Genomic DNA, 57671 nt, shown 5'->3' on the forward strand with positions numbered 1-57671 from the left:
ATTTCAAAGTTAACCCCATTTCCAGTGTTCTGTAGAATACTCTTAATGGCGCTAGCGGTTCGAACAGGTAAAGTAGACTTTTCGACCACAATCTTATCGGTTTTGGCCACCTTAGCGATGTTTCTGGCACATAGCTCGACATATTTAAGGTCAGCTGCCTGACCTTTACCCTTTCCATAAGTTTTAGTAGGTGTATTCACCGAAATGAATATAATTTCCGCTTCGTCTATTGCCTTGTCGACTTCAGTGGAGAAAAATAGGTTTTTGCCCCTATTACTAGCCACTATTTCCTTAAGGCCAGGCTCGTAAACTGGTAATTTATCTAGATCTTCATCGTTCCAACGATCTATACGCTCTTGGTTTATATCTACCACCGTTACGGTGATTTCTGGACATTGGTTTGCAATAACCGACATAGTCGGGCCACCAACATAACCAGCGCCTATACAACAAATCTTGTTTACTTTTTTCATTGATTATTCTATTTAATGCGGTGCAAAGATTATTAAATAACTTAATAATCCCTTAAATATTATCGACAAAATGAGTTATTTAAGGTTTAGTTGTACGCTAATGGACTGATTATATGATGTCATTGATATCCTTGAAATTTATGCTGCGGTAGATTTCACAGGCTTGTTCCACGGTAATTTTATCTAAGAAGTAGGTAGATAGAAGATTTTAGCGAAACGTTGGGGATATTTGTTGTTATTGTTTTTATCTTCGTTTAATGAAAAATACTTACTAGTCTTGAAAAGAATACTTATTACCGGTGCAGCGGGATTTTTAGGTTCACATCTTTGTGATAGGTTTGTAGAGGAGGGATATCATGTTATAGGCATGGATAACTTGATAACCGGTGACTTGAAGAATATTGAGCATTTATTCAAGCTGGCTAATTTTGAATTTTATAACCACGATGTTACAAAATTCGTTAGTGTCCCAAATGAATTGGATTTTATATTACATTTTGCCTCTCCGGCAAGTCCTATTGATTATTTAAAGATTCCAATCCAAACTTTAAAAGTAGGCGCACTGGGAACTCATAACCTGTTAGGATTGGCAAAAGTGAAAAAGGCCAGGATTTTGATTGCTTCCACTTCTGAGGTGTACGGTGACCCGCTCGTGCATCCCCAAACCGAAGAATATTATGGTAATGTTAATACCATAGGGCCACGCGGGGTTTATGATGAGGCGAAAAGGTTTATGGAATCGATTACCATGGCTTATCATCGTTTTCATAAATTAGAGACACGAATTGTTAGAATTTTCAACACCTATGGGCCTAGAATGCGATTGAACGATGGAAGGGTTATTCCTGCTTTTATAGGGCAGGCACTTCGCGGAGAAAGCCTGACTGTTTTCGGTGATGGTCTTCAAACACGTTCGTTTTGCTATGTTGACGATCAGATTGAGGGTATCTTTAGATTGTTGCACAGTGATTATTCCCTTCCTATTAATATTGGCAACCCGCACGAGATTACTATTAGGGATTTTGCGGAAGAAATTGTTAAACTCACGGGAACTGATCAAAAAATCGTGTACAAGGCACTACCTAAAGACGATCCGCTTCAGCGTCAACCCGATATTTCAAAGGCAAAGGAGATTTTGGGTTGGGAGCCGAAAGTTACTCGTCAAGAAGGTATGAAAAAGACCTATGATTATTTCAAATCCCTTCCTAAAGAAGAGTTGTACAAAAACGAGCATAAAGATTTTACCGAATACAACAAACAGTAGCAGAAAGAATTATTAGCTTGAATAACTTTAACGTAGGTAGCGACTATAATATCCTAATTTAGAAACGTTCAGAGATCTCCTTATTTTGAAATTTAGGTGAAAACCCCACCTTCTATTTAGGCACAATTCCTTTCCCAGGCCTTCTTAAATAAGCTAAATATGGCAATACCTCAAATTTTATCGTAAATATGATTAAATACTTTTTTGAAGGGATTCAATAACAAATTGTTGCTATTAACCGATTTTTTTAACGCATTCGACAAAATATCTAATGGGTTATGATTATATAGGTTAGTTTTACGGGCTGAAATTATGGTGATTGTTTTCTTTTTTTAAAATTGAATTTTGATTACCTTAATTGATTATGTTGTAATTAGTTTAGTCCCCAAACGATTGAATAAAAACCAGTAGCTATTGAAAACTATTGTTAGTGATAAAATATGGCTTTCATCACCCCACATGGGTGGTGCTGAACAGAGATTTGTACAAGAAGCGTTTGACACTAATTGGGTAGCTCCATTGGGGCCCAATGTCGATAACTTTGAAAAAGCCCTTGCCGAGTATACCGGACAAGGTGTACATGTGGCCGCTCTAAGTTCCGGAACCGCGGCATTACATCTGGCTCTTATTTTGTTAGGTGTTACTACTGGGGATGAGGTGTTATGTCAAAGTTTCACTTTTTCTGCCTCCGCCAATCCTATTGTATATCTTGGAGCAACGCCTATATTCATTGATAGTGAAAGAGATACCTGGAATATTTCGCCCGATTTACTCGAAAAAGCTATTTTAGATAGAATGGCCAATGGCAAGAAGCCCAAGGCCATTGTAGCGGTGCATCTTTACGGTATGCCATATAATGTTCAAGAAGTCTCTAAAGTGGCAAAAGCTTATGGTATACCCGTAGTAGAGGACAGTGCTGAAGCATTGGGAAGTTCCATCGGCGGACAAAGGTGTGGTAGTTTTGGGGATATTGGTATTTTTTCATTCAATGGCAACAAAATTATAACTACCTCTGGTGGCGGTGCGCTTATATCCAAAAATCAAGAGGTGAAGGAAAAGGCAGTATTCTTGGCTACTCAAGCGAGAGATGATGCACCACATTATCAACACTCTTCGATAGGGTATAATTACCGTATGAGCAATATTGTTGCTGGTATCGGCCGTGGCCAAATGGAGGTTCTTCAAAACCATGTCGCTGCGCGAAGATCCAATTATGATTATTATAAGGAAAAACTTAGTAGTTCCTCGGAAATGATCTTTCTTGAAGAACCTGACGGATATTTTTGCAATCGATGGCTTACATGTATTCTGACACCTTCTTTTGAAGCAAGGGAGAGTATAAGATTAGCGCTCCTAGAGGAGAATATCGAATCGAGGCCCTTATGGAAACCAATGCATCTGCAACCTGTGTTTATGGGCTTTCCCAGTTTTGAGAATGGTGTTTCAGAAGATTTGTTCGATCGTGGGCTTTGTTTGCCTAGTGGTTCTAACCTTGCAAAGAGTGATCTAGAAAAAATTACTAACATTATTAATACCAAAATATAAACCAATGTTAAAAGACTATTTAGTTAGCAATGCCCATAGATATGCTTCTAAGTGGCTCGTATTATTGATAGATGTGTGTATGATAACCTTTTCGTTTGTGTTATCTTATATTATACGGTTTAATCTTACATTGAATTTCGATATCGATAAGCTTTTGGTACAGTTACCAATAATTGCATTAATATCGATGGCGGCATTGGTGTTGACGGGTGCACATAAGGGCGTCGTTCGGCATACAGGTGTTAGGGATGTCTACAACATTTTCAATGCCATATGTTTGTCCAGTATTTTGCTGATCTCGATCGTTCTTTTGAACCGTGAACTGGGTATTCTTGAAAACTTTACCGTTCCACTAGGTATTATCATTATTCATAGCCTCTTGAGTTTTGTGGCGCTAACGGCCTCTCGTTATGTATTCAAATCGCTGTTCAATAACTTTATGGCGCGTGATTTTAAAGCCAATAAGAATGTTTTGATCTACGGTGCGGGAGAATCCGGTATTCTGACGCAGAACGCACTAGTCAATCACACCAAAAGCAGAGTGAGGGTCGTAGGCTATGTTGATGAGGATACCAAGAAAGTAGGTAAGCACATCAACGGTGTTCAGGTGTTCCATAAAGATGTATTGCAACGGGAGTTTTTTATTAAGAACAACATTTCGGAAGTCATATTTTCGATTCAAAATATTACTCCAAAAAACCTTAAGAAACTGGTAGAGGGGCTCGTCGATTTTCCTGTTCAGGTAAAAATAGTTCCTCCTGTAGAACAATGGATTAACGGTGAGTTAAAGGTCTCTCAAATCAAACAGGTTCAGATAGAAGATTTACTAGACCGTGTCCCGATCAATATTAAGAACAATAAAATATCTGAAGAGGTAAAGAATAAGGTCATTTTAGTAACCGGGGGTGCCGGCTCTATTGGAAGTGAGATTGTACGCCAGCTCTGTACTTATGATTATAAGTCATTGATTATTATAGACCAATCTGAATCTGCGCTATATGACTTGCAGCAAGAGCTGAAGCAAAATGGATATCACAATTTCATGCCTATTGTAGGTGACGTACGCGATAAGAATCGACTGAACAACCTTTTTCAAGAATACAAACCTAATATTGTATTTCACGCTGCTGCCTATAAGCATGTACCCTTAATGGAATATAATGCTTATGAAGCCATCAAAATAAATGTGGCCGGAACCAAAGTCGTAGCTGACCTCTCCCTAGGTCATAAGGTGGACAAATTTATATTTATTTCCACTGACAAAGCGGTGAACCCTACCAATGTAATGGGGGCTACCAAACGTATCGCTGAAATGTATGTCAGCTGTATGCAACAAAAAGGAACAACAAAATTCATTACTACCCGTTTTGGTAATGTTCTCGGATCGAACGGTTCAGTAATTCCTTTGTTTAAGAAACAAATTGAAAAAGGTGGACCCCTAACAGTCACCCATGAAGAAGTTACACGATTTTTCATGACCATTCCTGAAGCATCCCAACTTGTTTTAGAAGCGGGTGCCATGGGTGACGGAGGTGAAATTTTTATTTTCGATATGGGCGAATCGGTAAAGATTTACGATTTGGCCAAAAACATGATAAAATTGTCTGGCCTTCGATATCCTGAGGATATCAACATAAAAATTACAGGATTAAGACCTGGAGAGAAATTATATGAAGAGTTGTTGGCAAATGGCGAAAATACATTGCCCACGTACCATAAGAAGATAATGATCAGCAAAACTAGAGAACTCGATTATACATTGGTACGGTCTAAAATTGATGAGCTATGTGTTTCGAATATGTTCTTTAATGGAGGTACCGTCAGTTTAATGAAAGAAATAGTTCCAGAGTTCATTTCCAATAATTCCGAACTTTGTTTGTTGGACAAAAAGAAAAAAGGAAGTAGTAAGAAACCCACATTGAAAAAGGTGCTTTAATCCTTTTTTGTATCATTGCACTTAAATTCTATCCTATGTTAAGAAAGATATCATTTTATAATAGCATTATACCTCTATGTATCTTGGCCGCCTTGATGCTGTCTTCGTGTGCCACACGCCAAGAAGTCGTTTATTTTCAGAATACAGGTAATTTTGAAACTTTGGTAAGCAAGAATAGCTTTACTCCCAAATTCAAAGTTGATGATTTGGTGAGTATACACGTATCAACCTTAGATCCTGAAACTAGTGCTCCTTTTAACTTGTACCGAGGTGCCTCGGAAGGTGGTATCAGACCGGAACAAGTAGACTATTTAATCGATAAAGATGGAGAAATTGATTTCCCGGTAATCGGTAAAATAAAAATTGCCGGACTGTCAAGTGAGGAAGTCCGCGTGTTGTTGCGGGAAAAGCTTTCCGAGTATTTAAAAGACCCCATCATCAACATTCGCCTGCGTAATTTTAGTGTTACGGTTCTTGGTCAAGTAAACAGACCGGGTACTTACTCGGTAAACGGCGAACGCATTACCATTTTGGAGGCATTGGGCCTTGCAGGAGATCTCACCATAAGGGGTATTAGGGAAAATGTTTTGGTGATACGGGATTTTGATGGTACCAAGGTTAATACACGAATCGATTTAACGACCAAAGAAGCACTGAGCTCTCCAGTTTATTACCTTACCCAAAATGATGTAGTCTACGTAGAGCCCAACAATTCGGCCATCAAGACTTCAACGTTAGACAATAGAGCTTCTATTTACGTCTCGATAGCCTCGTTACTCATTACTTCCACGGTATTGCTTATTACACGATTGTAGTAACAATAGGCATAAAGCGAGGGTTTTCTAAAAATATGACATTACTATGAGTCTTAGTACAGAAGATACAAGTTCCCAGAAGAGTACAGATCTCAAAGAAATCATAAACGCATATACCGTTCATTGGAAATGGTTTATTCTCACCTTATTGGCGACCATGGCCTGTGCTTTTGTGTATTTGAGATATTCGACTCCACAATATGCAGCCACGGCGCAAATACAGATTTTAGAGGATAAAACGGCAGGTTCGGAACTCGACGTTTTTCAAGATCTAAACCTGTTTCAAGGAGGGGAAAATAGAGTAGAAGACGAAATTCAACTTATAAACTCCCGATCTAATTTTATTGAGGTGGTCAAAGAATTGGGCTTGAACACCAAAATCATGGTTCAGGGAAATATTATTGAATCTGAATTATATTCGAATCCACCTATTAATCTAAATTTTATTGCAGCGGATTCGGTGTTGAATAAAGCTTCTTTTGAATGCTTCATTACCATTTCTTCATCAACGACTTTTGGTTATACCGAACAGGAAGACCAGCCCGTAAAAATATATGCGTTTGGTAAAAATATCCCTACAGCTATAGGTGACATTGTAATCACCCCGAATATTGGGTCTTTCGAGAATTATAAGGATAAAAAACTACGAATTTCCGTCACGCCCATTGATTTAATGGCGCAGGCATACAGGGCGAAGCTTATGGTTACGAACGCCGGTGAGTATTCGAATATTGTGAACTTGCGGCTGGAGGATCCTATTAAGCAAAAGGCTATACATATTCTCAATGCATTGATCCAAACCTATAACGAGAATGCTATCAGGGATAAACAAATCATTGCAGATCGGACCGCCAATTTTATCGATGAACGAATTGCTGATATTTCCTCTAGTTTATCTTCTGTCGACCAGTCGGCAGAAAATTTTAAGACGGAAACAGGGGTTTCTGATATTGCAGCCGAGGCAAACGTAAACCTCAATGTGGGCGTTGCCAATCAACAAGAATTAGCCAATGCCAGAAACCAGTTGAATGTGGCTGCTTCTATACAGCAATTGGTTCAAGAACAAGATACTTACGAAACCTTGCCTCCTAACCTCTTGGCAGATGCAGGAATTGCAAGCACAATCGATAGATATAATCAACTGGTGCTGGAAAGAAACAAGTTGCTTAAAAGTTCAAATGAGAAAAACCCGGTCATTGTAAACCTGAATGAGCGCATTGATGGATTGCGGAGCAGTTTACAGGCCAGCGTTAATAGTACGGTCAACAATTTAGGAATGACCGTTAACTCGTTAAGCAGTCAACAAGCTCGATTTAACTCAAAAGTATATTCCGCCCCGGCCAAAGAAAGAGCTTTGCGCGATATTACCAGACAACAACAGACCACAGAGTCATTGTATTTATATTTATTGCAGAAGCGTGAGGAAGCACAGATTACCGCAGCTTCAAGTTCTCCGAAATCAAAAATTGTCGATAGGGCATATGCAGCAAGTATGCTTCCCGTGTCACCCAAAAGATCTCTCGTTTATTTGGCGGCTTTTATCTTGGGCCTTGTAATACCCTTTTCTGTAATCTATGCCAAAGATTTGTTGGACAACAAAATCCACAATATGCACTCGCTTGAAAAATGGGTCAAAAATGTGCCTATTCTTGGTGAATTACCAAGGCTATCCAAAAAGGAGGAAAAATTGGTGGTCAAGGAAGATCGTTCAATATTGGCAGAATCGCTTCGCATTATCAGAACGAATTTAGATTATTTGATAAAAACGAAACAGAACCAATCCAATAAAGGAAATGTTGTATTTGTAACTTCTAGTGTGCCGGGGGAAGGAAAGACTTTTCTATCTACCAATTTATCGATGATATTATCGAGTACAAATAAAAAAGTTTTGCTTCTCGGAGCTGATATTAGAAACCCCAAACTGTATTCTTTTTTTACCGGTAAGGATATAGATAAAATGTCAAGGCCGACACGAAACAAAGATGCGGGACTTACCGAATATCTTTATGACAGTACTTTAGAAATTAAAGATATTATCAACCCCATGTTGGTTCATCACAATACTATCGATGTTATTTATTCAGGAAGGATTCCACCGAACCCTGCAGAATTATTGATGGGAGATCGAATGAAGGAGCTCTTTGGAGTGGTCGCGCAAAATTATGATTACGTAATTGTAGATACCGCTCCGCTAATGGTAGTGACCGATACCCTTTTAATCAGCGAATATGCAGACCTTCTAATTTATGTAACAAGGGCAGGAGTTACAGAAGTTCGTGCAGTAGAATATCCCATTAAACTCAAAGAAGAAGGAAAAATTAAGGGACTTTCTTTTGTGGTTAACGATGTAGATGCTGCAAAGCTTGGATATGGAGGTAAATATGGCTATGGCTATGGCAAAGTTCAAAAAAAATGGTGGAAATTCTGAATTAATTTGATTTTCGTCTTAAATGATAGAACATTAAATGCCGCTAAATGCGGCATTTTTATTTTTGAATGGTTCGCGAGGTTTGAGGTTCAATAAAATGTTTCGATGGTATTGTTTATAATAGGAAAGAGTCTTTCTATATTTTTTTTGGAAACCGTTATTTTTTTGAGGGCATTGATTTGAACCATATTGTGGATGTCAGATGCTAAAAAATCGATCAAGTCCTCATCTAAAAGTTCATTCAAAAGCCGATGGACTTCTTTTCCATAATAATCACCCAGCGAGAGTAGGTTCATTTGAAAGTAAATACCGTTTTTTTTATATTCCCTATATTTTTGTAAACGACTGCGAAGAAAACTATAACGCTCAGGATGGGCGAGTATAGGGTAATAATTATTAGAAACAGTTTTGATAATGGCCTCTTCAAAATTGATCGGAGGTTGTAAATACGACATTTCTACCAGTAAATAATCGTTTTTCATTGGCATGACCTTCCCACTATCCAAAAGTGTTTCAAAATTGTCGTCGATCATATGTTCGGCCGAAGCCTCTATCGAGATGTGCTTTAAGTTTTCAGCCAATAAGGCATTCTTAAGGTTATCTAAAGCAGCGTAAATAGATTGGGCATTGTTGGGATAATAGTTGTGCATAATATGTGGTGTGGCCACAAAATGCTCTACCCCAAATTCAGAGAACGACTTGATCATGGCGATGGAGTCCGCTACTGTTTTTGCCCCATCATCGATTCCAGGAAGGATGTGATTGTGAATGTCAATAAACCCTTCAAGATGATCGATTAAAAATACTTTTTTTCTAAAAAAGGAAAACATGCAAATGGTTTATAGTCCAAATAGTATTAAAAGCGGTGGTCATATCCAGAACCACTTTATTATCTCAAAGATATAACGTATAATGAAGTCCTTTATGATTCTTTTCAACTATTCTGACCTTTATGTTGCTCATTGAGATGACTTGGATTATAGCCTCCTTAAAATTTATTGGTCGCAAAAAAAAGGCGGCGAGTTAGAACTCGCCGCCTTTTTTGATATTCTTGCATCAATGGAACCCCATGGTTAAAAGGTAACACTTACTTTGCCTCTTAAATAAAATGGTGCACCAGGGGTAAAGTGAATTTCCTCAAAAGAACTGGCTTCATTGAACAGCCTACTTTCGGTAGCGAATTGGGTTTCATTCCACTCCGTATCGAACAAATTCTCTACAATAAGACCCAAAGTCCAGTTTTTAATGGAATAATTGAGATTAAAATCAGTGACAAAATAACCCTCTGCAATAATGGAGTTATCTTCATTGGCGGGACGATCTTTAATGTACCTATAATTGATTCCACCGGAAAAATTATGGACATCCCTAAAAAATAGCCCAGCGGAAGAGGTAAGATCGGGAGCTAAAGGAATGTAATCGGCACCTTCGGGCTCTTCCGTACTTCTGGCATACGTATAATTTATGTCGCCATTCATGTATAACCAATCATTGATTTGGTAGCGCAACCCAAAATCAACACCCAACCGTCTGGTTTTTCCACTTGGTTCGACTATTGCGGCGTCTCCAACATACACAAACTCCTGTTCAAGAAAAAGAGCCCATAAAGCGGCATTGATCACAAGCCTATCAATAGGCTTGACAATGGTTCCAAAATCGGCTCCGTAGGCAGCGGGCAGAATTTGCTCCCCGCTATTGGCGACTACCACCCTTGTATCGTTGGAGTGGAAGCCTATGCCCGATTTGGCAAACAATTGTACATTTTGTGAAGCCGCGTAAAGGACATTCAATTTTGGGCCTAAAAATAGTTTGGTCTCACTTTTATTATCATAGGTTTCCGTCAGTAAGTTTTCATAATCAAATTTGAAATAGTCCAAACGTAAACCTGGGTTGATGGTCCATTTATTTTTCTTGTATGTAATATCAAAATACCCGAATGCATTTAGCTCATCGATATTTCCAAAAGCCAGGCGTTCTAATATCGTCTGTCTATTGAGCGTACGCGAGAGCTGAACCTCGTTCGCATCGTCATATCGAAAACCAAGGCCGCCTTTGTATTTGAGCTGTGAATCATGGTCTCCTACATGTACAGAGTGCTCATAACTCGTCTCAGCTCCAATAATGGTGCGCTCTTCCTTCTGGTGAATTTGATCTCCGTTAACGGGATCCTCAAGAAAAAAAGTGAAATTCGAAAATAGCTCAAAGTCGTATTTCGAGATGTAAGCTTTCGATTGTATTCTAGAATGTTCGTTTAATTGCTGGCTTTGATTTATCAAGAAATTAGAGCGACTTGTATTGCCCCCTTCCGTATCGTCGATAGCTCCGAAACGGCTAATAAGTCCTTGTTCAACAGCCCGTTGTGGTATTTGACCGGATGCATCCCATTTGCTTTGAAAATGGGAAAGGGTCAAGGTTATGTCTTGATCCTTACGATTGTTATAATTATACCTGCCCATAACATTGAGACGGTTGAAATCTTGGGAAGATTCAAAGGGCCCGTCACTCAGCAGCATTTCTGTAGCAACATAGGCATTGCTAAAATCTCCCTCTGTTATTTTTACCATCCCCAAGGTTCGCAGGGTATTGAATTGACCTGCTTCGACAGACACCAAATTTTGTTCGAGTTTTTTCTTGGTTTGAAGATTGATATACCCTGCCGTATTGAAATTTCCAACGTTCGCATAATAGGGCCCCATACCGAAATCAAGATTATCTATAGTTTCGGGAATAATAAAATGCATATCGGAATATCCCTGCCCATGGGCGTGCGATACCATGTTTACCGGAAGGCCATCAACACTTATTGAAATGTCGGTACCGTGATCAATATCGAAACCTCTGAGAAATATTTGTTCGGCCTTACCGCCCCCGGCATGTTGGCCAATAACCAATCCAGGTACTTTTCTCAAAATTTCTTGAGATGATTTTACCGGGTTGGCCTTGACGTCAACATTTACAAAGTTGCTCATGGCATTAACTTTTGATACCAATACCACCTGATCAAGTGATACTGCCGATTCTTCAAGTACGACCTCAATGGTGGCATCTAAATAATCTTCATTAATGGTGATTTGGTAGTTTTTAAAACCTAGACTATAGAAATAGACAATATCTCCGATTGAAATATCGTCTAATTCAAAGTACCCTGAAACATCGGTATAAGTGTAACCTCCCGTGGTCTTGTTATAGACTCCGACCCCTTCGAGGGCTTCCTGGTCTTCAGATAAAACGGTTCCTCTCAGTTCATGGGCAAAAACGTTGCCACTTAAGAGAAGGGTTGCTATTAGTGTAATATATAATTTCATATTGTTTTTTTTGATTAAAGTTCAGCATGACATTTCTCTACTAAAATTTACAGAAGGTCGAATGCATGATTATAAGAGAGATTTCCAAAACCTAGATAGCATGAAGAAATACGCCGCTTTGAAATTGGCTTACAAGATTTTCGTATCTAGGCGACTTTATTTTGAGGAGGTTCTATTAATACCTCGCAATGGCCCATGTTGATTTTTTCAACACGCTGTACAATGGACTTAGTGCGATGTTTTGTGTAGATTTTCTGTTGGAAAGTAAATTGATTTTTGCTGAGGTGCTTGTCGAATTTTATTTCGAAAATCAATGCGTTTTCCGAAGAATCATCCGAATGGTCGGCAGCCTCGAAAATTGAATCTAAAATGTCTACAATACTGTGCCGATGGGCTTCTTGAGCGTAGTCGTGTTCGCGAGCGGAGTGAGTTGCTAGGGATGCCTTACTGTCGGAATGAGACATCACGGAATTTGGCATGGTGAATAAATGCGAAGCTTCGTGAAAAACCGTACTTATTTGATGGTGCAAGGGGTTCGCTAAATAGCAAATGCCAATAACCAATGCCAAAGATTGTATAAGTAATGGCTTCAAGCCTTTTTTTCTACTTTTTTTCATCTATTCTATAGCTACTTACGAAAAAATACCTCTGAAGGTTTTAATTTTCGAGAAGTGCTGTTAAAGTTTTTTCCACATATTGGCCATATTCTGAGATAGTCGGCAATTCAAATATCTTGCTCAAAGGGAAATCTACCTCGATTTCTTCATTAATACGTGCCGTTACCCGTATGGCTGCCAATGAATGCCCGCCCAAAGCAATGAAATTATCGTGTATTCCTATTTTCTTTAATTGCAATACCTCTTTCCAAATATCGGCCAGAAGTAGTTCAATATCATTTCTAGGAGCCTCATATGGGCTGTCTAATGCAAGTTGTTCACTTGTCAGTTCCTTCAATCCAGACTTGTCGATTTTGCCGTTTTTTGTAAGCGGCATATCTTCCAGATGTTTAAAAATCGAGGGTACCATATACAATGGAAGCTTTTGTCCGAGAAAGGCCTGTAATTCTGATATGGAGGCATCTTGATTACCCGTGTAGTAAGCTACCAATTGATCATTTTTTTCCCAGTCCTTTTCGGTTTTATCGTATCCGATTTCTTTCATGATGCGCTTTACCTCGACTTCATCGATAACCTCATTGATCTCTTCCAGACTTTCATTTCTGGTTTTATGACCGAGCCTAACATCCCAACTATAAGGAAAAGAATAATTGCTGTACCCCATTTCCTTTTTGTGGACGTAAATGCCAACCTGATTGATCAAACAGTTTGTCGAGCGACCGGTATCCGTAGGTCTGACCCATCCGACTTTTTCACGTAAGTATTCAAGCATTTCCTCAAGACTAACATCGCAGTACCTATAAAAATCTACATAGGCCACCTTTTCGAATACGGTTTCTTCCTGAAAGATAGAAACATCGAGAAGTTCTTTTACCGCATCGGACTCTTGGTGATAAAGTTTTCGCGCTTCTAATATGGTATCGTCTATTTTTTGAATGTCTATTTGATCATCCCAAAATAATTCTTCGGTCAATCTGGTTTCAAAAAATTGACCTCGGGAGAGTCCGGTAACGATAAAAGGAATCTTTTTTTCAAGTGCTATTTGGGTACTTAAAGTGTATATCGTTTTAAAACATCCATCGCAGACATTATGGTGTCGATGGAGGCTGTCAACGAATATCTCATTCATGTGGGGTGTTTCGCCATACACGTGGTCTACCCCTAACTTTCGTACTATATTATCGATGTTCGCCTTGGCTTGGTCGGAAATGTATCCATTGTCCATGGTAAAGGCCAGTACCTTAAGTCCCATATTGACCAATCGGGCCAGCACATAAGTACTGTCTTTGCCGCCGCTCAATAGGGAAATACAATCGTAATTTGGATTCTTTCCTCTTTGTGAGGTGAGCAGCCGTACCATTTCCTCTTCTTTCTTGAAATAGCGTTCGGCTTTCTCTTTATAATTATCAAAGGCGTTGCACAGATGGCATACTCCTTTCTCGTCAAAGTCGGTATTCGGGTAGTTTGATGGAAGCCCGCATTTTACGCAATTAACCACTTCTTCCTCAGGAATTGTCTTTTCGTTTTCAACTAAAACAACCGCACAATTTTCGATGTCATCGTGATGCATCAAATTAGATTCAATATCCGAGAGTTCAATACGATGGCCACGAAGTTTGACCTGATCATCGGTTCTACCGAGGTACTCGTACTCATATTCGGAGTTCAGTCTTGCCAAATCACCGGTACGATACATTTTTGTGCCTTTAGAATGTGGGTTTTCCACAAACTTTTCCGAGGTCATTTGCGGAGCATTGACATATCCTTCTGCTAGCCCGATACCCGTTAGATATAGTTCGCCCACAACACCTTTGGGTACGGCATTCAAGTAACTGTCAAGTATAAGAGCATTCATATTGGCTATTGGTTTGCCAATAGGCACCGATGTATCTCTATGTCGGTCCGGCTTGAACTCACCCACGATGCATCCCACTGTTGCTTCTGTAGGACCATATTCATTAAATATTTTAAGACCTGGGGGCATTGAAGAACTTATCGACTTTGCCAATTGAACCTTAAAATCCTCTCCGCCGACGATCAGTGTCCTGCATCGTGATTGCATGGCATCGTTTTTCTTAAATAAGGCCAAGTGGGAGGGTGTAAGTTTAATGGTATTGACTTGATTGTCTTGAATGACGTCAAGGAAACTCAAATCAGCTCCTGTCCCTTGTTCCCTAAAGATTTTTATCCGTCCTCCTCCTAATAATGGCAGAAGGGTAGATGTAATGGTCAGGTCGAAGCCAATAGACGTGAACAAAGGAAAAATAGATTCTTTGTTTATATTATAAGCCTCTTTAGCCCATAAAAGATAGTTTGTCAGCGAATTCTGTGAAATCAGCACTCCTTTGGGGTTTCCTGTACTCCCAGAGGTGTACAACACATAGGCAAGATCTTGACCTTGAGTGTAAATTTCAAGATTTGAAGTTGTTTCCTTTTGAATATGTCCACGTTCTTTTTCAATATCCAAAAGGTTGATTTGCCATTCGCCTCGTTTTTTCAACTCGCTATCCGTAATCACCAGGTCACACTCAGAATTGGAAAGGATATACGCTATACGGTCTTTGGGCTGTTCCGAGGGTATGGGAATAAAACCAGCCCCAGTTTTAAGTACGGCCAGAAGACTGGTGATGTAGTCTGTGCTTCGAAATAAGTACAGGGCTACTTTTTTATTGGTGCCGATCTCTTTCTTCTGTAAAAATCGGGCGAGACTGTTGGCTTTTTTATTCAATTCCGCATAAGTCATGATTCGGCCTTGATCTTCTAAAGCAATTGCGTTCGGTGCCGACTCCACCATTTTTTCAAAGCACTCGATTACTGAAATAGAAGGTACTTCAAAAGATTCATCTATATGATAGAGTGCTTTTTTCTCCTCAGAACTGATTAGCGTTGGCTTTGCGATTTCGGTGTCCATGCCATGAAGCATGGCATCCATCAAATTCAGAAAATGGGTTGGCACCCTTTCTCTCGTCTCGGAATCGAATGTCGCATGGTTTACGTCGAGCACAATTTTAATTTCTTCTTCACTTGGAGTTTCAAGGATATGGCATCGTAATTGGTGGTTACTATCAATATGCCCAGTGTGGATCCATTCAGAAGTTGTTGGTAAACCGTTGAAGTTGTCAAACCCGGTGTGGATGTAATTCAGCACAACATTGAAGCTGCCACTTATTTCTTCAGTGACCGTATCTACAAGGGCGTGTTTGAGATTTTGACTGTTCTCTACTTTAACACGTTGCAAAACTGATTTGAAGCTATCACTATCGTCAATTTCAGTGGCCATTGGAAAAATTTCCAAAAAGTAACCGACGGTTTTATGAAATTTTCGGTCGATTCGATTGTGAAGGGGGGCCCCTAAGACTAATTTTTTGCGTCCGCTTGTCCGATACATATAAACAAACAACAGGCTGGAAAGAATGTTGAAAAGTGTAAGATGGGGGGTCCAAGCTTTAACCTCAGGTCGACTCATAAGCGCTCTTAGCTTGCGAGAACGCTCTTCTCCCAACTGAAGCGGAATCCGGGTAGTTTCCGTGACCTGTTTTGCGGGTTGAACCCCATAGAATTCAGGAAGATCGCCGGACTCGGCAATCTTTTCCGACCAATAGTTGGTCTTCGTGCCCTCTGCCGCTTGCGCGTTCAGTTCTTTCGTCACATATTCTAAATATGAGGGGGTTTCATCGATTGTACTATCAGCTTTACTTCCGGTAAATTGACCATATAGTGAAGCCATTCGATCAAAGATAATTTTTCTCGAAACACCGTCCGTTACTAAGTGATGCATGTTGATGTACCAGAGATATTTGTTATCCGATAGTTTAAGAAGCGCACTGTCAAACACCTGTTCTTGTAGGTTCAAGTGTTGTCTACTTCTTTTAAGAAGCCACTTAGTGAGTATTTCATCTTCTTTCCCAGTATTTGAAAAATCGATGACTTCCAAGGTATGGGGCATATGGTCGACAGCAAATTGATACGGAGTTCCACGTTCTTCCTTGAAACGTATGCGTAAAGCGTCAGTAGTATCGATAAGGGACTGAAATGCCTTTTGAAACACTTCCTTATCTATCGCTCCGGAAATGGTATAGGCATAGGCCGTATTATATAATGGGGCATCGGGATTGATTTTCTGACCGACCCAAAGAGCCATTTGACTTGCTGTAAGCTTTAGCATTATAACTTTTTTTTACCTTATGGATTCGAACCTTATTTTTTAGAAAGATATTCCGAAATATGATTAATAGTATCAAAGTTTTCCACCGTCATATCCTCGGGTGCTATTTTAACCTGAAATTCTTTCTCTAGGAAAACCACCAGTTTCATCATCCCTAACGAATCGACTATTCCGCTTCCCAGAAGATCTTCATGAACATCGATGCTATCTAACGGCATAATGGCAATCTCCTCTTTTATGTAGGTTATTATTTTATCGTTCATAGGGCATTGTTTTCTATTTGTCTTACTATTGCGTTTCGATCGATCTTCCCGGAACCGGTACGCGGAAAATCATCTAAAAGTGTAATTTTTTGGGGTATCGAATACGTAGGGAGATGCGCGCTACAGAATAAAATTAGTTCCCTAATATCAATAGTAGCTTTATCTACTGGACGTATGACCGCCTCCAACTCTCGATCTCCACCCTCTTTCGTGGTAACAATAACGGCCACTTCGTTCACCTTTTCGTTCTGCTGCAAAACCGCTTCGATTTCATCAAGTTCGATACGGTAGCCCCTGAGCTTTATTTGCCTATCAATTCGGCCCAAAAACATAAGTTCTTCTTTTCGGTTTTCTCGAACAAGGTCGCCAGTTCTATAATAGATATGGTCATAGCCCGAAACCTGGGAAATCCTGAAAAACGATTTTTCGGTCAAGGCTTTGTTGTTCCAATAGCCGATCATACGCGTGCCTGTTCGAACAACCAGTTCTCCCGGGTCTCCTTTTTTAACTTCTTGGTCTTTCTCATCCAGAATCTTATATTCCGTATTGCCCCAAACCGTACCTAAAGGTATGGGGTCGTCGGTCTGCGGTGGTTCAACTAGGATGTTATAAGTGCATCTTGCTACTTCGGAAGGACCATAGGAGTTAATAAACTTAACGTGGGGCCATTTTTTCATTAAGGTTCGCAGTTGATTTACGGGAAATACTTCTCCACCAAACCGAACATAGCGCAAAGCACTAAAATCTTTATTATCAATATCGCCGTGCATAAGCACCTGCATGAGAATCAGGGGAACTGAAAACCAGAGGGTAATTTTCTCTTTTGCGGCAAGCATCGATAGACTGGCGGGTAATTTCACGTAGGCATCAGGAAAAATGACGGTAGTAGCACCCACTAAGGGGCCGCTAAAATACCCAAAAAGTGACTGATCAAAATGCAATGGGGCAAAATTACCTATGATGTCGAGATGGGTTGAATGATGTAAATCAGCCTCTAACTTCGCCAAACAGACCAGACTTTTATGCGAATGCATAATACCTTTGGGTACTCCTGTAGAACCTGAGGTGTAGAGTATCGATGCGAGATCTTCTTCGACTATTGTAGGTCTTTTGAAGCTCTCCATCGACTTTGTAAATATCGTGTTCCATGAAACCCAATTTTCGTTTTCTTCATCTGAAAGGCCGACTACCTTAAGTAATGGGCTTTCTTTTAAGATTTCCTTTACCTTAGTTTGTTGTGAGACAGTAGTTAGTATAAATTCAATGCCGCAGTCGTTTATAATCAATAGTGATCGATTGGCAGGAAGCAATGGATTAATGGCTACAAAAACGCCCCCGGCCCGTAATATACCATATACGGCTATTGCGGTATCAAGACAGCGATTCATATAAATAGCCACGCGATCTCCCTTCTTCAAACCGCTCTTTATTAAAAAAGCTGCCAGTTGATCGGCTTTCTCATCAAGGACGGCATATGAAAGCGCCTTATCCAAACATTTGAAGGCTTCCTTATCAGGAAAACGTTCAGCGGATTGTTCAAGTATTTGGGATAAATTGTAGATCATTTATTGGGACACTTAGGGCTTCAAAAGCAAGATTCTTTAAGTTTTATTCTAAAGCTATAAAGCAACATTTTTTCAAAAAGTAAAGTTAGATTAAGATTTCTGGCTTTTCAAACATTTGCATGACACCTTACCCATGAATTGTCGGAAATCATCGAAAAAAATGCATGCTTCTTAATAATATTTCAAAAAATGTGGCATATTTATAAAAAAAAGTTCCGCTGGTTAGGTTTTTCTGAAGAGACGAAATTGATATAATCATTACTTATTTTGTTTGGAAATTAATCCGTTTAACAATATATTACAAAAGTTAAACAAAATCAAGGTGCTTATTAAAAATAACTGACTATGAAAAGAGCTCTGGCCCTTACGCTTTTTATGCTTTTTATTCTTTTACCAGTTACGGTCTATGGTCATCGCCCTGACCGAAGCCTTATGTATTTAAGGATATATGAGAATGAAGGAATTGAAGGGCGTTTTGAAATAAATGTAAACGAACTGAATAATTATTTGGGTCTCGATTTAGACCTACACCCAAGCACTGAGGAAGTCAGGGTATATGAAGATAAAATTAGGGCCTACATTCTCGACCACGCCGCGTTTTCATCAGAATACGGGAATCACAACATAATATTTACGGGTGAAATCAGTCATTTGTCTCTTGCTTATGGTGCATTTATTAGGTTTCATTTCAAATTGGACAATGTAGAAAAAGTCCCCGACGAACTACAGATAACGTATTCCGTTTTTCTAGAAGAGAATAACAATCAGACCAACGGTCTGGGAATTGAATACAATTGGAAAGCGGGCCTAATTAATAACGAGAGTATTATGGCCCTTGATTTTACTAAGGGAAATAGCACGAAAATCTTAAAACTTACGGACAAAGGTCTCTGGAGCGGTTTCATGGCTATGGTACGACAAGGGGTGTGGCACATATGGATCGGAATAGATCATATCTTGTTTTTATTGGCTTTGATTCTTCCATCTGTGGTTCGACGCAAAGATGAAGAAGTCGTAGGGGCTGAAGATAACACCAAAAGATCATGGTTCAAAATTTGGTGGGAACCAGTACCTAAGTTTAAACCGGCATTTTGGTATATTCTTAAAGTGGTCACTTTCTTTACTATTGCCCATACTATTACCTTGAGTTTGGCCGCGCTGAACATTGTCAATCTGCCGTCGAGGTGGGTTGAATCCATAATAGCGCTTTCTATTGGACTTGCCGCGTATCACAATATTAGGCCTATTTTTCGTGGCCGGGAGTGGGTAATCGCCTTTGCTTTTGGCCTTTTCCATGGATTCGGATTTGCATCCGTAATGGCCGATCTAGGTTTTAAGGGAGAGTTTCTTACCCTATCATTACTTGGCTTCAATATCGGTGTAGAACTGGGCCAGGTCGTTATAATATTATTGATCTTTCCCATACTTTATTTCATTAGGAAGTCGCAAGCCTATCCTAAAATCTTGGTGTATCTGTCCATATTTTTAATTGTGGTTTCATTGTATTGGTTCGTAGAACGGGTTTTTGAAATAGATATGCCCGTTGATGAATATATTCAACACATCGGTGGAAACATTCTGAGATTTTTTGGATTGCTACCGCCCATACCTGAATATTAACGAATAACACAAAGTAAAAGGTAAACAGTAAATGAAAAAATCTGTTCTAAGCGAATGGAGGAATCGAGAAAATCGGTCGTCTCAACCAAAGGCAATACCCAAGGCACCTGAGGATGCTGTGATTCCATTGACCAGCGGTCAGCAACGGCTATGGTTTTTGCAACGTTTACTTCCTGAAAATCCTGTTTATAATTATCCGGAAAGCTTTATTTTCAAAGGAGATCTTAATATTGAAGCGTTGGATCATGGACTTCAGTGTGTCGTAAGGGATAATGAAATTTTAAGATCATCTTATCATTTTGAATCAGGAAGACCTATTCATAAGATACATCCGGAGCTTAAAATTGATTTAAAAGTTCATGATGTAAGCCATCTTCCAAAGGAAGAAAAACAAAGTCAGAAGACCGCCTTATTCATGTCTGATGCCAGGCGTCCTTTTGACCTTGAACAATTGCCCCTGCTGCGAGCAACCTTGGTCAAATTGAGTAGTACCGAACATGTACTGTTGCTGACGATGCACCATATCATTTTTGATAAATGGTCTATGGATTTATTGATGGCCGAATTGGCGACTCATTATCGTTCCTATATTTCAGGCAATAGTGTAGTGCCTAAACATGAAGACATACCTCAATTTCCCGACTATGCCGTTTGGCTAAAAAATAAACCCTTAGACCCTGCCAAGCTCGATTATTGGAAAAAAAAGTTAGGTGGTGACATTCCGCTGTTACAATTACCTACCGACCATATTTTGCCCTCCCAACCTTCATATAAAGGAACTTCATACAGGTCGACATTCTCTGAAGAGCTATCAAAGCGTGTGCTAGACCTGTCTAAAAATTTGGAAACTACACCCTATGTACTTTTGCTTTCCGTGTATTATGTTTTACTCCATAAATATAGCTCACAAGAAGACATATTAATTGGCTCTCCTATTTCCCACAGAGATGAAAGGGCTTTGGAGCAGATTATCGGATTTTTTGACGAAACCATTGTATTGAGAACGGGAGTAGATCCAAACATGAGCTTTTCCCAATTCGTAAATAAGGTTCGTAAAACCGTACTAGAGGCATTTTCCAATAAAGAAGTACCTTTTGAAACTTTGGTAAAGGAAATAAGTCCGAAAAGGTCATTGAGCACAAATCCATTTTTCCGGGCCATGTTCATTTATCACGATGTCAAAAGCGCTCCTATTTTTAGTGATGAACTAAACCTATCGCATTCCTTTTTCAATCCCGGGGTCTCCAAGTTTGACCTCACCCTTTATATAGCTAATGATAAGGGTATTCTTTCTTCAGGCTTTGAGTATACAACCGATATTTTTGAAGAGTCTACCATCATCCGGTTTCAAGAGCATTTGACACTCTTGCTTGAGGCCGTGACTTCGAAGGCAGAGGAGAAAATTGTCAATTTTAAAATGTTGACGACCGTTGAAAAGGAGTTTTTTCTACGAACCCCTAAGAAAACTAAGGGTAAGTTTTATGACTATCGGGGCATACATCAAATTATTGAACGGGTAGCCAAAGATCATCCTGAAAAAGCAGCACTTACTTTTAAAGACAAAACAATCACGTATACTTCGCTCAATGAACGCGCCGATGCTATAGCCCATCGATTGCTCGAGCATACCGGCGGAAGCAATGAATTGATTGGCCTATGTGTGGAGAGGTCTACCGAAATGATTATTGGAATGCTGGCCATTTTGAAGGCTGGTTGCGGTTATGTGCCCCTCGACCCGAAATATCCTAAAGACAGGTTAGACTTCATACTCAATGATGCGGGATGTAAAATCGTACTTACTCAAAAACCGCTGGTGCATTATTTCAAAGAGATGGGGCCTCGACTTTTCCTTTTGGAGAACCAAGAGAATATCCCGAAAGAGAAGCTGTCCAAACTCCCTGAAATACAAGAAGATGATATTGCCTACATTATTTATACTTCAGGGAGCACTGGTAGACCCAAGGGCGTACCCATAACCCATAAAAATATCATTAGTTCAACTGAAGGCCGGTTGGATTTTTATCATGAAAATCCTGAATCTTTTTTGTTGATGTCTTCGATATCCTTTGATAGTTCGAAGGCAGGAATATTTTGGACACTATGTACAGGAGGTAATCTGATAATCACCGAAGACCGTGTTGAGCAGGATATTGCCAAACTTGAGGATTTAATCAAAGAGCATAGGGTAACGCATACGCTGCTTTTGCCAACCCTGTACAAATTGATTCTCGATCACTCGGCAAGTACAAATCTATCGAGCTTAAAAACGGTTATCGTTGCGGGAGAGGCGTGTTTGCCAAGCCTTTGCAATGCGCATTTTGCCAACCTTCCTCAGGTAAAGTTATTCAATGAATACGGTCCTACCGAGGCCACCGTCTGGTGTACGGCATACGAAGTTAAAAGTGGAGCGGTATCGGGTGCGGTGCCTATCGGAAAGCCCGTCGCAGGCAACATGTTATACCTTCTTGATAAAAACCGGACATTAGTACCTTATGGTTCGACCGGTGAAATATATATTGGAGGAGCAGGCCTAGCGAAGGGCTATTGGAATAGGCCCGACCTAACCCAAGAGCTCTTTGTGGCCAATCCTTTTGACGATACCGTAGGGGAAAAGCTTTATAAAACTGGTGATGTAGCTCGCTATGATCTTGAGGGGAATATTGAATTCCTAGGAAGGGTTGACGAGCAGGTCAAAATTAGGGGATATCGGATAGAGCTCGATGAAATTGAAAAGGCGATTATCAAAGATCACGAGGTTTCCGAGGCCGTGGTTTTGGTTGACGGTAAAAGTGAGGTGAAAAAACTGGTGGCTTTCGTTACAGGAGGTGAAGGGCTCGAAACGAATAGTTTAAAAGCATCTTTGAAAAAAACACTGCCTGATTTTATGATTCCGACCTCTTTTGTGATCCTCAATGAATTTCCAAGGCTTCCCAACGGAAAAGTTGACAAGAAAGCCTTGTCGAGTTTTGAAATCACTTTGTCACGGCAAGAGGGTACGGAAAGCGAACTCCCAAAAGGTGAAGTAGCCGTGAAGTTGGCCGAGATATGGAAAGAAGTACTCGACCTCGAATTTGTTGGTATGCATGATAATTTCTTTGAATTAGGAGGTGACTCCATAAGAAGTATCGAAATGCTTGCAAAGGCAAGAAAGCAAGGGATAAATCTTTCTCCCAATCAAATTTTTGAATATCAGACCATAAAGGAATTAGAAAGCTTTGTGGTCAAAAATAAAGGCCAAGATGACCAGTGGGACTATTTAGTGCCTTTCAGAAAAGAAGGGAACAAAAAGCCCCTCTTTTGTTTGCACGCGGGCGGAGGTAACGTATTTTTTTATAGAGGGCTGGCCGATTTTATAGATTCTGAAAGACCACTATATGGTATACAAGCTTCCGGAATGTACGGGAAAAAGCATAAGATGCACAAGACCATAGCGGAAATGGCCGATGATTATATTGAGGCTATAAATAGGGTGCAGACCAAAGGACCTTACAATATCATGGTATATTGTTTTAGTGCTTCGGTAGGCCATGAAATGGCCATAAAAATGAAGGCGAGGGGAGAGCGGTGTAATTTAATTGTCATGGACACCATGGCCAAGCCTTGGACCCTCAATACGCCCCATCGCCTTAAAATAAGGTTGGTAGGATTTCTAAAAAGGTTCTTGAGAATGCCTTTTTCTACACTGAAAAGTATGATTTTGTTCAGGTGGGAAAAATTCTCGAGAGGTATGAACGAACGGTACGGAAAAAAATCGGGAAATACCCTTGAAGAATTGCAAACCAACCTTGAAAGATTGTCATTTTCCTATGATTGGAAACCCTTCGATGGCAATATTTCATTGATATTAACCGAGAAGGCCCATGAAAGTCTTAACCAAGAAACGATATCTTCTTGGCAAGAATTTGCAAGTGGTGGTGTAAAAATTTTAAAGACGCCAGGTAATCATAGCTTTGTTTTCAAGGAAGATAACCTTGCCCATGTGGCCGAAAGAATCGAAGAATGTATCATTGATGAACCCCTATAAGATTCCTTTACCCTGTGGTGAATATTAGCATTTCTTATGTCCACTCTATTTTTAATACTATGGGGGGCGTGATATGGCATTATAGTTTATTATGGAACTACAAGAGGGCAAGGCCCATGTTTGGTACTTCAGTATAGATCAGTTCTCCGGAAAGTTTGATACGTTCAAGAATGTACTATCTCATGATGAAATCGATAAGGCGAGCACTTTCAAATTTGAAAAAGACCAAAATATCAGTGTGCTTTCGAGAGGTCTTTTGAAAATGATATCAGCCGAATATCTGGGTATAAAGGCAGATATGATCGATTTGAAATATGGCACTTTTGGAAAGCCATTTTATGCCAATTCTACTTCTAATTTTTTGAAATTCAATGTCTCTCACTCGGGAAATTATATCGTTCTTGCATTTACTAAGGATAGTGAAATCGGTGTTGATGTCGAACTGATCAAGAGAAATTTCAATGTTCTAGATATTGCCCAAAACTTTTTTTCTATCGAAGAAATTAAATCTCTCAAAACTTTTGAAAAGTCGGAAAGAGTTGAGGCCTTCTTTCGCTGCTGGACCAGAAAAGAAGCTTTTATTAAAGCTAAAGGCTCTGGTTTGTCTTTTCCATTGGACGCCTTCACCGTATCTTTAGATAAAGACAATGCGGAGTTGTTGAGGACGGAATGGGACCTTGAGGAAAGGAAAGAATGGAGATTGTTCTCATTTGTACCGGCCAAGGAGTACGTAGGCGGTCTTTTAGTAAATAGGAAAATTCATAGTATCGAATACTTTGATTTTGATTTTTTCAAATCTAGAAGTATGTTGACCTAATAAATCGATCTATACACGATACTTATTTCATCATTTCGCCCTTAGCTACCCGATGTAAGTTTGTTTTCCCCAAGCTTAACAGAAAAATTCCACAGCTAATAGTAAATAACCATAATACTAAATCTACGAATAGCTCTATATGAACCAAAGGGGTATAATTATGATAGTTATAGACGGGTAAATCGGTACTAATCTGGACTATTTTCACAAAAGCAACCGTAATGCTGAGACCAACCAACCAACGTATCCATTTTTTTGATATGGGCTTGTTCTTTTTTGCTATAATAGAGAGTATAGGTGATACAATGAATATACCATAACAAAGGGTATTGAGGGCAAAACTTAAATTGAAGAAAATCAAATTAGTAAGATGGAAAATACTGGCGATCGTTAAATAGAAGACCCAATATTTCTTTCCCTTGAACAAAAAGAAAAATCCCGATATTTCAAATAATGCGGCCAGATAATCAAGAGGCTCCAAAATGAATTGTGGTATAGAAAAAAGATAAGGGGCTAACAAGGATTGGTTTTCACTATGGAAGAAACAATAGAAAATCCAATCTAAAAAACCGTTTGTGCTTAGATCGAAGTCTACCCACTCAAGGCATTTGGCCAATCCTGCGGTAAAATATCCAAAAGCTATTATGATACCCAGCACAATTAAGGAAGTCTTTTGAGTTTTTTCCGATAATTTGCGATCAGGCAGTAGGGCGAACTTCGTACCAGAATTAGTAAAGGCCAACACCGGATAGCTAAAAAGAAATAAATTGGTATAATGGTCAATTTTTCCGAAACTAAATGAATATGAAAAAAGTACCCCGCTTATCACATATAAAAGCAAGAGGCTCTTTCGGGTATATATGCCTAGTGTGACTAAAAGGAGGAGTATAATAACAGTTACATCAAGAAATGTAAAAATTGATGGTGGAGGAAAGTCTTCCGTCAAATAAGCAAAACTTAATAGATAAGGATCAAAAAAACCTTCAGGAACTTCGTTAAGCCATGACCAAGAAGGCAAAAAGTATAACAACATGAGTATCCCGAAAAATATCCTGAATGCCGAAAGTTGCTCGGTGCCCACGGCCGTTGCAGGTTCTATTCTGTCGAAAAGCTTGCCTAAAGAATTATCAATATAAACTAATAATCGTATCATGCACTAGGTTATTGCTCTCGTAATACTGACCGTTTTTTGGAATAACGATTTCTTTCTTTTTTAAGATGAGCATGGAATCGACGCATCCTTGGTTTGAAAGCTTTTCCCGAATCCATTCTTTGGTACGCTCTTTATCTTGCTCCGATATTTTGGATTGAAGATTGATCGTTATGCCCAATCTGTTGGTCTTGAATGTGGTCGGATTTGAAGCACGAAGGCCGAACCGTTTATTGTATAAGTTATCGAAATACCCCACCCTTATATTTTGAAGAAATTCTGATTTATCAAGCTCTTTTAAACTTCCATCTTTGGTATACCCATAGATAGCGTTTATGCTCAGATGGGTAATGTCTTGAACCTTTGCTTTGTTAGAGCCGAAGGGAAGCACAATAGAGGGAAACATTTCAAGTCTATAGTCAAGTAGTCTCGACAAGTAGGGGATACCCAGAATCAAGATTAGGAAAAGAAAGAGTACTATATTTTTGAACCTCGATATCATAAGATCATCATCACAACAACGGAGAACTTCCTAGAAAAGTATGAGGTGTACTATATTCTATAACCCTAAACTGGGTTTGTACTCCTATTTCTCTCAGTAAAACCTAGTGAAACCGAAATGTCTATCAAAAGGAAACAAAGCAGCTAGTATTATAAAGTGGCCTACACAATAAGTGCCTTCAGGTCAATGGGGCAGCTTGTCCTTAAGTAGGCCATAGACAAATGTTCCCAAAATAGCGGAAAAAATCACTATTAGAATAGGAATATATCCTGCACCTACCAAGGTGAACATAGGGCCCGGACAAGCACCTGCCAATGCCCACCCTAGTCCGAATACAATGCCTCCGTACATATAGCGACTAAAACTTTTATCCTTGGGCGTGAATTCTATAGGTTCTCCATAAAAAGATTTTATAGGAACCCTCTTGATCAATTGCACCAAAACAATACCTACAAGAAGGGCGGAGCCAATAATACCGTACATATGAAATGATTCAAAACGAAACATCTCGTAAATACGAAACCAGGATGCCGCTTCCGATTTGAACATGGTAATGCCAAAAATAATTCCGATTAAAAGATAGGATAACGTTCTCATAAGCTTAAAATATTAGGGGAAAAAGAAAATGAATCATGACTAGGCCTCCGATAAAAAAGCCGATAACCGCTATTAAGGATGGAATTTGTAGATTACTAAGGCCGGAAATGGCGTGGCCAGAAGTGCATCCGCCTGCATAACGCGCACCAAAACCGACGAAAAATCCACCTAAAATTAAAACCGCCAAACTTTTCAAATCGGTCAATTGCGAGATCCCATATAATTCGGTAGGAAGATAGGCCGAGCCTGCACTGTCAAACCCTAGGGATTTAAGATCGGCAATTGTATTTTCGGTAATGGCCACAGAGGTGTCCAAAGACAACAGATGTGAACCGATAAACCCGCCGATAATGGCGCCTAGCACCACGATGAGGTTCCAACGTTGTTTTTTCCAGTCGAACTTAAAAAATTCAGCACTTTTATCCGCACCACAGATCGTACACATGGTCCGTAGGTTAGAAGACATTCCGAAATTTTTTCCTACCATCAACAAAAGAAACATAATAAAGGCAATCAAAGGGCCTGAAACGTACCAAGGCCATGGTTCATAAATCCAATTCATAGTATAGTTTTTGATGCAGCAAAGAAACAGGTTTTCAGAACAACAACTGGTAACCTTTGTTACAAATGCTTAATTAATTGAAAAGCCCGAATATCTTGCCTTTTATGATCAATGGTGCTCTATCTTAGTAGAAGACATCTACAGATACAACTAGTTTGTATAAGTTGTCAGAAGGCCCCATTGCTCTTGGGTCAAGGTATGTTTGACCATATTTCTACAGGCCGTTTTGGTCGTAACAATGTTTGTTCTTAGTTTTTGTATATCTTCAAATTTCCCAAGAAGTTTTTCTTCGGGGTCGTTATCAAACCATTTTTCATAGATTTCCTTTTCCAAGGCAATAATATTCTTGGCCCATTTTATCATTTCAGAATGATGTTGATCGCTCCATTCATCGAATTTTTGTCTCTGCCATTCGGAAAGATTCAGCTTCTCGATACTAGCTTTTAATGCCTGTATATAATTTGGTACCGGGTTTACATGGCTCATGACCTCCATCATTTCTGTCCGTTCTATAAACGGATGTTCTTCTTTATATTTACAGATCAACTTTTTCCATTGTAGGGTGTTTAACGTCTTTCTTAGAAGGTCTCGGCAGTTCATTTCTATTACAACGATTTTTCTTACAACTTTCTCCCGCTCTTCTAACTGTTTTAGGATTTGCTCAGACGACGCTCCTTCTTGAGACAAGTATTTAATCTTATGGTCTAACGCTGAGATCTGCCTTAATCCTGTCGTGACTTGCGAACGGTTTTCAATGTGCCATTTTGTTAGGGTATCTCTCTGGCTCTGGCCAAGATTTATAGATTTGTTTTCTGCCCTTAAAATTTTCATGAAATTCGGGCCCGGAAAATAATCTTCGATATTAACTTTATTTTCTTTTACCGTTACGTTCGAAGTACTTTTAAAAATACGATCAATATTTTTTTGGTCTTTACAGGAAATACCAAATAAAGCCGTGGCTATAAAAAAAACCAGTACTGACAGTGCCGGAAGTCTTGTTTTGAACATGATAATCACTTAAAATCGGCACAAGTTCTGAGTTTCAGCAGGTTTTTACTGTAACCTAGGTTACAGTAAAGGGTAATATGTATAAAATTATCGGTGATTTACCTCCGTATTTATTTCTTTGGAGTACTGATGAAGGTATTGAACAATAAACCTCCCATGAGTCCACCGTACAATGTGCTATTCAATGGCTTTGACGTTATGGGGCACGTACCGCTTAAACAGCCTATTTCAGTATAATATAGGTAACCTGCAATAGACCCGATGACAATGCCGATGAGGGTGAATATAAGAAGTTTCTTGTTCATTTAGTTAGGTTGTTGATTGCATTTTTCGTGAGTGCTTTCCAAGATATTTTCATAAGTGGTAATATCGAGATACTGTGGGGAGTAGGTACCTCCAATATTTTCTAAGGAGGACACAAAGCTTCTCAAATGATTTCTTGAGCCACACTGAAGACTTTCAAATACCGAAACAATGTCGCTGTTACCAGTTTGAACGATATGGTCCTGAAGGTCTACAATATCCAGATCCTCAATAGTAGCTCCCACTATTAGGGCCGCCGATACATCGGAAGCGCCATCTGAAATAAGCTCATTATAAAGCGATTGGAGGTCACTGTTGTAGAAGTCCCCGACAGGCAGGGCAGTGTAATCAACACCATATTTGACGAGTAAATTCGCTACAGCATCCATATGGCTTTGCTCGCTGTTTTTAATCGTGAGAAACTGATTAAGAGCCCATTTCTCTCCTAAAAAAAGATACGTATCCCTAGCAAGCTTTTCTTCTTCGAACATGAAGAGTAGGGCTTCTTTATCGGCTTGAGATATCTGTTGTGTGGCTATAGGTGCGATTTCGTCGCTATCACTGCAGGAAATGAGGAAAATTGACCATAGTCCTCCTAATAAAAAAATGACAAATTTAGGATGTAGTCCATACAATTTCATGGTAACAGTTTTTATTGCATACATCGATTTGGAGTCTGAAATAATAATTTTCCATGGTCTAAACAAATCGGTACTATTTAAACTCTTCAACGTTTTCACCGAGGTCGAAGACCGGCACCTCCGTAATATTCCTGGCAACAATGCTTGTGCCGGCGGCACTTCGATAGCCTCCTGCACAATGTACGACGATAGGCTTATCTTTAGGGAGGTCATCAATGTCGGCCCGTAGTTCATTGAGGGGGATGTTTATAGCATTCTCGAAATATTTCCCCTCGTTCACCTCACTTTCATTCCGAATATCGACAATCGTATAGTTCCCAGGTCTTTTTTTAAAGGCCTCCATATCGAGTTGGTCCGACGTAGATTTGAATCCCTTTATTGGTGTTATGATAGCCTTAATTTGCTTTTCATATCCAATTTTTCCAATTCTTTCCAAAACAGCCTGTCTCTTTGTAATACTGCTTACAACTAGATAGAAGGGTTCCTCCGGTTGTACGATGGCACCGAGCCAAGTCTCAATTTTATCATCTTCGTCGCATGCCATAATATTGATAGCTCCGGGCAGGTGTCCTTTTTTAAAATCGCTTGCGTCCCTAGTGTCTACAACCAATATATCTTTATTGATCGCGGCACTACCAATTAGAAAGGGAACGTCGGCCACACTACTTTCAAAATTGTCGGCACCTCTCTTGTTGATGTCCACATCGAATCCGAAATAAGAGGGAATAAAAGGTTGGTCGGCCAAAATTTGGGCTACAAATTCCTTTTCGGTCTGTTTTTTAAAGGCCCAGTTTCCCATGCGTTCATTTCCTAAGGTGCTTGAGGCCTCGCTGCTTAAATTTTTCCCGCATAGAGAACCTGCACCATGGGCCGGGTAAACTATCGTGGTATCGGGTAAAGCATTGTATTTATGTGTAATGGTTTGGTACATGGCCTTAGCGAGTTCTTCACGCTTAGCTCTCATATTACCGGCCTTCTCCCTGAGATCGGGTCTGCCAACATCGCCTATAAACAAGGTGTCACCTGAAAAAATTACGTGATTGTTGTCTGAGTCTATTGCATGAATGGTGATACTGTCTGGCGAATGTCCTGGCGTATTGATAGCAGAAAATGTCACTTCGCCCATTACCAATGTGTCTCCTTCGTCAAAAGGAGTATGTGGGTAATCGGCACCGACCATTTTGCTGGTATAAATGGTAGCTCCTGCTTCTTTTTTTATTTGTAGATGGCTGCTAATAAAATCGGCATGAGGGTGTGTTTCAAAGACCGCGATTATCTGGGCATTATGCTCTTCGGCAAATCTGTAATATGGTTTAGGATCTCTTGCAGGATCGACCAAAGCCATTTTATCCCCACTGACAATAGCATATGAATAATGGGCCAGGGGTTTATCTTCAAATTGTTTTATTGTCATCATAGTTTTCATTTTTTGTAAAAATAGAGTTTCTTTTAGTTGAGGTCAGCAACTTGGGTTACATAGCTTAGATTCAGCACAACCCTTTTGGAACGCTTGTTATAATAAAAAGCTAACCTTATTGCCTATGAGCAGTAAAGCGTAGTACAGATGCATCCCCTTGATGATATCTCCCCTCATTCAACACGATATGCTTTTCTTCAAGGAGGTCGAAATTCAGACCTTTAAATTCTCTTTTGATATCTTCAATCGAAAAAAGCATGTCCAAATGCCTCGGACCGCCTGAAGGTTTCCCCAATTGGGCCTTGGAGAAAGCTTCGAAAATAATTTTTCCACCAGGCTTCAAAAATCCAAGTATGCGGCGATGTACTTCTTTTCGGATATTTGAGGGAAAATGGGCATAAATAAAGCTATTAAATCATAGGTCTTTGGGGAATCGAAGGTAAGGGCGTTTACGACCTCATACTCTAGACGTACGTTTTGGTCTTTGGCGAGTAGCATTGCTTTTTGTCGAGCCGATATGCTAAAATCGAAAGCATGTACATTCCAGCCCTTTTTCAAGGCATATATCGCATTTCTTCCCTCCCCTTCTGCGGGTAGTAACAAAGAGCCAGGGGAAAGCTTATCAAGTTTCTCTTTGAAGAATTCATTAGGGAGTATGCCATAAGCGGAAGAATTTTCAGCATATCTTTCATTCCAAAAATCCGGTTTCATACTCAGGGTAAAAGTGCATATCCGTTCAATTGATAATTTGACAATACAATAAGTGCGGACAATGCTGGTTTTACAAAAGAATTCAAATCGGAATCAGCGATACCCATAGCGGCGGTCGCCTGAGCACAGACAAAGAGTTCAACGCCCTGTTCCCGTAGTAATCTCATCAGTTCAAGGTTCGGATTTGGTTTACCGTATTTTTCTTGGTATTTGTCTTCTTTTAAAGCCAGGGGTGTAGCCCCTCCATGAATGGCGGCCACTATTTTTATCTTACTCGGTTCGATATGTGCTGCTCCCAACAAATTTAGGGTACGTGCGATTTTCACCAGTCCTTCGTTGACGCCATCCTTTTCCTTTTCGCTTTTAAGGTCGAAAACCATTTTATATTCTAGCTCTGAATCAGGTTGCACTTCTATATCTTCATAATTTCTGATTTTCCCATATCCTTGGATTATTTTGGACTCCAATTCTTGACCTGCCGAATACATGCTTACGAAGCACAGAAAGCTAAAAAATATACCTCTTCTCATTTGTTTGAATTAATTGTTCTATTCCTATTAATAAATATCTATGCGGTAAAAATACGGTTATAATAGCATGAATTTCTGTAACAATTGTTACTGCATGTCCGAATTGTTACGGCTACTTTCGTTCTTCAATTGTTTAAATGTAATGAATAAATGAAAGAGTTGCGCTTCTTGGCAAGAAGGTTGTTTTGGCTGTTTATCACAATGTTTACCTTAATTACGGTTCTTTTCATTGAACTCTTCGTTTATCAACCAAAAGCTAAGGATTCTAAGGCCGTTCTTGCCCAGAATGCCGATGAATACGTTGAATGGCAACCTATAGACGTTCAATCTGAATTTGCGTCAGGGACTATGGCTGAAGAAGTTGCTTTTGGATATCGACTTATATCAGAGACTTCAAGTCTTATAGGTCCTAAGGTCGATAGCTTTCAAAATCGTTTTACGGGTAACGGTTTAGCCTGTACGAACTGTCATTTAAAAGCAGGTACACAACCTGGTTCGGCATCATGGATAGGAGTAATTGAAAGGTTTCCGCAATTCGGTGGTAGATCAAATAAATTAGGCACGATAGAAGACCGTATTAACGGTTGTATGGAGCGCAGTATGAACGGAAGAAAATTAGGGGTGGACTCGAAGGAGATGAGGGCTATTGTAGCATACATGAAGTGGTTAGGTGAAGGAATTCCGGAGGAACGAAAGAAAGAATACAAGGGCTACCCTAAATTGAAAATCCCGCATCGGCAGGTCGACCTTCAACAAGGCAAGATTATTTATGATAGGGAGTGTATGGTATGCCATGGAGCAAATGGTCAGGGTGTTTTAAGTACCGATGCCAGTAAAGGGTATCAATATCCACCCCTGTGGGGAAAGGACAGTTATAATAATGGAGCCGGTATGCATAGGGTTATTACTGCCGCAGAATTTATAAAAAGCAATATGCCCTTTGGCCAGGCGACATGGCAGCGGCCCAAGCTTACTGATGAAGAAGCCTTTGATGTAGCGGGTTATATCAATAGTTTCGATAGACCTCTTAAGGCCCATACAGAGGACGATTATCCGAACAAAAAACTGAAACCTGTCTCTACACCCTACGGCCCTTGGGAAGACCATTTTTCAGCCGAACAACACAAATACGGTCCTTTTCTGCCGATCATGGCCCATTACAAGAAGGAGTTTAATATTACCAAAACCAAATAACTTGTTACGAAACCTACTTCTTTACGCATACTTTATAGTTTCTTCCACTCTTTTTTCACAAGGGATAGAAAAAAAGCATAAGGGCAAATTTTCCGGTCAATGGCGAACCTATTACATGAACACTTTGAATAAGGGGGAGCTTAAAGATTTTTCGGCCTTGGCAACGGGAGGTAAAATTGCGTATACCTACAAGTTTCATAAAAAATTCGAGTTGGGATCCTCTTTGTACAATAGTACAAATTTAGGATGGCAAGATTTGACCCTTCCTGATAGGACGACAGGTAAGGGAAGTCGTTATGAAGAAGGACTTTTCGATCGTTTATACCCCGAGAAAGATGCTGTTTTTTTGTTAGGGGAATTATACGCTACCTATACGTTGCCCAAGCATCAGTTTAAGATCGGTCGAATGAAAATAAATACCCCTTTGATAAACCCTGAGGATGGTCGAATGATTCCTACACTGGTACAAGGATTTTGGTATACCCATAAACTTTACGATTTAAATAGGTTCCAATTCGGTGTATTACATCAAATTGCGCCTCGATCGACCGGAGAATTTTTTGGAATAGGAGAAAGTATTGGTACGTATCCGGTCGGAAGAAACGAGTTAGGACAAGCCAGTCTTTATTCGGGAAATACGCGTTCAGATTATATATGGATACTGAATACAAATTTTAAACTGGGGCCTGAAGTACGGGTGGATTTATGGAATTACTACGTTAACAATGTCTTCAACTCGTTATATTTCAAGCCTAGTTGGCAGCTAAGCCCGAATGTAAGCTTAAAAGGGGAATGGCTCCATCAAAATAGGGTAGGCCATGGAGGAAATGCCATAGATACACTAAGGTATTTTACAGATGCTACTTCTGATCTTTTCGGATTTCGAATGGAGTATCGCTGGAAAGCATCAATGGTTAATTTGAGCTACAATAGAATACTGCCGCAGGGGCGCTTTATTTCACCAAGGGAGTGGGGTAGGGAAGATCTCTTTAGTTTCCAAAAGCGTGAGCGCAGTGAAGGCACTTCAGATAACCATGCCGTCGTTTTAAATTATCATACGATTTTCGAAATGCCAAAGAAAGTTGCCTCACTAAAATCTTTAGTAAGTGTGGGTCGACATTGGAAACCTTCTGTTTTAGATGCGAAGGCCAATAAATATGCGATGCCGGATTATACCCATCTTAATGTGGATCTTTTTTTTGATTTTAAGAAATTGCCTAATCTAAAACCTGAATTACTATTCACTAAAAAATGGGCCCATGGAAATTTTCCTGACCAGCCCAATTTTTATTTTAACAAAACCGATCTCTTTCATATGGATATTATCTTGAACTATAACTTTTAAGGTACTACAAACGGGGTAAATCATTATTTCCAAAGTAATCCGGTTTATTTTTCCTTAAAAATAAAGTCTTTAACCTTGAATTATGTTACTGCCGATATATGGCGATCAAGAAGCTTTTGTCGCCAAGCAAGAAGCGTAGCTATCATCTGCATGGGGTAGCAGGTCAAAGGGCCTCTTTGACTATACAAGAGCATTGGAAAGACTACAAAGGAGAAGTAAAAATGGAGACCTTTAGGTCTCCATTATAGTGTTTTTTGCATTGATCGAATTAAACGTCTTTACCTTTCATCATTTTGTTCCAATACAAATAGGGAAGACCATATTTTTTTAACATCCACAATCGCCAATGTTCTTTAGAAGAATCGAAAATAAGCATTTGTTTCAGTTTTGGGTCTGGTGTAAAATTGTTGTCATAGTCGAATTCGGCCAATACCATTTTACCATAATCGGTGACAAGAGGGCAAGATGAATACCCGTTGTAGGCTTTCGTGCCTATTTTATGTTGTGTTCTTAATCGGTCTATATTGTCAACAACTATAGGCACTTGTTTACGAATCGCAGCTCCGGTCTTGGCCGTTGGTAAAGCTGCAACATCACCTAGGCCAAAAACATTGGGAAACTTATTATGTTGGAGGGTTTTGTGGTCCACATCCAACCATCCTGCATCGTTGGCCAAAATGGAATCCTGAATAAATTTAGGTGCTACGGAAGGGGGAGCGGTATGCAACATATCGTAATGAATGCCGTAACGGTCTCCCTCTACGGTAACCTTTACATCTTTGTAGTTGTATTGAAAATTTTCGTCCAAGTGCTCATTTTCGTCTTCTCCCGACATGACCACGCATCCACCCGCTGAAATATCTTTTCCCAATTCATACCAAGCAATTTTTTTGTCGGCATCTATGGCTACCAATTTATGATAAAATCGTAAGTTGATATCTTTCCTGTCGACTACTTCCATTAAGGTTTTGGCTATTTCCTTCACTCCGAAAATAATGGTTCCCGAGGTGGCGAAAACCACATCTGTTTTGTCACGAACACCGCTTTTTCTAAAATAGCTTTCGGCCAAATACATTATTTTTTGAGGAGCACCCCCACATTTAATTGGCGTCGTGGGTTGCGTAAACAGGGCGGTACCTCCTTTAAAGTTCTTAAGCACTTCCCATGTATGTTTTGGATCTGTATAATTACTGCAAACCACACCTTTATCAATAGCATCTTCTAGACCTGGCACTAAACTATAATCATAGGCCAACCCAGGGGCGACTATAAGATAATCGTAGGTCACATCACCATTAGAAGCAGTACGAACGGTATTTTTATCCGGGTCAAGTTTTATCGCCTTGTCTTTGATCCAAGTAGTCTTCTTTGGTATTACCGAGGCCATGGGTCGGGCCGTTTTTTCATAATCATATGTTCCAGCACCTACCAGTGTCCATGCGGGCTGATAGTAATGCGTTTCCGCGGGTTCTATAATTGCTACGTCTTTGGCACCTTTCTGATGTAAGAGTTGGGCCGCTGCCATAATTCCCGCTGTACCTCCGCCAATGATTAATATTTCGTGATGTGCACCCATGATAGCTTTTTTATATGAATTATTTAAAAGTACGTCTTGTTTTTTAAGTATTCTGTAACCTTGGTTACACAGCCTATAAAAAAGGTCAACCCCGACGTATGCGGGATAGACCTTTCAATACCAAACCGATAACCTATTTTTTGACCTTGCAGGTATTGAGTCCGAAAAGGGTATACAGCGGACAAAAACTCACAAAGCTTGTTAATAGAAATATAGCGGCCAACGCTAGTAATACGTAGGCCAAGGTGCCTTCCACTACTTTGAAGTAGTATAAAGCGGCAATGATAAGGGCTGCAATAATTCTTATTGTGCGATCTGCAACGCCCATATTTTTTTTCATAATGAACTTATTTAGGGTTAATACCTTTAACAAGAAGAACCAAAGCTGTTATTAAACCAATGCAAATTATACAAACCATTAAAAGCTTTGTTCCTTTTGTTAATTTCATATCTAAAAATAATGTTTTATTTTTTCAAGTTATGTGACAATAGTCACACAATGAGTTTTTTATGGCGGGTAAATCTTAATTCAATGAGGATGGATACGGTATGGATTGTAACCCATGTTACTGATACCAGAAGGCGATATCCTTTATCTTTGTAGAACCATAGGTATTAAACAATGAAAGAATACGTAGAACCTTTTGTGAACTCTTTTTTGGGAACGTTACAGTGGACTTGGAGATCCATTATTTTCGAAGTGCCTTGGTACACCAATTATTTTTGGGGCTTGATCGCTATATCGCTGTTGGTTTGGATGTTGGAGATTATCTTTCCTTGGAGAAAAGATCAACCCGTTTTCAGAAAGGATTTTTGGTTGGACGGCTTTTACATGTTTTTCAACTTTTTTCTTTTCGCCATTGTAATCAGTGGAGTGTATCGCGTACTACAGATTCTATTTGGCAATTTTGGCATTACGGCAAAAAGTCTCTCTATTATAGATATTTCGGTTTGGCCAATGTGGGCACAGCTCACCGTTTTTTTCGTGGTGCTCGATTTTGTACAGTGGTTTACCCATATCCTACTTCATAAATACCCTTTTTTGTGGAAATTTCACGCCGTACATCATAGTGTAAAGGAAATGGGCTTTGCTGCCCATTTACGGTATCATTGGATGGAAAATATTCTATACAAACCCCTAAAGACATTTGGGGTCATGATTTTAGGCGGGTTCGAGCCCGAACAAGCTTATATTGTTCATTTTCTTGCCATTGCCATAGGTCATATCAATCATTCCAATATTAAAATCACATGGGGTCCCCTTAAGTACATTTTCAATAATCCGGTCATGCATTTGTATCACCATGCCTACAAGCTACCAAAAGGATCCTATGGGGTAAATTTTGGGATAAGTCTGAGTGTATGGGATTATATTTTTAAAACCAATTATATTCCTGAAGATGGAGGTAAAATAGCATTGGGTTTCCCAGGGGATGATAAAATGCCCAAGGGTTTTTGGGGCCAATTGGTCCATGGCTTTAAAGGGAGAAAAGCAGATTAATTTTGGGTCAGGTTTTTGGTTGGCCGCTACCTGCGGTAAGTCGTTTTTACCCTATGGATTAGGTTGTGGGTCAAATCTGAATTGATTTTTTACCAGGGTATTTTGTCTAAAGCTAATAAATACAAGGGCTTTCTGTATGATAGTTACACACAAGCAAAAAACATAGCACTACCAATTTTTCATCTAAAATAAAATCGACGGCCAGTTTGGCATGTAAATGAGTGGTGGATAAAAGGGGCAATTCTTCTTCGTTCGATTTCATTAGCGTGGGTAGTTCGGTACATCCGAGAATGATACCATCGGCACCTTTGCCTTTTAGTAACCTGATTTGAGTAAGAAAAAAATCACGGGCTCTTTCTGTGAATATGCCTTGCGTGTGTTCTTTCGATATGTAGTCGATAGACGGATACCCCATTTCTTTTAGTTTTTTCTTTACCGAAAGGGCTTGATCACTGTTCGAACACCAAAAAGATACGGAGGAGGCGGCTTAATCAATTTCCAAACTGGTGATATTCGGAAGCGCGGCCAATTTGGTGGTTATTGAAGTCGCACAGCCCCTGCACTTTAGGTTTCGTATAATAATGGTCTTTTTCATAATCGTTGGTTATTATTTCGATAAGCACTTGGTTTTATTCCGAGTACCCGTATTCATGACCATTGCATGTAACCACCCTTTAGGTCATAAACATGTATGAAGCCCAGCCCTACAAGTTTATGGGCGGCTTTTTGACTTCTTGCCCCAGAACGGCAATAGATGTACAGGGGTTTCGTTTTATCCAGTTTTTCGAAGGCTTTTTGAAATCCGATAGGGTCGTAATAATCTATATTGATAGCCTTTTTAATATGTCCGTTGTTATATTCCGAAGGGGTGCGCACGTCGACCAATTGAACCTTGTTCTCAATGGCCTTGGCATAATCTGACTTATCGAGAATTGTAATTTTCTCGGAAGATTTATTTTTAACTCCGAAAATGGTGCTGAGAATTGACATATCTTTTATTTAAAATTGAACACTATTTTAATAGGAAACGGTCCATATCGAAGACCGTTTCCCATGAACAACAAACCCATCAAAACAATCTCAATTAAGATTTTTCTTTGCAAGGTACCAGTCGATTTTCTCTACCGAATTATCGGCTAGTCTGGCATTCAGTTCGTACAAGGTCTTCGGTGGGGGCACGATGACACTATCCCCTTTTTTCCAATCCAACGGCATTGCGACCTTGTATTCATCAGATGTTTGTAGCGCTTCCAAAGCACGTAGTATCTCATTCATATTCCGGCCTACATTTAGAGGGTAGTACATAATCAAACGAATCTTTTTACTAGGGTCGATAAAGAAGACTGCTCGTACTGCGGCCGTTTCGCTCTCATTGGGCTGTAACATGCCATATAGTTTAGATACCTTCATGTCGATATCCGCAATTATGGGAAAATCAAAGTACACACCTGTATTTTCACGTACATTTTGAACCCATCCCAAATGTGCATGTACGCTATCGATACTGAGTCCAAGAAGTTGGGTATTCAATGCATCGAACTCTGCTTTACGTGTCGCGAAGCCGCTCATTTCGGTTGTACATACAGGGGTGAAGTCTGCGGGATGCGAAAACATCACGATCCATTTGTCGGAGGCGAAATCGGAAAATTTTATTTTCCCCTGAGTGGTTACTGCATCAAAATCGGGTGCTAGGTCACCAATTCTGGGCATTGAATTTACTATAGTATTTTCTTTGAGTTCCATATGTTTAATTTTATGATACTAAGATACCACTGGAGAAATTCGAATACAGTAACCTAGGTTACCTAGGGTTAAAAACAGTAAAAAGTGGTCCCGAAAGACCACTTTTTTTTTAAAAAAGGCATTTGGTTGTTTCAAAAAATGAATGAGCCCCATAACACCATTGCATGGGTATATCTACCTTCGTGTTCGAACGCTTTGCCGAAGGTGCAACTCACTTATTTTTTTGGTTCCACTCTCCATAACCGCCACTATAGTCAAAAATAGTGGTGAAGCCCAATTCCCTTAGTTTTTGGCTAGCCTTGCCACTTCGCCCTCCCATCTGGCAGTAGATATAGATGGGTTCGGTTTTGTCGAGCTTGTTGACTTCTTTCGCGAAATTTTCCGTATCAAGAAAATCGATGTTGACAGCATCGTCGATGTGACCTGCTTCGTACTCCTTTGAGGTACGGACGTCTATCAGTTGCACGTCTTTACCGATCGCATCGGCCTTTAAGGTCTCTATGCTGATGACCTTGATATCTCCCTTTTGTTGCGAGTTGCAAGAAGCCACTATTAGTGTGAGAACAAAAAGAACTATAATTTTTTTCATAGGTAAGAATGTAATCGCTATAACTTTCAATGCTATATTTCTAATAAACAATTTAATCAATTCGCCGAAATGAACAAGGGGAATATTCATATTAGAATATTTCCCCTGTTGTTCAACCAACTAATTTTTTTCCAGAGAGCCTTACTTCATTTTAGCTAGACGTATCTTTTAAAGCGTGGACGGACATACATATTCCGAAACCGGAATGCCAGAATCCTTAATTTTTTCAAAACCGCCCTTGATATCGATAAGGTTATGTATGCCACGGCTTTTTAAAATCGATGCGGCTATCATGCTTCGATATCCTCCTGCACAATGTATATAAAAGAAATCGTTACCTGGAAATTCGGATAAATGGTCATTCAGATAATCAAGGGGGGTATTCATAGCTTCCAAAGCATGTTCAGATAAAAACTCACTTTTCTTCCGGACATCAAAAATGGGGGCTTTATCTTCGGCCATTATGCTTCGAAGGTCGGCAACTTCAATCTGATCGACGGTATCATATTCAAAAGCGGCTTTTTTCCATGCTTCGAAACCTCCTTCAAGATATCCAAGGGTATTATCGAATCCTACTCTTGAAAGTCGTGTTACCGCCTCTCCTTCGAGACCTTTGGGGGCGACGAGAAGAATGGGCTGCTTTACATCCGATATCAAAGCGCCTGCCCAAGGAGCGAAACTTCCATCCAAACCAATAAATATCGATCTTGGTATATGTCCCTTTGCATAATCGTCTTGATGACGCACATCTAATACTACTGCTCCTGTTTCATTGGCAGCGGCCTCAAACGCCTTAGGAGAAAGTGCCCTTGTTCCACGTTTGAGTACATCTTTTATGTCCTCATAGCCTTCTTTATTGAGCTTAACGTTCAAAGGAAAATATTGTGGCGGGGGAAGCAATCCTTCGATGACCTCTTCAATAAACTCTTCCTTGGTCATATCGGCACGAAGCGCATAGTTTACCTTTTTTTGGTTGCCCAAGGTATCGACGGTCTCCTTCATCATGTTCTTACCACACGCTGAACCCGCCCCATGGGCAGGATATACAATTACATCATCTCTCAGAGGCATGATTTTATTACGGAGACTGTCATATAAATAACCGGCCAGATCTCTTTCGGTCAAAACTCCCATTTTTTGCGCGAGATCAGGCCTGCCCACATCTCCCAGAAATAGGGTGTCGCCACTAAAAATGGCGTGGTCCTTGCCATCTTCGTCTTGTAATAAATAGGTCGTACTTTCCATAGTATGGCCTGGGGTATGTAGCACCTTTATGGTCACTTTCCCTAAGATAAATTCCTGATTGTCTTTTGCGATAATTGCATCGAACGCCGGGTTTGCGTTCGGCCCGTAGACAATAGGAGCCCCGGTTTTTTTGGCCAAGGTTACATGGCCACTGACAAAATCGGCATGAAAGTGTGTTTCAAATATGTATTTAATTTCGGCATCGTCAAGTTTGGCTCTCTTAATATAAGGTTCGACCTCTCTCAACGGATCAATTATTGCGACTTCTCGATCACTCTCAATATAATAGGCACCTTGGGCAAGACATCCAGTGTAAATCTGTTCGACTTTCATAAATATTTTCATTTTTTAACCGTCCAAAATTACGAATTGAAAACAGATTATACGGTAACATCGGTTACATTCACTACGCCTAAAGGTGGACGGTTTTATGTACAAAAAGCAGAAAGGCCTCATCGATTGATGAGGCCTTTTTATAACTGCGTTTATAATAGGGTGGTGGGGCAGACGTAGTCCGAAACCGGTAACTTAGCCTCCAAAATCTCATCAAAACCACCGATTACATCGGTAAAATCTTCCCAGCCACGCTGTTTTAGGATGGATGCCGAAATCATACTTCGATATCCACCAGCACAATACAGGATGAAAGGACTGTTTTTCGGAAATTGTGCCAGATGTTTATTTATTTCGTTCAGGGGTACATTGATTGCCCCAATGACATGTTGCGAGTCGTATTCACTTTTCTTGCGCACATCGATGACCAATGGTTTTTCGTGTGCCATGGCATCTTTTAGTGTTTCTACAGAGATACGTTTGGTAGTTTCGTATTCTTTACCGGACGATTTCCATGAAGGAAAGCCTCCTTTTAGATACCCGATAGTATTATCGTAACCCACCCTGGATAAACGTGTTATGGCCTCTTCTTCTTTTTCGGGATAGGTGACGAGCAATATTTGTTGTTTTACGTCGGGAATCATCTCACCAACCCATTGGGCAAAGTTTCCTTCAAGTCCGATGTTGATACTGTTGGGAATAAAGCCTTCGGCAAAGTCTTCGGCATCCCTCGTGTCTAAAACCAGTGCACCACTTTCATTGGCAGCTACTTCAAAGGCCTCTGGTGATAATGCAGTGGTTGCCCTGTTCATTATGGCATCAAGACTTTCGTACCCTTTGATGTTCATCAATACATTTTGTGGAAAGTATCCGGGAGGCGTGGTAAGGCCTGTTAAGAGTTCTTTTATGAATTCTCCTTTCGACATGTCGGGTCGAAGCGCGTAGTTTACCTTTTTTTGATGACCGAGGGTATCCGTCGTTTCTTTACTCATCATTTTGCCACAGGCCGATCCGGCTCCGTGGTTGGGATACACGATTAAGTTATCATTTAAAGGCATGATCTTATTGCGTAGTGAATCGTATAGGTGAGCGGCCAACTTTTCTTCGGTGAGGTCCGATACCACATGTTGGGCAAGGTCTGGCCGGCCCACATCACCAATAAAAAGGGTGTCCCCGGTGATGAGACCATGTTCGTCCCCATTTTCGTCGATAAGCAGATAGGTAGTACTTTCCATGGTGTGCCCTGGTGTATGGATGGCCTTCACCTTGTAATCGCCTACCTCAAAAATCTGTCCATCTTCGGCCACGGTGGCCTCATAAGAGGGTTTGGCCCCTGGTCCGAATACTATCTCCGCCCCTGCCTTTTTTCTAAGGTCAAGATGGCCGCTTACGAAGTCGGCATGAAAGTGGGTCTCAAACACATATTTGATTTCCGCATTGTCGATTTGCGCCCTATCGATATAAGGTTGTACCTCTCGTAATGGATCGAATACGGCTGCGACACCATTGCTTTCTATATAGTATGCCGCATGGGCTAGACAGCCTGTATAAATTTGTTCTACTTTCATAATTATAAGTTTTTAGAAGTTCATAGGTTAAAAATAGAGTGCACGACACAGGTGTACAGTTACCTAGGTTACATTGACCTATATTTTGGCCTGCAACGAAATTTTTTCTTCCATAATCGACTTGTGGCTGTACGTTTGGCAATGATCAAGGGCCTCATGTGTTTTGACAAAAAGATTTTCCTTACCGATGTCATTTGTGAGACCGCTGCTGTGCAGAATATCGCGAGTTGGACCAATGGCACCGGCAATCACCAGTTTGATACCTTTATTTTTTAAATCGTGGATGAGTTTTCTCAGCATGTGAACCGCACTGCTATCAATATAATTAATGGCCTCGGCATTCAGAATTATATATTTGACGGCCAACCCCTTGCGTTCGAGGTGTTTTATCAACTCTTTTCTAAAATAATCTTTGTTCCCGAAGTAAAGCTGTGCATCGAAACGTACTATTAAAAACTCGGGAAAGGTTTCCGTATCTTCTGGAAATCGCATCACATTCTTGAAGTAATCGGTGTTTTTTATGCGACCTAAAATGGCCATATGGGGTCTCGAAGTCCGATATACCAGTAGCAATAATGAAATTAAGACCCCGAATAGTATACCTTCTTTAATTCCGACTGTCAGGGTCATAAGAAAGGTGATTAGTAGAAGAAAAAATTCATCTCTACGGTGTCGGTACAGTTGTCTTGGATATTTTGTGTCGATCAGGCCAAAGACCGCTACCATAACGATAGCAGCTAAAACCGCATTGGGTAAATAATAAAACAGGGGAGTTAAAAAAAGTAGGGTCAATCCCACTATAATTGCACTTACCATTGGGGCTATTCCTGTTTTTGCCCCTGCTTGGTCATTGACCGCCGTTCTTGAGAACCCTCCAGTGGTCGGATAGGATTGAAAAAAAGATCCTATAATATTTGAAGTGCCTAGTGCAATAAGCTCTTGATTTGCATCAATTTCGTACTCGGAATGTTTTTCTTCTATGGCCTTAGCCACCGAAACAGCCTCCATAAATGCAATAAGTGCCAAAGTTAATACGATGGGTATTAGTTCTGATATTCTGGCAAAGTCAATAACCGGTACGGCAAAAGAGGGTAGTCCTCTCGGTACGTTGCCTACAATGTGAACTCCGAATTGATTTAAATTAAAGAAATAAACGGTTAGAATACCCAATATAACGACGATCAGAGCTCCGGGGATTCTTTGGTTAATTTTTTTTAATGCCTTAATCAGTAGTATAGAAATTACTCCGATAAGCAAGGTAATCCAATGTAATTCCGACAGTGTAGCAAAAGCATTTTTTAAAAGGATTTGCAATTGATTACTACGGTCTATTGAAGTGCCGAGCAGATGTTTCAACTGACTTAGTCCGATGATGATTGCAGCAGCGGAAGTGAAGCCGCTTATGACAGGTTTCGATAAGAAATTTACCAAGAACCCCATCCTCAAAAGACCCAGTGCAAGTTGTACCGTACCCATAAAAAATGCAAGAAAAATGGCCATGGCGATATACTCATCGATTCCCGAAATGGCCAGAGCACCTAGGCCTGACGCCACTAAAAGGGAATCCATGGCAACAGGTCCGACGGCCAGTTGCCTAGAGGTGCCAAGTAGGGCATAGATAATCTGTGGAACTATGGAAGCGTAGAGTCCAAAAACGGGGGGGAGGCCGGCAATCATGGCATAGGCCATGCCTTGTGGAATAAGCATAATACCAACGGTAAGGCCAGCACTGAGATCGCCCGAAAGATATGACTTTTTATAAGTAGGGAGCCATTGTAGAATCGGAAGGTAACGCTTTAACATTTGAAGATGATTTCACATCAAAAGTACGTCACCTCAGACCGTAAAACAGTAACCTAAGTTACAGATTGGCTACAATTTCAAGATTTTTATATAGTTTCGATGAAGCTCTATTTTACCCATCTGCTCCAATTTCTTTAATAGCCGCGAGATAACTACGCGGGAGCTATGCAATTCGTAGGCAATTTCTTGGTGTGTATTCCTAATAATATCCTCTTTGTTTATTCGAGCCTTTTCCTTAAGGTATCCGACGAGGCGCATGTCCATACGATCAAAGGCTATACTGTCTAAGGTTTGTAGTAGTTCGTTGAGGCGCGTATGGTAACTTTCAAAGACAAAATTTCTCCAGGATCGGTATTTGGCGGTCCACTCCTCCATTTTTTGAACAGGTACCATAATGAGTTTGGTATCGGTCTCCGCAATAGCCCTGACCTCGCTTTTTGCATCGCCCATGCAGCAAGTTAAGGTCATCGAGCAGGTATCTCCCTTCTCGAGATAGTACAATAATAGTTCATCTCCATCACTGTCTTCACGAAGCACTTTTATAGCACCGGAAATGAGCAGGGGCATACCTTTTACATATTCTCCAATGTCCATAAGTTTATAACCCTCGGGTACATCTTTTAGGGTGCCTACTTGCATGATTTCATCGATTAGGCCTTTTTCAAATAAATTGCCATAACCTTCCCTTAATTCCTGTAACATATACTATTCCACTTTTTTCGCCAATTCTGGATCGTACTTGAAAAAAAAGTTTGCCCAAATTGATTTTGAAACTGCTGCAATATAAGGCATCAGAATGACGAGTACCGCAACGATTAAAATGAAAAGATGGGAAACCTGTAAATCGAGCATAAATAATAAGGTCAATATATAAACCGCCACAGCCACCGCAATTCCTACACCATAGGAAACGTACATGGAGCCGTAGTAAAAACTCGGTTCTAGACTGTACTTTAATTCACATTTCGGACATCTTTCCTTCACCTTGTTAAAGTTACTCAATATGTAGGGGTTAGCCTCTAAAAATTCACCTTGATGGCATCTGGGGCATTTTAAAAAGAGAATACTATATAGCGTAGAACTTTTATTGAACATAACGTTTTCCGTTTAATGCTTTCAAAAGTAGCGAAACAAGCGCAAGTACTTCGTAACCTATGTTACATTTAAGCGGTAATGAGCAGCGCATCTTCATTTTAAAGTTAGTGGCTACAAAGTCTTTTCGCAGAATAGTTGGATTTCTAAATTTGTTTTGTTCTACTTTATGATAGAATGGCATTCCATTGAATCAAACGGCAAGTTCTGCCCTTAAAAGTATAAGGAAGCCCCTTGTTTCAAAGACTTATCGTTCCTTTCGTAAAAAAACCACTTAAATATCGGCCGATCAAACTAATGGGGTCATAGAAATGTGCTATCTAATAAGGCCATAGAAAAAAGTAACCCAACGCTAAGGAAACAAATATTAGAATGCCGGCACAACCCACAAAAAAACAACTTTTGAATACTTCTTTGCTTCTTACGACTTCTTCTTTCATAACCTACGCAGATAAAAATTTATCGGTTTTAAAGCTAGTGGGCACTTTTTAAGTAACAAGGTAGCAAAAACAGTTCGCTATTGGTTCTAAATTTAGCTAAATCTATGTTTAGCTGGCAACTAGTACTTCTCTTAGGTACCTTTTTACGACAATTATTTGTGATTAGGTCTTATCATATGGCCAAGAAGCCTAGGTGACCTGCATTACATACAGTAAATCCGGGAATCCATACATATTTCTAAAACGTTTGTAATAATTTGGATATTTTTATATTCGGTTAAGGTGAAACATCTTTTACGACGAAAATGCCGAATGTAGCCCTCCTTAAGCTACAAAGTATTAGTGCTTTCGCACTTGTCCACTTGTATTGCTCCCCCTACTATTTTATGAAATTTCAAGGAAAACCAAGGTTACTGATCCTATGTCGTTTTCCAAATGGCAATACGACACTGTAATATTAAAAGCAATCTGTCCTTTTTGTTGGAAAGATTCTAAGTGATTCCCCCGTAACACCACTGCATATAATCTTTAATTAAATTTTATACTTATGGCAACGAAAAGTAATATTCTGGTCAGTATTGTACGAGATGAAATTTTGACAACAAATTCTTCGATTGAAATTACGATACCATCCAATGCTGATGCCGAATCAATAAGCAGAAGCATCGGAGTAATCGATGTTGATGGCAGGGTATCTCCTACCCGAAAAAAAGGGGGGTATGTTTGGAGGTCCGAAAACGGTTTACCCCCAGGGCGTCATAAGCTTATCGTCGAACCTTTGATAGATGGCAAATCACAGAAAATAAGCGAGACCCTTGAAATACCGTTTACGGTAATCGCTACCCAAGCAAAAATTAATAAAAATGCCTTGATAGGCAGCTTTGTCCGGCTTAAATTGGTTGAAAAGGGAGTAGAACGACTTCCTATTCATGAAATATCCGATTCCGAGTTTATAGAATTTTACAAAGCAATCGATCGTAAGACCGGTAAGCCCGTGGCCTTCGAATTCGACCATAACGGTAAGCGCGTTGATGGTGAAAAACTGTTAGCAAAGCACAGGGAAAAAATCCAGTCGAAATTCGGAAAGTTGCACCCATCACTTTTTGAATTGGTGAATTCTAAAAATCCACCTAAGACCGTACTAGTTGATGTTTGGCATGAAGTTGAAGAAGCGGAGGCATTGCCCGCTGATCGTTCGCTAAATGATTGTGAATCAAAGTCCTTACAGAAGCGTGCCGAAGAACAACGGCAAGCGATGTATGAACGCACCAAAAGATTTGGAAAATCGCTTGAGGGCAAATTAAAAATTGTAAACTTTAATGAACTGGCTCCATTGGTCACGGTAGAAATAGAGACTTCCAATATTCGTGAACTAGCTACAAATACGAAAATAGCGGGAATACTCTTTCACGAAACTGAGGGTATCGATGATCTCGATGATTCAATGGCCATTGCCGGGTCTGATGTTGTTCAAGCTGGGGGTGAAAACGGTTCAGGAGTAAAAGTTGCCGTTTGGGAGTCTGGACCCACCAGTAATACCGATTTGGTCATTTCCGGTAAATACAAGAATAACCCTTCAACATCAGACCACTCGCAAAACGTTCATGCAATAATAAGAAACAAAGAATCAGGTACTCCCAACGGCCATGCCTCTGGCTGTAGCTTGTATTCCGCTAACGATAAGGACAGAGATGCACTGACATGGGCCGTTAAGGACAAAGGTTGTACAATCATCAATCAAAGTTTTCACCGATCGAGCGAACCGGGCTCCGGGGCTTTATCTAGTGATGATATTTATGGCGACTATTTGGCAACCCATTACCCGTATCCGTTGATCGTTCATGCGGCAGGCAATTTTTGGAACGGTGACTCGGACAATATAAACCCGCCAAGCAGTGAATTTGTAAACCATAAGGGTTACAATACAATTTCAGTGGGCAATCACAATGATACTGCTTCGGCCATGTCGACCTCTTCGGTATTTCGAAATCCGAGTTCGTCTCACGGAGACCGGGAATTACCTGAAATATGTGCAAATGGAATAAGCGTTACCGCCGATGGCATAACCAAAAGCGGCACCAGTATGGCTTCACCTGCTGTCGTAGGCGTTTCAGCGCTTCTTCAAGCCACAAACGGCATTTTGAAACATTGGCCGGAAGGATGCCGTGCAATATTGGCGGCCAGTGCCACAAAAAACGTTACCGACAGCACCTGGTGGCAAGATGTAATTAATAACATTGATGCCAAAGACGGAGCAGGCGCTGTGAATGCCATAGAAGGGTGTAATATTGCAAAACATCGACGTTGGGCAAACGCCCCCGCAAGCCAAAGGGGCTGGGATATTGGCCTGCTGAGTTCTTCAAACTTCGGAAACGATAAATTATCGACTTTCGAATATAAAGTGACCCTTCCAAATTACATTTTCGGACCTAGAAAAGTTAAGGTGGCCCTGGCATGGACTTCAAAAACCACCAAAACCTCTTTTTTATTTTGGAGTTGGTACATGTCGGAACTAAAAGTTGACCTTGACCTGATTGTCTATGATGAAAATGGGGCTATCGTGGGTTATAGCGGATCATGGGATAATAGTTATGAAATCGCTGAATTTACCGGACAGCCAGGTAAAACATATACCATAAAGATCCGTAGATGGTCAGGAACGGATTCAACCTGGTTCGGTATTGCCTGGACGGTCACAGGTGGTTTGACCATCACACTGAATCCAGAACTGTTACGGGCAAACAGGATATTGGGAGAATTTTAATGATCAAGGGCACTACTTTAAAAATATGGCCATAACCTAGAATAGGTTATGGCCTTTATATGTACATAGTGCCAATTTATTGGGAACAGCATCAATAAAAGATGTTGTATGTGCCTAAAAATTATAGAGTTAATCGAAATTTACAACGAAAGTAGTATCTTTAGAGTGTTAACATATTTATGATCAAATAACTTTAATTAATCACCTACGAAATGAGACGAGTAAAAACATTTAAGAATTTTGCATTAATTCTGTTTTTGGCCTGTTTTATCTCTGCTGGTTTTTTGACCTCATGTAGAGATCAAAAAAAGCAAGAGAAGACCGAACAGGAGGAACATCCACAGGCTGAAGAACATCCTACTGAAGAGGATGCCGGTGAAGAGCACCCACAAAGTGAAGAGCATCCGTCAGATGATGGAGAAGCCGAAGCGGAGCACCCGGATGGTTAATATTTTTTATTAGGGTAAAGACGCTACTTTGTCCTGATTATTTTGCCCCGGATTTCTTTCGAACGAAAAAAATGTTTTGGGATAAACGGGGTTGTCGCCTTCCTCCATAACGGGATAGGCAAGAAAGTTAATGGGCCCGGACTTTGGTCCGGGCTCTATTTTTAAATCACGGCCTTTCGTAAATTCGATACGGTTTGCAGGATGTCTACCAAAATAATACGTAGCCAAGGCAGTATACTTATTGGCTTCACTGATATCTACGGGCCACCATTTTCCATCCGCAAAAAATTCGGCCCAACAATGATAGCCGTTGACTCCGCCATCGTTACGTTCTGATGGAATGGCTGCGCCTACCGCGAATCGCGAAGGAATTCCAGCGGATCGGGCGAGGGAAATAAAGAGGGAGTGGAATTCGGTACAATTACCGGTAAGGGCATCGCAGGCATAAATGGCATCGCCCGTGCCATATTTACCCGCTTTTCTATACCGCATGTTTTCAATAACATAATCATATAGGGCTCGTGCCTGCATTAGCGTACCTTCGCTTCGTTTGACCCCAATGATGGAATCTGCCAAAACCTGGAACCGATCTCCTACCGGCATCAGTAAACTGGCGTCAAGATATTTTGTCGGGGACGAATTTTCTTCATACGGTTTTTTCTCCTGACGTTCTACATGGTAGACCAGCTCCACCTTTTTGCCACTATCTTCTACAGTCGGTTCTAGATATAGTATTTTATTACCGTATTCTTTTTCATTGAGCATTCGATGTTCCGTAGGCACGACCAACGATTTTAACTCAATGGTTTGAAACCTATCGCTTTGAGCAACCGGAATCCACAGTTTTGCGGATTCCTGAAGATCGGGAATTGTTACTTCGTACCTAAATTCAAAGGTATCCTGACCTTCTATTACTCCTAGTAGGTTAGACGATGCCTTTTTCATAGGTACCCGATGCCAAGTTTTATCCTCACGTTGTTTCCAGGTGTAGAACGGCTTGCCGTTAAGTTTGTGAAGCGTTGTTTCGGTTACGTGCATTTGGCCTGGGTCACCTTCTAAAAAGAAATCCACGTCATAAACGTCACCGCTAACATCAGCGAGATCGACGCATGCAAAATGACGCCGCGGACCCAAATTGGCCAAATATTCAGTATGTACACGTACCAATTGGAGTTTTAACTCTTTTCCATCGGCCTTCATATGAAAATATCCATCCCCTTCTTCCACTTTTTGGTCGATATTAGCTTTGATACCCGCCTCAATATCGGCCTTCAAAATCTTAGGCGCGTTGGTTTCGGCCACCGATGTTTCTTTTTGTTTTGTTGTGGTATTGCAGGCCATGGTAATGCCGGTAAATAAGGTCAAAAAAATGCGATTCCGTATCATTTTAGTAGTGTCATATTGATATGCTGTGAATTTACGATAATTAGACCTTACTCCCAATAAAGTGTGGGCATGTATTCCATGGATGCTAAGGATTGCCATCGACGAACAATTATAACAATGGGATATTTTACTTTCCGATACAAAAGTTGGCAAAAATATTACCTAGAAGATCATCTGAGGTCACTTTACCCGTGATTTCTCCCAAAAAGTTCAGGGCTTCCCGAATATCAATGGCCAATAGATCGCTGGAGATACCTTCGTCCATACCTAAACGCACCCTGTCAATAGCTTCTAGAGCTTTTACCAGGGCATCATAATGTCGACTGTTGGTGACTATAGTATCACTATTTCGAAGGGTACCGGTTTCCACGAGAGCCAACAACCGGTCTTTGAGTACTTCTATCCCTATACCTTCTTTTGCAGAAACCAGCAGCACTTCTGGAATGGCCGATTCGATTTGCGTAAGGGTGGACTTGTCGATTCGATCTATTTTGTTGGCTATGACAAAAAGAGGGGTTTGGGGATACTTGGTTTTTATTTTGCCGATTTCTAGAATATATCGATCTTTTTCCTCCTCAAATTTATGGGCATCCACGAGATAGATGACCACCCGCGACTTGGCTATCTTTTCAAACGTCTTTTGTATTCCGATACCTTCCACTACGTCTTTGGTTTCTCTAATACCCGCTGTGTCGATGAATCGGAAACCGAACCCCCCTATGGAAATTTCATCTTCGATGGCATCGCGGGTAGTCCCCGCTATTTCCGAAACGATAGCACGCTCTTCGTTCAATAGTACATTGAGCAAGGTCGATTTGCCAACGTTGGGTTCGCCCACAATGGCCACCGGAATCCCGTTTTTGATTACGTTACCAACTGCAAAACTGTCTATTAATCCTTTTAGCACTTTTCCCATACGTTTCAAAAGGTCATTGAAACGCTTCCGATCCGCAAATTCTACGTCTTCCTCGGCAAAATCAAGCTCCAATTCTATGAGCGACGCAAAATTCAAAAGTTCATCAGCGAGTTCTTTAATTTCACTACTGAACCCACCTCGCATTTGTTGTATGGCCACTTGATGGCTCGCTTCGTTGTCAGAGGCAATTAAGTCGGCTACGGCTTCCGCCTGGCTCAAATCTAATTTCCCGTTCATAAATGCTCTGAGGGTAAACTCACCAGCTTGGGCCATGCGGCATCCATTTCTTAAGAAAAGTTGGATAATTTGTTGCTGAATGTATGGAGATCCATGACACGAGATCTCAATAACATCTTCTCCGGTATACGAATGTGGCCCCTTAAAAATTGAGACCAAGACCTGATCTAAGATTTTAGTATCTTCAAGTATATGCCCTAAGAGTATGGTGTGGCTTTTCTGATCAAGTAAACCTTTGCCGTGGATCGATTGAAAATACGCGTCCGCGATATCAATTGCTTCCTTTCCGGAAAGGCGTATGACAGCAATCGCGCCCGCCCCAGGTGCGGTGGCTAGCGCAATTATGGTATCGTTCAGTATCATGCTGCAAAAATAGCTAAAAGAAATTGACCTATCTCTTTCCACACCAGCCTAAAGTAACGTATATGGCTTTAAGCAAACACGAAAATTCATACCTTCGACAACTATTAACTATAAACGAAATCAGCGAAATGAAATTCTATATTTTACTTTTTATGATAGGTATGATGGCTCTAGGAAGTATGCCGTATTCTTATTCCCAAGAAAGTACCGTAGAGCAACGCATTCCTTCAGAATCAGTGAACGCCAAGGAAATGCAAATCAAAGTGGACAAGGCCGAGAGAGCGGCTAAAAAATCGGAAAAGGCAAGAAAAAAGTTGGAAAAGGAAGCTAAAAAGCACGATAAGGCGGTACGCAAAATCGCCTCGCTTAAAAGATCTATCGAAAGAGATGATCGGAAAATAGCTAAAATGGAAGAAAAATTGAATGCCGATCGCAAGAAAGGAAAATTATCGCCCAATGACATTGAAAAAGTTACGAAACAATTGGATCGATTGAGATCGGGGATAGCTAAGGATAGGGAACAATTACGCAAGCTTGAACGTCGATTTTATTGAGTAAAAATTATAATTACCAATTTTTAATAAAATGGGTCTTTACGAGATGATTTATGCGATATTGATTGGGTAGTGCAAGCTAGATTGTAACATTTTCGCTACTATTTCGTCTTATCTATAAAACCCTTAAAAATAAGCTAATGGAAATCATCAATCAAAACAAAGCACTTGAAACAAATCGTGAACTATTGGTCTTGACCCATCTTTCCCAATTGCTGACCTATGTAACGGGAATCGGTGGTTTGATAGTCCCATTAGTCATTTGGCTCACTACAAAAGACAAAATTTTGGATATGGACGAGCACGGAAAAGCGGTTGTCAACTTTCAATTGACCGTTATTTTGCTTTCAATTCTTAGTGTACCGGCCATACTGCTTTTAGGTTTGGGCATTATCTCGCTTATATTTATCGGTATCGTTGCTTTTTTACTGCCCATCGTTAATGCGGTTAAAGCAAGTAATGGTGAATCGCCGAGCTACTTTATGACCATCCGATTTATCTGATAACTTCCTATCTATAGCAAATGGAAATGTGCGTAAAAACATAAGGCCAGATGAACGATTCTTGGTATATTCAAAATCCGAAAGCTTTCTTAGCCTTCGGATTTTTTGATTAAACCCATCGAACAAATGTTGCTAAGCGTAATCGTGCCAATTTTCAATGTCGATCAGTACGTTGCTCGGTGTCTGGACTGTCTACTTCAACAGGATCTGACTGAAGATGAATATGAAATTCTGATTATGGATGACGGTTCATCCGACCAGAGCTATACCATTGCTAAGCGTTATGCGGACCGCTTTAAGAATATTTATCTATTCCAACAATTTAATTCCGGACCGTGCATCGCTAGAAATACGTTGTTGAACCGAGCTCGAGGTGAATATATTTACTGTCTTGATGCAGATGATTTGATTGCTTTTGACGCATTGGGAGTGCTTGTAAGACTCGCTAAGGAGCATTCGCTGGATATCATTGGCTTCAATACCTTGGTTACACAGCGTATTGAAAGTTTTGAACCTATCATATCGATAAGTATGCCCAGCGAATCTAAAATATGCAGTGGTTATCAATACCTCGAGCGTAATCCATCTATACGCTTTGAAATATGGTGGTATATCGTTAAAACATCTTTGCTTAGAGATCACCATATTAATTTCGGTGAAAATCAATACAACGGGGATGTTCTTTTTACGTTGAAAACGTTTAGTCTTGCAAAAAGAATCGCACATATTCCGATCGCCGTACATTGCTACTTTCAAAGCAAGGGGTCGATTATGCGTAATAAGGAAAATCGCCACCGTCAGGTGTTGCTAGGCAGCTTGCACATGATGATACGAAATTTTACCAATTTTATAAACCAATTGGAAAAGACGGATGTACCCCAAACAAATGGGGTGGTCCCTAACTTGAAAAACCGCAGAAACGTTTTTGTAGGGTCGTTTTTGCTAAAGCTCATTCGCTCGAATCTAGATAGCAAACAAGCAAAGACCTATCTTTTACAACTGAAGGAAATTAAAGTCTATCCGTTAAAGCTGCCCACAAGTAGGAAAGACCCTTTAGCTAAAAGATTAGTGATGCATACGCTGAACAACGAGTCGTTGCTACTTTTAGTCCTGACATATAAAAGGCTCCAATACAAGCTAATAAACCTCGGTTAAGAGCGGTTTTTTGTTATGAGTTCAACATTACGGGCATAACTAGCATGGTGATGTTTTCACCTTCATCAAGACCATCTGCAGGTGTTAGAATTCCGGCACGGTTCGGAAGGCTCATTTCCAAGGAGATTTCTTCAGAATTGAGGTTATTTAGCATTTCGGTCAGAAAACGAGAGTTAAAGCCGATTTGCATATCGTCGCCCTGATAGGAACAGGTTAATCGCTCTTCTGCTTTATTGCTATAATCGATGTCTTCGGCGGATATATTCAGTTCTGCACCAGCTATTTTCAAGCGTATTTGGTGGGTTGTCTTATTTGAGAATATGGCCACTCGGCGCACGGAACTTAAAAATTGTGCTCTTGAAATAGATAGTTTGTTCGGATTCTCCTTAGGAATTACCGCTTCATAATTCGGGTATTTCCCGTCGATCAAACGACAGATGAGTTCAGTATTTTCGAAACTAAATTTTGCATTGCTATCATTGTATTCAATGTTTACATCGGATTCGCTTCCGGCCAAAATTCCTTTCAGCAGATTCAAAGGTTTCTTGGGCATGATAAATTCGGCAAGCTGTGAAGCGGTCACATCGGTACGTTGGTACTTTACCAATTTATGGGCATCGGTGGCCACAAAAGTCAAATTTTCGGTTGAAAATTGGAAGAACACCCCGCTCATCACCGGTCGTAGGTCATCATTGCCGGCGGCAAAGATAGTTTTGTCGATTGCCGTGGCTAAAATATCCCCCATTACCGTAGTCGAACTCGGGTTAACCAATTCGACCGCCTTGGGAAATTCGGCACCATCGGCATAGGCTAGGGCATATTTTCCATGATTGGAACTGATCTCGACCGTATTGTTGTTTTCCACAACAAAGGTTAGGGGTTGTTCCGGAAATGTCTTGAGCGTATCCAACAATAGTCTTGCGGGCACGGCAATAGTACCTTCGTTATCGGAATCTACCTTGAGAACCGTACTAATAGTGGTCTCCAGATCAGAAGCCGACACGGTCAGTTTGTCTTGATTGAGATCGAACAAAAAGTTGTCCAATATGGGCAAAGTATTGCTATTGTTTATTACGCCGCCGAGAACCTGAAGTTGCTTTAATAGATACGTGCTTGATACTATGAATTTCATAGGGGTATTATTATTTCAATTATAGGGATTTAGTGTTCTGATATGTCTGAAATTCAGTTGAAACCTTCGAAAAATCAAGACAAACAAAGATATTTGAATTGTACTTTTTAGCGAAACAAACTTATCAACACCTAGATGCCGTATCGTCGCTTCCTAAAATGTTGGAGGAGCAGACCGAAAATTAGAGTCAATAGTAGCGGAAGCCCGATATTCATTAGCTGCCATTTGGTTCTTTGTTCAGCTACCTTGGTAGCATCCAAAAAAGGAATCGATACACGTTTACTTCGAATGTTTATAAGTCCTGAATCATCTAGGAGAAAATTAAGGCTATTCATAAGAAATTCTTTATTACCGTAGTAATTGTTTGTCCATTTATCATACCCCAATTCCAAGGGGCGGCCATTTCGAACTTGGTTTGCAATAATATCGCCATCGGCCACAATTAACATTTGGTTGGCCTCTCCCAGATCTTTAGCTCCTTTTAATTGTAAAGGTTTGATACGATTGGCAAAGGCAGAAACGAATGTACCCGAAATAAGCACAGCCATTGGTTGATCCCCATTGGTATACTTTTCTTTATTTGGCGGCGTATTTACAATATCAAGATTGATTTGTTTCGGGGTGCCTTCGACACGTGAGAGGGGCGAGCTGCGAAGTAAGATGGTCTTTTTGTTGTCATTCGGAAGTGTATCGATAGTATTGGCAAATTGTAAACGAACGGCTTCTATATTATTGGTTATGGGGTGTTCGTTTTTTGAAAACACCATAGGGTTGTAATACCAGGGGACGGGATTGTACTGTGATTGATTGCCTTCTCCTGTAGCCAAGACTATTTGAGTGAAATACAGATCGTTGACCAGGTTCGGATTGATACGAACGCCGTACCTGAAAAAGAAGTCGGTAAGATTTAAGTCTCTCGGCAGGGCCAGTGCCGTTCCTTCTTCATTCAACAGGCTGTCAAGCTCGATGTCTACCATATCCAAGAGCCATATCGATTTCCCCCCATTGACGATATACTGATCGAGTATATATTTTTCAGCATCGGTAAAGGCCTCGGTAGGTTTTGCGATGATGGCGAGATCATAGTTCGTCAACTGGTCCAGGGTTTTTTGTGCGTTGCTGGCGACGGAGTCCAGGGTGATGGCACCAATGTTATAGTATTCCCGTATCGAGGTAAGAAAATCGGCCAGAAAAAGGTCGTCTAGTTCGCCATTACCTTTTATGATGGCCACTTGCTTTTTTTCTTTTATTCCCAGTTTAGAGAATGCATCGGCGAATACATATTCGAGTTGCTGTACCGAATTGTTGACGCGTTCTTCTGAAGTTACACCCAATTTATTCTTTAGCAGGGGCACTTTAACCGTTTTGTTATCGTAATTGACCATGGCCCAGGGAAAAACAATTTCTTGGGATACCTTTCCATTATCTTCAACCGTAATTTGGGCAGGGGTAAGACCCATGGCCTGGAGATCTGTCAATGTGCCTTCTATTTGGGCTACTTCCTCTAAGGGATTGACAAAGCTGA

At 40.3% G+C, this 57671-nt stretch carries 49 protein-coding genes (2 of these 49 running past the window's edge); 16 read left to right on the forward strand and 33 right to left on the reverse strand.

Annotated features, from left to right (window positions below; translation table 11 throughout):
• Positions 1-473: the beginning of a nucleotide sugar dehydrogenase gene (locus tag F2B13_RS01360; RefSeq protein ID WP_149277104.1), read on the reverse strand. It extends 925 nt beyond the left edge of the window; 473 of the gene's 1398 nt are visible here — the first part of the coding sequence; the start codon lies at positions 471-473; its stop codon lies beyond the left edge, outside the window.
• A 277-nt stretch (positions 474-750) separates the two neighbouring features.
• Between F2B13_RS01360 and F2B13_RS01365 the strand changes: the two genes are divergently transcribed.
• The 5 genes from F2B13_RS01365 (at position 751) to F2B13_RS01385 (ending at position 8461) form a co-directional block, all read left to right on the forward strand.
• On the forward strand, positions 751-1737 hold the full coding sequence (locus tag F2B13_RS01365) for a UDP-glucuronic acid decarboxylase family protein (RefSeq protein WP_149277105.1): 987 nt from the start codon (positions 751-753) through the stop codon (positions 1735-1737).
• A gap of 459 nt (positions 1738-2196) precedes the next feature.
• On the forward strand, positions 2197-3282 hold the full coding sequence (locus tag F2B13_RS01370) for a DegT/DnrJ/EryC1/StrS family aminotransferase (protein ID WP_149277170.1): 1086 nt from the start codon (positions 2197-2199) through the stop codon (positions 3280-3282).
• 4 nt (positions 3283-3286) lie between these two features.
• The gene (locus tag F2B13_RS01375; RefSeq protein ID WP_149277106.1) at positions 3287-5218 is read left to right on the forward strand and encodes a polysaccharide biosynthesis protein; all 1932 of its coding nucleotides are present in this window, start codon (positions 3287-3289) and stop codon (positions 5216-5218) included.
• 35 nt (positions 5219-5253) lie between these two features.
• The gene (locus tag F2B13_RS01380; protein ID WP_149277107.1) at positions 5254-6033 is read left to right on the forward strand and encodes a polysaccharide biosynthesis/export family protein; all 780 of its coding nucleotides are present in this window, start codon (positions 5254-5256) and stop codon (positions 6031-6033) included.
• 46 nt (positions 6034-6079) lie between these two features.
• The gene (locus F2B13_RS01385) at positions 6080-8461 is read left to right on the forward strand and encodes a GumC family protein (protein ID WP_149277108.1); all 2382 of its coding nucleotides are present in this window, start codon (positions 6080-6082) and stop codon (positions 8459-8461) included.
• Positions 8462-8550: 89 nt separating this feature from the next.
• On the opposite strand, the gene F2B13_RS01390 is transcribed toward F2B13_RS01385, so the two are convergent.
• The 6 genes from F2B13_RS01390 to F2B13_RS01415 all read right to left on the reverse strand — a co-directional run bounded on the left by F2B13_RS01390 (position 8551) and on the right by F2B13_RS01415 (position 18376).
• Complete coding sequence (locus F2B13_RS01390) at positions 8551-9291, reverse strand: tyrosine-protein phosphatase (RefSeq protein ID WP_149277109.1); 741 nt, start codon at positions 9289-9291, stop codon at positions 8551-8553.
• A gap of 243 nt (positions 9292-9534) precedes the next feature.
• Complete coding sequence (locus F2B13_RS01395; protein ID WP_149302845.1) at positions 9535-11766, reverse strand: TonB-dependent receptor; 2232 nt, start codon at positions 11764-11766, stop codon at positions 9535-9537.
• Positions 11767-11912: 146 nt separating this feature from the next.
• On the reverse strand, positions 11913-12383 hold the full coding sequence (locus F2B13_RS01400; RefSeq protein ID WP_149277111.1) for a hypothetical protein: 471 nt from the start codon (positions 12381-12383) through the stop codon (positions 11913-11915).
• A gap of 40 nt (positions 12384-12423) precedes the next feature.
• Positions 12424-16548, reverse strand: a complete 4125-nt coding sequence (locus F2B13_RS01405; protein WP_149277112.1) for a non-ribosomal peptide synthetase — start codon at positions 16546-16548, stop codon at positions 12424-12426.
• 32 nt (positions 16549-16580) lie between these two features.
• The gene (locus F2B13_RS01410) at positions 16581-16811 is read right to left on the reverse strand and encodes an acyl carrier protein (RefSeq protein WP_149277113.1); all 231 of its coding nucleotides are present in this window, start codon (positions 16809-16811) and stop codon (positions 16581-16583) included.
• Complete coding sequence (locus F2B13_RS01415; RefSeq protein ID WP_149277114.1) at positions 16808-18376, reverse strand: amino acid adenylation domain-containing protein; 1569 nt, start codon at positions 18374-18376, stop codon at positions 16808-16810. Before F2B13_RS01415 ends, F2B13_RS01410 begins: the two co-directional genes overlap by 4 nt.
• Before the next feature lie 345 nt (positions 18377-18721).
• Between F2B13_RS01415 and F2B13_RS01420 the strand changes: the two genes are divergently transcribed.
• The 3 genes from F2B13_RS01420 (at position 18722) to F2B13_RS01430 (ending at position 24837) form a co-directional block, all read left to right on the forward strand.
• Entirely contained in the window at positions 18722-19996 is a 1275-nt protein-coding gene (locus F2B13_RS01420) for a HupE/UreJ family protein (protein ID WP_149277115.1), read from the forward strand.
• 31 nt (positions 19997-20027) lie between these two features.
• The gene (locus F2B13_RS01425) at positions 20028-24020 is read left to right on the forward strand and encodes a non-ribosomal peptide synthetase (RefSeq protein ID WP_149302847.1); all 3993 of its coding nucleotides are present in this window, start codon (positions 20028-20030) and stop codon (positions 24018-24020) included.
• Between the two features lie 91 nt (positions 24021-24111).
• Positions 24112-24837, forward strand: coding sequence for a 4'-phosphopantetheinyl transferase family protein (locus tag F2B13_RS01430; protein ID WP_149302850.1), 726 nt, complete (start codon positions 24112-24114; stop codon positions 24835-24837).
• A gap of 22 nt (positions 24838-24859) precedes the next feature.
• On the opposite strand, the gene F2B13_RS01435 is transcribed toward F2B13_RS01430, so the two are convergent.
• The 10 genes from F2B13_RS01435 to F2B13_RS01480 form a co-directional block, all read right to left on the reverse strand.
• Positions 24860-25990, reverse strand: a complete 1131-nt coding sequence (locus F2B13_RS01435) for a hypothetical protein (RefSeq protein ID WP_149277118.1) — start codon at positions 25988-25990, stop codon at positions 24860-24862.
• Positions 25965-26393 (reverse strand): hypothetical protein, encoded by a 429-nt coding sequence (locus F2B13_RS01440; protein WP_149277119.1) that lies wholly within the window; start codon positions 26391-26393, stop codon positions 25965-25967. Before F2B13_RS01440 ends, F2B13_RS01435 begins: the two co-directional genes overlap by 26 nt.
• 279 nt (positions 26394-26672) lie before the next feature.
• Positions 26673-27086 (reverse strand): DUF6691 family protein, encoded by a 414-nt coding sequence (locus F2B13_RS01445; RefSeq protein ID WP_149277120.1) that lies wholly within the window; start codon positions 27084-27086, stop codon positions 26673-26675.
• Between the two features lie 4 nt (positions 27087-27090).
• A complete protein-coding gene (locus F2B13_RS01450) occupies positions 27091-27648 on the reverse strand; it encodes a YeeE/YedE family protein (protein ID WP_149302852.1) in 558 nt (185 codons plus the stop codon).
• A gap of 150 nt (positions 27649-27798) precedes the next feature.
• Positions 27799-28656 carry a hypothetical protein gene (locus tag F2B13_RS01455; protein ID WP_149302854.1) on the reverse strand — a complete coding sequence of 286 codons (858 nt, stop codon included), beginning with the start codon at positions 28654-28656 and terminating at the stop codon, positions 27799-27801.
• Between the two features lie 110 nt (positions 28657-28766).
• Positions 28767-28961 (reverse strand): DUF6132 family protein, encoded by a 195-nt coding sequence (locus F2B13_RS01460; protein WP_149277123.1) that lies wholly within the window; start codon positions 28959-28961, stop codon positions 28767-28769.
• Positions 28962-29600, reverse strand: coding sequence for a DUF2202 domain-containing protein (locus F2B13_RS01465; RefSeq protein ID WP_149302856.1), 639 nt, complete (start codon positions 29598-29600; stop codon positions 28962-28964).
• Positions 29601-29673: 73 nt separating this feature from the next.
• Positions 29674-31014: an MBL fold metallo-hydrolase gene (locus tag F2B13_RS01470; protein WP_149303728.1), complete on the reverse strand. Its 1341-nt coding sequence runs from the start codon at positions 31012-31014 to the stop codon at positions 29674-29676.
• A gap of 342 nt (positions 31015-31356) precedes the next feature.
• Positions 31357-31728: a methyltransferase domain-containing protein gene (locus F2B13_RS20585; protein WP_232625176.1), complete on the reverse strand. Its 372-nt coding sequence runs from the start codon at positions 31726-31728 to the stop codon at positions 31357-31359.
• 2 nt (positions 31729-31730) lie between these two features.
• On the reverse strand, positions 31731-32258 hold the full coding sequence (locus F2B13_RS01480) for a DsrE family protein (protein WP_149277126.1): 528 nt from the start codon (positions 32256-32258) through the stop codon (positions 31731-31733).
• A 150-nt stretch (positions 32259-32408) separates the two neighbouring features.
• Between F2B13_RS01480 and F2B13_RS01485 the strand changes: the two genes are divergently transcribed.
• Both F2B13_RS01485 and F2B13_RS01490 read left to right on the forward strand, forming a co-directional pair.
• A complete protein-coding gene (locus F2B13_RS01485) occupies positions 32409-33452 on the forward strand; it encodes a c-type cytochrome (RefSeq protein WP_149302858.1) in 1044 nt (347 codons plus the stop codon).
• A gap of 1 nt (position 33453) precedes the next feature.
• A complete protein-coding gene (locus F2B13_RS01490) occupies positions 33454-34797 on the forward strand; it encodes an OprD family outer membrane porin (protein WP_149302861.1) in 1344 nt (447 codons plus the stop codon).
• A gap of 268 nt (positions 34798-35065) precedes the next feature.
• Here F2B13_RS01490 and F2B13_RS01495 read toward each other — a convergent pair whose 3' ends face one another.
• Together F2B13_RS01495 and F2B13_RS01500 are read right to left on the reverse strand one after the other, a co-directional pair.
• Complete coding sequence (locus tag F2B13_RS01495) at positions 35066-36373, reverse strand: NAD(P)/FAD-dependent oxidoreductase (RefSeq protein ID WP_149302863.1); 1308 nt, start codon at positions 36371-36373, stop codon at positions 35066-35068.
• A gap of 133 nt (positions 36374-36506) precedes the next feature.
• A complete protein-coding gene (locus F2B13_RS01500; RefSeq protein ID WP_149302865.1) occupies positions 36507-36713 on the reverse strand; it encodes a YgaP family membrane protein in 207 nt (68 codons plus the stop codon).
• A 282-nt stretch (positions 36714-36995) separates the two neighbouring features.
• Here F2B13_RS01500 and F2B13_RS01505 point away from each other — a divergent pair, with 282 nt between their 5' ends.
• Entirely contained in the window at positions 36996-37874 is an 879-nt protein-coding gene (locus F2B13_RS01505; protein WP_149302867.1) for a sterol desaturase family protein, read from the forward strand.
• A 112-nt stretch (positions 37875-37986) separates the two neighbouring features.
• On the opposite strand, the gene F2B13_RS01510 is transcribed toward F2B13_RS01505, so the two are convergent.
• The 10 genes from F2B13_RS01510 to F2B13_RS01555 all read right to left on the reverse strand — a co-directional run bounded on the left by F2B13_RS01510 (position 37987) and on the right by F2B13_RS01555 (position 46250).
• Entirely contained in the window at positions 37987-38289 is a 303-nt protein-coding gene (locus F2B13_RS01510; RefSeq protein ID WP_149302868.1) for an aspartate/glutamate racemase family protein, read from the reverse strand.
• Between the two features lie 72 nt (positions 38290-38361).
• Positions 38362-38469, reverse strand: a complete 108-nt coding sequence (locus tag F2B13_RS01515) for a cation transporter (RefSeq protein WP_149277133.1) — start codon at positions 38467-38469, stop codon at positions 38362-38364.
• Between the two features lie 53 nt (positions 38470-38522).
• Complete coding sequence (locus F2B13_RS01520; protein WP_149277134.1) at positions 38523-38864, reverse strand: rhodanese-like domain-containing protein; 342 nt, start codon at positions 38862-38864, stop codon at positions 38523-38525.
• Positions 38865-38954: 90 nt separating this feature from the next.
• Positions 38955-39617 (reverse strand): peroxiredoxin, encoded by a 663-nt coding sequence (locus F2B13_RS01525; RefSeq protein ID WP_149302870.1) that lies wholly within the window; start codon positions 39615-39617, stop codon positions 38955-38957.
• Between the two features lie 211 nt (positions 39618-39828).
• A complete protein-coding gene (locus F2B13_RS01530) occupies positions 39829-40206 on the reverse strand; it encodes a rhodanese-like domain-containing protein (protein WP_198439884.1) in 378 nt (125 codons plus the stop codon).
• A 168-nt stretch (positions 40207-40374) separates the two neighbouring features.
• A complete protein-coding gene (locus tag F2B13_RS01535; RefSeq protein WP_149303730.1) occupies positions 40375-41784 on the reverse strand; it encodes an MBL fold metallo-hydrolase in 1410 nt (469 codons plus the stop codon).
• A 152-nt stretch (positions 41785-41936) separates the two neighbouring features.
• Positions 41937-43352, reverse strand: coding sequence for an MBL fold metallo-hydrolase (locus F2B13_RS01540; RefSeq protein WP_149302872.1), 1416 nt, complete (start codon positions 43350-43352; stop codon positions 41937-41939).
• A gap of 78 nt (positions 43353-43430) precedes the next feature.
• Positions 43431-45155, reverse strand: a complete 1725-nt coding sequence (locus F2B13_RS01545; protein ID WP_149277137.1) for a SulP family inorganic anion transporter — start codon at positions 45153-45155, stop codon at positions 43431-43433.
• A 69-nt stretch (positions 45156-45224) separates the two neighbouring features.
• Positions 45225-45857, reverse strand: a complete 633-nt coding sequence (locus tag F2B13_RS01550; protein WP_149277138.1) for a Crp/Fnr family transcriptional regulator — start codon at positions 45855-45857, stop codon at positions 45225-45227.
• A 3-nt stretch (positions 45858-45860) separates the two neighbouring features.
• Positions 45861-46250 (reverse strand): DUF983 domain-containing protein, encoded by a 390-nt coding sequence (locus F2B13_RS01555; RefSeq protein ID WP_149302874.1) that lies wholly within the window; start codon positions 46248-46250, stop codon positions 45861-45863.
• A 984-nt stretch (positions 46251-47234) separates the two neighbouring features.
• On the opposite strand from F2B13_RS01555, the gene F2B13_RS01560 reads away from it, so the two are divergent.
• Together F2B13_RS01560 and F2B13_RS01565 are read left to right on the forward strand one after the other, a co-directional pair.
• Complete coding sequence (locus F2B13_RS01560; RefSeq protein WP_149302876.1) at positions 47235-49451, forward strand: S8 family serine peptidase; 2217 nt, start codon at positions 47235-47237, stop codon at positions 49449-49451.
• A 212-nt stretch (positions 49452-49663) separates the two neighbouring features.
• The gene (locus F2B13_RS01565; protein ID WP_149277141.1) at positions 49664-49900 is read left to right on the forward strand and encodes a hypothetical protein; all 237 of its coding nucleotides are present in this window, start codon (positions 49664-49666) and stop codon (positions 49898-49900) included.
• Between the two features lie 9 nt (positions 49901-49909).
• Here the strand turns inward: F2B13_RS01565 and F2B13_RS01570 are convergent, their stop codons facing one another.
• Positions 49910-51385: a transglutaminase-like domain-containing protein gene (locus tag F2B13_RS01570; RefSeq protein ID WP_232625177.1), complete on the reverse strand. Its 1476-nt coding sequence runs from the start codon at positions 51383-51385 to the stop codon at positions 49910-49912.
• A gap of 28 nt (positions 51386-51413) precedes the next feature.
• Complete coding sequence (mnmE, locus tag F2B13_RS01575) at positions 51414-52802, reverse strand: tRNA uridine-5-carboxymethylaminomethyl(34) synthesis GTPase MnmE (protein WP_149302878.1); 1389 nt, start codon at positions 52800-52802, stop codon at positions 51414-51416.
• A gap of 128 nt (positions 52803-52930) precedes the next feature.
• Between mnmE and F2B13_RS01580 the strand changes: the two genes are divergently transcribed.
• The 3 genes from F2B13_RS01580 (at position 52931) to F2B13_RS01590 (ending at position 55014) form a co-directional block, all read left to right on the forward strand.
• Positions 52931-53356 (forward strand): coiled-coil domain-containing protein, encoded by a 426-nt coding sequence (locus F2B13_RS01580; protein ID WP_149275490.1) that lies wholly within the window; start codon positions 52931-52933, stop codon positions 53354-53356.
• 140 nt (positions 53357-53496) lie between these two features.
• The gene (locus tag F2B13_RS01585; protein WP_149302880.1) at positions 53497-53859 is read left to right on the forward strand and encodes a DUF4870 domain-containing protein; all 363 of its coding nucleotides are present in this window, start codon (positions 53497-53499) and stop codon (positions 53857-53859) included.
• Between the two features lie 126 nt (positions 53860-53985).
• Positions 53986-55014 carry a glycosyltransferase gene (locus tag F2B13_RS01590; RefSeq protein ID WP_149302882.1) on the forward strand — a complete coding sequence of 343 codons (1029 nt, stop codon included), beginning with the start codon at positions 53986-53988 and terminating at the stop codon, positions 55012-55014.
• Between the two features lie 13 nt (positions 55015-55027).
• Here the strand turns inward: F2B13_RS01590 and dnaN are convergent, their stop codons facing one another.
• Together dnaN and gldG are read right to left on the reverse strand one after the other, a co-directional pair.
• Positions 55028-56146: a DNA polymerase III subunit beta gene (gene dnaN, locus F2B13_RS01595; RefSeq protein ID WP_149302883.1), complete on the reverse strand. Its 1119-nt coding sequence runs from the start codon at positions 56144-56146 to the stop codon at positions 55028-55030.
• Positions 56147-56277: 131 nt separating this feature from the next.
• Positions 56278-57671: the 3' portion of a gliding motility-associated ABC transporter substrate-binding protein GldG gene (gene gldG, locus F2B13_RS01600; RefSeq protein WP_149302885.1), read on the reverse strand. It continues 271 nt past the right edge of the window; 1394 of the gene's 1665 nt are visible here — the last part of the coding sequence; its start codon lies beyond the right edge, outside the window; it ends in the stop codon at positions 56278-56280.

Source organism: Pareuzebyella sediminis (genome assembly GCF_008367235.1).
Lineage (GTDB): Bacteria > Bacteroidota > Bacteroidia > Flavobacteriales > Flavobacteriaceae > Pareuzebyella > Pareuzebyella sediminis.

Bases quoted from the DNA above. Each gene is read 5' to 3' on its own strand.
- F2B13_RS01370 (WP_149277170.1), top strand. From the start codon at position 2,197: ATGGGTGGTGCTGAACAGAGATTTGTACAAGAAGCGTTTGACACTAAT.
- F2B13_RS01375 (WP_149277106.1), top strand. From the start codon at position 3,287: ATGTTAAAAGACTATTTAGTTAGCAATGCCCATAGATATGCTTCTAAG.
- F2B13_RS01380 (WP_149277107.1), top strand. From the start codon at position 5,254: ATGTTAAGAAAGATATCATTTTATAATAGCATTATACCTCTATGTATC.
- F2B13_RS01385 (WP_149277108.1), top strand. From the start codon at position 6,080: ATGAGTCTTAGTACAGAAGATACAAGTTCCCAGAAGAGTACAGATCTC.
- F2B13_RS01390 (WP_149277109.1), bottom strand. From the start codon at position 9,291: ATGTTTTCCTTTTTTAGAAAAAAAGTATTTTTAATCGATCATCTTGAA.
- F2B13_RS01395 (WP_149302845.1), bottom strand. From the start codon at position 11,766: ATGAAATTATATATTACACTAATAGCAACCCTTCTCTTAAGTGGCAAC.
- F2B13_RS01400 (WP_149277111.1), bottom strand. From the start codon at position 12,383: ATGAAAAAAAGTAGAAAAAAAGGCTTGAAGCCATTACTTATACAATCT.
- F2B13_RS01405 (WP_149277112.1), bottom strand. From the start codon at position 16,548: ATGCTAAAGCTTACAGCAAGTCAAATGGCTCTTTGGGTCGGTCAGAAA.
- F2B13_RS01410 (WP_149277113.1), bottom strand. From the start codon at position 16,811: ATGAACGATAAAATAATAACCTACATAAAAGAGGAGATTGCCATTATG.
- F2B13_RS01415 (WP_149277114.1), bottom strand. From the start codon at position 18,376: ATGATCTACAATTTATCCCAAATACTTGAACAATCCGCTGAACGTTTT.
- F2B13_RS01420 (WP_149277115.1), top strand. From the start codon at position 18,722: ATGAAAAGAGCTCTGGCCCTTACGCTTTTTATGCTTTTTATTCTTTTA.
- F2B13_RS01425 (WP_149302847.1), top strand. From the start codon at position 20,028: ATGAAAAAATCTGTTCTAAGCGAATGGAGGAATCGAGAAAATCGGTCG.
- F2B13_RS01430 (WP_149302850.1), top strand. From the start codon at position 24,112: ATGGAACTACAAGAGGGCAAGGCCCATGTTTGGTACTTCAGTATAGAT.
- F2B13_RS01435 (WP_149277118.1), bottom strand. From the start codon at position 25,990: ATGATACGATTATTAGTTTATATTGATAATTCTTTAGGCAAGCTTTTC.
- F2B13_RS01440 (WP_149277119.1), bottom strand. From the start codon at position 26,393: ATGTTTCCCTCTATTGTGCTTCCCTTCGGCTCTAACAAAGCAAAGGTT.
- F2B13_RS01445 (WP_149277120.1), bottom strand. From the start codon at position 27,086: ATGAGAACGTTATCCTATCTTTTAATCGGAATTATTTTTGGCATTACC.
- F2B13_RS01450 (WP_149302852.1), bottom strand. From the start codon at position 27,648: ATGAATTGGATTTATGAACCATGGCCTTGGTACGTTTCAGGCCCTTTG.
- F2B13_RS01455 (WP_149302854.1), bottom strand. From the start codon at position 28,656: ATGTTCAAAACAAGACTTCCGGCACTGTCAGTACTGGTTTTTTTTATA.
- F2B13_RS01460 (WP_149277123.1), bottom strand. From the start codon at position 28,961: ATGAACAAGAAACTTCTTATATTCACCCTCATCGGCATTGTCATCGGG.
- F2B13_RS01465 (WP_149302856.1), bottom strand. From the start codon at position 29,600: ATGAAATTGTATGGACTACATCCTAAATTTGTCATTTTTTTATTAGGA.
- F2B13_RS01470 (WP_149303728.1), bottom strand. From the start codon at position 31,014: ATGACAATAAAACAATTTGAAGATAAACCCCTGGCCCATTATTCATAT.
- F2B13_RS20585 (WP_232625176.1), bottom strand. From the start codon at position 31,728: ATGAAACCGGATTTTTGGAATGAAAGATATGCTGAAAATTCTTCCGCT.
- F2B13_RS01480 (WP_149277126.1), bottom strand. From the start codon at position 32,258: ATGAGAAGAGGTATATTTTTTAGCTTTCTGTGCTTCGTAAGCATGTAT.
- F2B13_RS01485 (WP_149302858.1), top strand. From the start codon at position 32,409: ATGAAAGAGTTGCGCTTCTTGGCAAGAAGGTTGTTTTGGCTGTTTATC.
- F2B13_RS01495 (WP_149302863.1), bottom strand. From the start codon at position 36,373: ATGGGTGCACATCACGAAATATTAATCATTGGCGGAGGTACAGCGGGA.
- F2B13_RS01500 (WP_149302865.1), bottom strand. From the start codon at position 36,713: ATGAAAAAAAATATGGGCGTTGCAGATCGCACAATAAGAATTATTGCA.
- F2B13_RS01505 (WP_149302867.1), top strand. From the start codon at position 36,996: ATGAAAGAATACGTAGAACCTTTTGTGAACTCTTTTTTGGGAACGTTA.
- F2B13_RS01510 (WP_149302868.1), bottom strand. From the start codon at position 38,289: ATGGGGTATCCGTCTATCGACTACATATCGAAAGAACACACGCAAGGC.
- F2B13_RS01515 (WP_149277133.1), bottom strand. From the start codon at position 38,469: ATGAAAAAGACCATTATTATACGAAACCTAAAGTGCAGGGGCTGTGCG.
- F2B13_RS01520 (WP_149277134.1), bottom strand. From the start codon at position 38,864: ATGTCAATTCTCAGCACCATTTTCGGAGTTAAAAATAAATCTTCCGAG.
- F2B13_RS01525 (WP_149302870.1), bottom strand. From the start codon at position 39,617: ATGGAACTCAAAGAAAATACTATAGTAAATTCAATGCCCAGAATTGGT.
- F2B13_RS01530 (WP_198439884.1), bottom strand. From the start codon at position 40,206: ATGAAAAAAATTATAGTTCTTTTTGTTCTCACACTAATAGTGGCTTCT.
- F2B13_RS01535 (WP_149303730.1), bottom strand. From the start codon at position 41,784: ATGAAAGTCGAACAGATTTACACTGGATGTCTTGCCCAAGGTGCCTAT.
- F2B13_RS01540 (WP_149302872.1), bottom strand. From the start codon at position 43,352: ATGAAAGTAGAACAAATTTATACAGGCTGTCTAGCCCATGCGGCATAC.
- F2B13_RS01545 (WP_149277137.1), bottom strand. From the start codon at position 45,155: ATGTTAAAGCGTTACCTTCCGATTCTACAATGGCTCCCTACTTATAAA.
- F2B13_RS01550 (WP_149277138.1), bottom strand. From the start codon at position 45,857: ATGTTACAGGAATTAAGGGAAGGTTATGGCAATTTATTTGAAAAAGGC.
- F2B13_RS01555 (WP_149302874.1), bottom strand. From the start codon at position 46,250: ATGTTCAATAAAAGTTCTACGCTATATAGTATTCTCTTTTTAAAATGC.
- F2B13_RS01560 (WP_149302876.1), top strand. From the start codon at position 47,235: ATGGCAACGAAAAGTAATATTCTGGTCAGTATTGTACGAGATGAAATT.
- F2B13_RS01565 (WP_149277141.1), top strand. From the start codon at position 49,664: ATGAGACGAGTAAAAACATTTAAGAATTTTGCATTAATTCTGTTTTTG.
- F2B13_RS01570 (WP_232625177.1), bottom strand. From the start codon at position 51,385: ATGGCAATCCTTAGCATCCATGGAATACATGCCCACACTTTATTGGGA.
- mnmE (WP_149302878.1), bottom strand. From the start codon at position 52,802: ATGATACTGAACGATACCATAATTGCGCTAGCCACCGCACCTGGGGCG.
- F2B13_RS01580 (WP_149275490.1), top strand. From the start codon at position 52,931: ATGAAATTCTATATTTTACTTTTTATGATAGGTATGATGGCTCTAGGA.
- F2B13_RS01585 (WP_149302880.1), top strand. From the start codon at position 53,497: ATGGAAATCATCAATCAAAACAAAGCACTTGAAACAAATCGTGAACTA.
- F2B13_RS01590 (WP_149302882.1), top strand. From the start codon at position 53,986: ATGTTGCTAAGCGTAATCGTGCCAATTTTCAATGTCGATCAGTACGTT.
- dnaN (WP_149302883.1), bottom strand. From the start codon at position 56,146: ATGAAATTCATAGTATCAAGCACGTATCTATTAAAGCAACTTCAGGTT.